Annotated in this window: 52 protein-coding genes and 1 pseudogene (2 of these 53 only partly in view); 14 read left to right on the top strand and 39 right to left on the bottom strand. The window is 63.8% G+C overall.

The features are described from left to right. A pseudogene (locus NKI08_RS10690) lies at positions 1-981 on the bottom strand (FAD-binding oxidoreductase) (it extends 434 nt beyond the left edge of the window). Positions 982-1,100: 119 nt separating this feature from the next. On the opposite strand from NKI08_RS10690, the gene NKI08_RS10695 reads away from it, so the two are divergent. Continuing rightward, positions 1,101-1,586, top strand: coding sequence for a thioesterase family protein (locus NKI08_RS10695; RefSeq protein ID WP_352768961.1), 486 nt, complete (start codon positions 1,101-1,103; stop codon positions 1,584-1,586). Between the two features lie 147 nt (positions 1,587-1,733). Further along, entirely contained in the window at positions 1,734-1,931 is a 198-nt protein-coding gene (locus NKI08_RS10700; RefSeq protein WP_352768964.1) for a hypothetical protein, read from the top strand. Between the two features lie 72 nt (positions 1,932-2,003). Here the strand turns inward: NKI08_RS10700 and NKI08_RS10705 are convergent, their stop codons facing one another. Beyond that, positions 2,004-2,483: an Lrp/AsnC family transcriptional regulator gene (locus NKI08_RS10705; RefSeq protein ID WP_352471646.1), complete on the bottom strand. Its 480-nt coding sequence runs from the start codon at positions 2,481-2,483 to the stop codon at positions 2,004-2,006. A gap of 90 nt (positions 2,484-2,573) precedes the next feature. On the opposite strand from NKI08_RS10705, the gene NKI08_RS10710 reads away from it, so the two are divergent. After that, positions 2,574-3,476 carry an EamA family transporter gene (locus tag NKI08_RS10710; protein ID WP_352768967.1) on the top strand — a complete coding sequence of 301 codons (903 nt, stop codon included), beginning with the start codon at positions 2,574-2,576 and terminating at the stop codon, positions 3,474-3,476. Here the strand turns inward: NKI08_RS10710 and NKI08_RS10715 are convergent, their stop codons facing one another. Then, complete coding sequence (locus NKI08_RS10715) at positions 3,477-4,376, bottom strand: dienelactone hydrolase family protein (protein WP_352768969.1); 900 nt, start codon at positions 4,374-4,376, stop codon at positions 3,477-3,479. It lies immediately after the preceding gene. A gap of 275 nt (positions 4,377-4,651) precedes the next feature. Between NKI08_RS10715 and NKI08_RS10720 the strand changes: the two genes are divergently transcribed. Both NKI08_RS10720 and NKI08_RS10725 read left to right on the top strand, forming a co-directional pair. Next, positions 4,652-4,801 (top strand): hypothetical protein, encoded by a 150-nt coding sequence (locus tag NKI08_RS10720; RefSeq protein WP_023676719.1) that lies wholly within the window; start codon positions 4,652-4,654, stop codon positions 4,799-4,801. 9 nt (positions 4,802-4,810) lie between these two features. After that, positions 4,811-5,242, top strand: coding sequence for a hypothetical protein (locus tag NKI08_RS10725; RefSeq protein ID WP_352614313.1), 432 nt, complete (start codon positions 4,811-4,813; stop codon positions 5,240-5,242). A 10-nt stretch (positions 5,243-5,252) separates the two neighbouring features. Here the strand turns inward: NKI08_RS10725 and NKI08_RS10730 are convergent, their stop codons facing one another. Next, positions 5,253-7,565: a glucose/quinate/shikimate family membrane-bound PQQ-dependent dehydrogenase gene (locus NKI08_RS10730; protein WP_352768972.1), complete on the bottom strand. Its 2,313-nt coding sequence runs from the start codon at positions 7,563-7,565 to the stop codon at positions 5,253-5,255. Between the two features lie 252 nt (positions 7,566-7,817). On the opposite strand from NKI08_RS10730, the gene NKI08_RS10735 reads away from it, so the two are divergent. Beyond that, positions 7,818-10,541, top strand: coding sequence for an ATP-dependent helicase (locus NKI08_RS10735; RefSeq protein WP_352768975.1), 2,724 nt, complete (start codon positions 7,818-7,820; stop codon positions 10,539-10,541). A gap of 12 nt (positions 10,542-10,553) precedes the next feature. Here NKI08_RS10735 and NKI08_RS10740 read toward each other — a convergent pair whose 3' ends face one another. From NKI08_RS10740 to NKI08_RS10760, 5 genes are all read right to left on the bottom strand, one after another. Then, entirely contained in the window at positions 10,554-11,603 is a 1,050-nt protein-coding gene (locus NKI08_RS10740; RefSeq protein WP_352768977.1) for an ABC transporter permease, read from the bottom strand. Continuing rightward, positions 11,600-12,397 (bottom strand): ATP-binding cassette domain-containing protein, encoded by a 798-nt coding sequence (locus NKI08_RS10745; protein ID WP_352768980.1) that lies wholly within the window; start codon positions 12,395-12,397, stop codon positions 11,600-11,602. Before NKI08_RS10745 ends, NKI08_RS10740 begins: the two co-directional genes overlap by 4 nt. An 86-nt stretch (positions 12,398-12,483) precedes the next feature. Then, positions 12,484-13,497: a substrate-binding domain-containing protein gene (locus NKI08_RS10750; protein WP_023676725.1), complete on the bottom strand. Its 1,014-nt coding sequence runs from the start codon at positions 13,495-13,497 to the stop codon at positions 12,484-12,486. 164 nt (positions 13,498-13,661) lie between these two features. Next, on the bottom strand, positions 13,662-14,567 hold the full coding sequence (locus NKI08_RS10755; protein ID WP_352768044.1) for a sugar phosphate isomerase/epimerase family protein: 906 nt from the start codon (positions 14,565-14,567) through the stop codon (positions 13,662-13,664). Further along, positions 14,567-15,601 (bottom strand): Gfo/Idh/MocA family protein, encoded by a 1,035-nt coding sequence (locus NKI08_RS10760; protein ID WP_352768982.1) that lies wholly within the window; start codon positions 15,599-15,601, stop codon positions 14,567-14,569. The genes NKI08_RS10755 and NKI08_RS10760 overlap by 1 nt, the downstream gene beginning before the upstream one ends. Positions 15,602-15,797: 196 nt before the next feature. Between NKI08_RS10760 and NKI08_RS10765 the strand changes: the two genes are divergently transcribed. Further along, positions 15,798-16,823: a LacI family DNA-binding transcriptional regulator gene (locus tag NKI08_RS10765; protein WP_352768984.1), complete on the top strand. Its 1,026-nt coding sequence runs from the start codon at positions 15,798-15,800 to the stop codon at positions 16,821-16,823. Between the two features lie 10 nt (positions 16,824-16,833). Here NKI08_RS10765 and NKI08_RS10770 read toward each other — a convergent pair whose 3' ends face one another. Genes NKI08_RS10770 through NKI08_RS10795 form a run of 6 tightly spaced genes read right to left on the bottom strand, consistent with a single transcriptional unit; the run spans position 16,834 to position 23,286 of the window. Beyond that, on the bottom strand, positions 16,834-17,751 hold the full coding sequence (locus NKI08_RS10770; protein ID WP_352768988.1) for a ribokinase: 918 nt from the start codon (positions 17,749-17,751) through the stop codon (positions 16,834-16,836). Beyond that, entirely contained in the window at positions 17,748-18,623 is an 876-nt protein-coding gene (locus NKI08_RS10775; RefSeq protein WP_352768991.1) for a MurR/RpiR family transcriptional regulator, read from the bottom strand. Before NKI08_RS10775 ends, NKI08_RS10770 begins: the two co-directional genes overlap by 4 nt. Continuing rightward, complete coding sequence (locus NKI08_RS10780) at positions 18,620-19,597, bottom strand: ABC transporter permease (protein WP_352450097.1); 978 nt, start codon at positions 19,595-19,597, stop codon at positions 18,620-18,622. Before NKI08_RS10780 ends, NKI08_RS10775 begins: the two co-directional genes overlap by 4 nt. Positions 19,598-19,613: 16 nt before the next feature. Continuing rightward, positions 19,614-21,140 (bottom strand): sugar ABC transporter ATP-binding protein, encoded by a 1,527-nt coding sequence (locus NKI08_RS10785; RefSeq protein ID WP_352768995.1) that lies wholly within the window; start codon positions 21,138-21,140, stop codon positions 19,614-19,616. 56 nt (positions 21,141-21,196) lie between these two features. After that, positions 21,197-22,255 carry a sugar ABC transporter substrate-binding protein gene (locus NKI08_RS10790; protein ID WP_352539538.1) on the bottom strand — a complete coding sequence of 353 codons (1,059 nt, stop codon included), beginning with the start codon at positions 22,253-22,255 and terminating at the stop codon, positions 21,197-21,199. Positions 22,256-22,296: 41 nt separating this feature from the next. Further along, positions 22,297-23,286 carry a TIM barrel protein gene (locus NKI08_RS10795; RefSeq protein WP_352768999.1) on the bottom strand — a complete coding sequence of 330 codons (990 nt, stop codon included), beginning with the start codon at positions 23,284-23,286 and terminating at the stop codon, positions 22,297-22,299. A gap of 248 nt (positions 23,287-23,534) precedes the next feature. Here NKI08_RS10795 and NKI08_RS10800 point away from each other — a divergent pair, with 248 nt between their 5' ends. Then, positions 23,535-25,013, top strand: a complete 1,479-nt coding sequence (locus NKI08_RS10800; RefSeq protein ID WP_352769002.1) for an esterase-like activity of phytase family protein — start codon at positions 23,535-23,537, stop codon at positions 25,011-25,013. A 146-nt stretch (positions 25,014-25,159) separates the two neighbouring features. On the opposite strand, the gene NKI08_RS10805 is transcribed toward NKI08_RS10800, so the two are convergent. After that, the gene (locus NKI08_RS10805) at positions 25,160-25,945 is read right to left on the bottom strand and encodes a L,D-transpeptidase (RefSeq protein ID WP_352471581.1); all 786 of its coding nucleotides are present in this window, start codon (positions 25,943-25,945) and stop codon (positions 25,160-25,162) included. Between the two features lie 192 nt (positions 25,946-26,137). On the opposite strand from NKI08_RS10805, the gene NKI08_RS10810 reads away from it, so the two are divergent. Next, positions 26,138-27,610 (top strand): MATE family efflux transporter, encoded by a 1,473-nt coding sequence (locus tag NKI08_RS10810; RefSeq protein WP_352769005.1) that lies wholly within the window; start codon positions 26,138-26,140, stop codon positions 27,608-27,610. Between the two features lie 9 nt (positions 27,611-27,619). Here NKI08_RS10810 and NKI08_RS10815 read toward each other — a convergent pair whose 3' ends face one another. Continuing rightward, entirely contained in the window at positions 27,620-28,828 is a 1,209-nt protein-coding gene (locus NKI08_RS10815; RefSeq protein ID WP_352501046.1) for an MFS transporter, read from the bottom strand. Between the two features lie 156 nt (positions 28,829-28,984). Here NKI08_RS10815 and NKI08_RS10820 point away from each other — a divergent pair, with 156 nt between their 5' ends. Next, a complete protein-coding gene (locus NKI08_RS10820; protein WP_023676740.1) occupies positions 28,985-29,560 on the top strand; it encodes a TMEM175 family protein in 576 nt (191 codons plus the stop codon). A 7-nt stretch (positions 29,561-29,567) separates the two neighbouring features. Here the strand turns inward: NKI08_RS10820 and NKI08_RS10825 are convergent, their stop codons facing one another. Further along, positions 29,568-29,849: a hypothetical protein gene (locus NKI08_RS10825; protein ID WP_023676741.1), complete on the bottom strand. Its 282-nt coding sequence runs from the start codon at positions 29,847-29,849 to the stop codon at positions 29,568-29,570. A 130-nt stretch (positions 29,850-29,979) separates the two neighbouring features. On the opposite strand from NKI08_RS10825, the gene NKI08_RS10830 reads away from it, so the two are divergent. Then, positions 29,980-30,852, top strand: coding sequence for an SDR family NAD(P)-dependent oxidoreductase (locus tag NKI08_RS10830; RefSeq protein WP_352471578.1), 873 nt, complete (start codon positions 29,980-29,982; stop codon positions 30,850-30,852). A gap of 69 nt (positions 30,853-30,921) precedes the next feature. Here NKI08_RS10830 and NKI08_RS10835 read toward each other — a convergent pair whose 3' ends face one another. From NKI08_RS10835 to NKI08_RS10845, 3 genes are all read right to left on the bottom strand, one after another. Further along, positions 30,922-31,353: a low affinity iron permease family protein gene (locus NKI08_RS10835; protein WP_031211766.1), complete on the bottom strand. Its 432-nt coding sequence runs from the start codon at positions 31,351-31,353 to the stop codon at positions 30,922-30,924. 170 nt (positions 31,354-31,523) lie between these two features. Further along, complete coding sequence (locus tag NKI08_RS10840; RefSeq protein WP_352471576.1) at positions 31,524-32,165, bottom strand: DapH/DapD/GlmU-related protein; 642 nt, start codon at positions 32,163-32,165, stop codon at positions 31,524-31,526. A gap of 96 nt (positions 32,166-32,261) precedes the next feature. Further along, a complete protein-coding gene (locus NKI08_RS10845) occupies positions 32,262-32,750 on the bottom strand; it encodes a CreA family protein (RefSeq protein ID WP_254818969.1) in 489 nt (162 codons plus the stop codon). A gap of 205 nt (positions 32,751-32,955) precedes the next feature. Here NKI08_RS10845 and NKI08_RS10850 point away from each other — a divergent pair, with 205 nt between their 5' ends. Both NKI08_RS10850 and NKI08_RS10855 read left to right on the top strand, forming a co-directional pair. After that, entirely contained in the window at positions 32,956-33,534 is a 579-nt protein-coding gene (locus NKI08_RS10850) for an SCO family protein (RefSeq protein ID WP_352450110.1), read from the top strand. Positions 33,535-33,545: 11 nt separating this feature from the next. After that, a complete protein-coding gene (locus tag NKI08_RS10855) occupies positions 33,546-34,418 on the top strand; it encodes a 50S ribosomal protein L11 methyltransferase (protein ID WP_352769011.1) in 873 nt (290 codons plus the stop codon). 39 nt (positions 34,419-34,457) lie between these two features. On the opposite strand, the gene NKI08_RS10860 is transcribed toward NKI08_RS10855, so the two are convergent. Next, positions 34,458-34,637, bottom strand: a complete 180-nt coding sequence (locus NKI08_RS10860) for a hypothetical protein (protein WP_352450114.1) — start codon at positions 34,635-34,637, stop codon at positions 34,458-34,460. A 199-nt stretch (positions 34,638-34,836) separates the two neighbouring features. On the opposite strand from NKI08_RS10860, the gene NKI08_RS10865 reads away from it, so the two are divergent. Then, positions 34,837-36,681, top strand: a complete 1,845-nt coding sequence (locus NKI08_RS10865; RefSeq protein WP_352769014.1) for an aminopeptidase P family protein — start codon at positions 34,837-34,839, stop codon at positions 36,679-36,681. Here the strand turns inward: NKI08_RS10865 and NKI08_RS10870 are convergent. The 17 genes from NKI08_RS10870 to murD all read right to left on the bottom strand — a co-directional run. Then, positions 36,671-37,561, bottom strand: a complete 891-nt coding sequence (locus tag NKI08_RS10870; RefSeq protein WP_352769017.1) for a LysR family transcriptional regulator — start codon at positions 37,559-37,561, stop codon at positions 36,671-36,673. The genes NKI08_RS10865 and NKI08_RS10870 overlap by 11 nt on opposite strands. Positions 37,562-37,877: 316 nt before the next feature. Continuing rightward, positions 37,878-38,174 carry an AzlD family protein gene (locus NKI08_RS10875; protein ID WP_352767756.1) on the bottom strand — a complete coding sequence of 99 codons (297 nt, stop codon included), beginning with the start codon at positions 38,172-38,174 and terminating at the stop codon, positions 37,878-37,880. After that, positions 38,171-38,899, bottom strand: a complete 729-nt coding sequence (locus tag NKI08_RS10880; RefSeq protein ID WP_352769021.1) for an AzlC family ABC transporter permease — start codon at positions 38,897-38,899, stop codon at positions 38,171-38,173. Before NKI08_RS10880 ends, NKI08_RS10875 begins: the two co-directional genes overlap by 4 nt. Positions 38,900-39,021: 122 nt before the next feature. Continuing rightward, positions 39,022-39,714 carry a DUF2461 domain-containing protein gene (locus tag NKI08_RS10885; RefSeq protein ID WP_352769024.1) on the bottom strand — a complete coding sequence of 231 codons (693 nt, stop codon included), beginning with the start codon at positions 39,712-39,714 and terminating at the stop codon, positions 39,022-39,024. Beyond that, positions 39,714-41,921, bottom strand: a complete 2,208-nt coding sequence (gene ligA, locus NKI08_RS10890) for an NAD-dependent DNA ligase LigA (protein ID WP_352769027.1) — start codon at positions 41,919-41,921, stop codon at positions 39,714-39,716. The genes NKI08_RS10885 and ligA overlap by 1 nt, the downstream gene beginning before the upstream one ends. 242 nt (positions 41,922-42,163) lie before the next feature. Next, entirely contained in the window at positions 42,164-43,837 is a 1,674-nt protein-coding gene (gene recN / locus NKI08_RS10895) for a DNA repair protein RecN (protein ID WP_352769030.1), read from the bottom strand. Between the two features lie 13 nt (positions 43,838-43,850). After that, on the bottom strand, positions 43,851-44,720 hold the full coding sequence (locus NKI08_RS10900) for an outer membrane protein assembly factor BamD (protein WP_352501057.1): 870 nt from the start codon (positions 44,718-44,720) through the stop codon (positions 43,851-43,853). A gap of 204 nt (positions 44,721-44,924) precedes the next feature. Further along, on the bottom strand, positions 44,925-45,872 hold the full coding sequence (gene lpxC, locus NKI08_RS10905) for a UDP-3-O-acyl-N-acetylglucosamine deacetylase (protein WP_352471566.1): 948 nt from the start codon (positions 45,870-45,872) through the stop codon (positions 44,925-44,927). A 275-nt stretch (positions 45,873-46,147) separates the two neighbouring features. Further along, on the bottom strand, positions 46,148-47,818 hold the full coding sequence (gene ftsZ / locus NKI08_RS10910; protein ID WP_352769033.1) for a cell division protein FtsZ: 1,671 nt from the start codon (positions 47,816-47,818) through the stop codon (positions 46,148-46,150). Positions 47,819-47,886: 68 nt separating this feature from the next. Continuing rightward, on the bottom strand, positions 47,887-49,194 hold the full coding sequence (gene ftsA / locus NKI08_RS10915; protein ID WP_352471565.1) for a cell division protein FtsA: 1,308 nt from the start codon (positions 49,192-49,194) through the stop codon (positions 47,887-47,889). Beyond that, a complete protein-coding gene (locus tag NKI08_RS10920; protein ID WP_352769036.1) occupies positions 49,191-50,132 on the bottom strand; it encodes a cell division protein FtsQ/DivIB in 942 nt (313 codons plus the stop codon). The genes ftsA and NKI08_RS10920 overlap by 4 nt, the downstream gene beginning before the upstream one ends. Beyond that, positions 50,120-51,046, bottom strand: a complete 927-nt coding sequence (locus NKI08_RS10925; protein ID WP_352539522.1) for a D-alanine--D-alanine ligase — start codon at positions 51,044-51,046, stop codon at positions 50,120-50,122. The genes NKI08_RS10920 and NKI08_RS10925 overlap by 13 nt, the downstream gene beginning before the upstream one ends. A gap of 314 nt (positions 51,047-51,360) precedes the next feature. Then, positions 51,361-52,326 carry a UDP-N-acetylmuramate dehydrogenase gene (gene murB, locus NKI08_RS10930; RefSeq protein ID WP_031211769.1) on the bottom strand — a complete coding sequence of 322 codons (966 nt, stop codon included), beginning with the start codon at positions 52,324-52,326 and terminating at the stop codon, positions 51,361-51,363. Next, entirely contained in the window at positions 52,323-53,729 is a 1,407-nt protein-coding gene (gene murC / locus NKI08_RS10935) for a UDP-N-acetylmuramate--L-alanine ligase (RefSeq protein WP_352769040.1), read from the bottom strand. Before murC ends, murB begins: the two co-directional genes overlap by 4 nt. Further along, the gene (gene murG / locus NKI08_RS10940; protein WP_023676764.1) at positions 53,726-54,853 is read right to left on the bottom strand and encodes an undecaprenyldiphospho-muramoylpentapeptide beta-N-acetylglucosaminyltransferase; all 1,128 of its coding nucleotides are present in this window, start codon (positions 54,851-54,853) and stop codon (positions 53,726-53,728) included. Before murG ends, murC begins: the two co-directional genes overlap by 4 nt. 1 nt (position 54,854) lies before the next feature. After that, positions 54,855-56,006 carry a putative lipid II flippase FtsW gene (ftsW, locus tag NKI08_RS10945; RefSeq protein WP_352456168.1) on the bottom strand — a complete coding sequence of 384 codons (1,152 nt, stop codon included), beginning with the start codon at positions 56,004-56,006 and terminating at the stop codon, positions 54,855-54,857. Beyond that, positions 56,006-57,201 carry the 3' portion of a UDP-N-acetylmuramoyl-L-alanine--D-glutamate ligase gene (gene murD, locus NKI08_RS10950; RefSeq protein WP_352471558.1) on the bottom strand. Its footprint extends 205 nt past the window's final position, so only the last 1,196 of its 1,401 coding nucleotides appear in the window; the start codon falls outside the window, past its right edge; the stop codon is at positions 56,006-56,008. The genes ftsW and murD overlap by 1 nt, the downstream gene beginning before the upstream one ends.

Raw genomic sequence — 57,201 nt, forward strand, 5'->3', positions numbered from 1 at the left:
ACAATTTTGTCCGCTCTTCGGCGACGCTGGTCCACAGGAACGGACCGCCGCTATTTTCCTCGGCGATCATGCCGAAGGTCTCGGCCTGTTCGGCGACGCCGGCATCGCTGCCGTGGAACTCGACGAACAGGCACGGGCTCTCCGGATAGTCGAGCTTCGAATAGGTCTTCATCGCCCGCATCTGCAGCGCGTTGACCAATTCTATGCGCGCCACCGGAATGCCCATCTGGATGGTCGCGATCACCGTGTTGCACGCCGCCTCGAGGCTGGGAAACGGGCAGACGCCGCCTGAAATCGCCTGTGGAATGCCCTGCAGCTTCAAGGTCAGCTGGGTGATGATGCCAAGCGTGCCTTCCGAACCGATCAGCAGCCGCGTCAGATCATAGCCGGCCGAGCTTTTCTTGGCGCGCTTGCCGGTCGTCACTGCTTCCCCGTCGGCCATCACCGCCGTCAGCGACAGGACGTTCTCGCGCATCGTGCCGTAGCGCACCGCGTTGGTGCCCGACGCACGCGTCGCCGCCATGCCGCCGAGCGAGGCATTGGCACCCGGGTCGATCGGAAAGAACAGGCCGGTGTCGCGCAGGTGCCGGTTGAGATCCTCGCGCGTCACGCCGGGCTCGACGGTGCAGTCGAGGTCCTGCGGATTGACCGCAATGATGCGGTTCATGCGTGACGTATCGAGCGAGATGCCGCCGCCCGGCGCATTGGTGTGGCCTTCCAGCGAGGAACCGACGCCAAAGGCGATCACCGGCACGCGATGCGCCGCGCATGCGCGCACGATCTCCTGCACCTCCTCCGTCGTCTCGGCAAAGGCGACGCCGTCCGGCGCCTGCGTCGGGATATAGGTCGTGGTGTGAGCGTGCTGGGCCCGGATCGCCTGGCCGGTCTGGAATCGCTCGCCGAGCCGCTGCTTGAGGATGCCGAGTACGGCGGCAATGCCTTCTTCGTTGCGCTCGACCGGATTATGTCGCTTAGAGCCATCGATTCCTCCGCGAATGGACCAGCGTCCACCCTTGTTCTGCTTCTACGGATGCGTAGTCTCACCAAGCACGCTCTGTCCAGTCCACGCTCACCCCGGCATGACGAGAAGGAAGTTTCCGATGCCCATCCCCGCCCCTTTCGTCTCCCGCGCCATGGACATCGAGGAGGCCTGGATCGACTACAACGGCCATCTCAACATGGCCTACTACAACGTGCTTTTCGATCGTTGCTCCGACGAAGCCTTCGAGATGATGGGGATGGGGCCGGATTACGTGAAAGAACGACGGCTGACCATCTACACGGCGGAAGTCCATGTCTGCTACGTCCAGGAGTTGCATCTCGACCACAGGGTCACCGTTTCGTTCCAGCTGCTGGACCATGACGAGAAGCGGCTGAGGGCCTATCAGGAAATCCGTCATGTCGACGGTTGGCTCGCCGCCACTTCAGAAACATTGTCGCTGCACGTCGACATGGCTGGCCCGAAGGTAGCGCCCTTCCCCGCCGACGTCCTGGCCAGGGTGGAAGCGATGCGCGCCGCCCATGCCGCCCTGCCGATGCCGGAGCGCGCCGGCCGCTCGATCGGTATTCGTCGTAAGCCGGCTTGAACCGCAACCCAACCGCCGTTAACCTTACCGAGGTTTTAACGTGAACAAGCCGAATTGAGACGTTGAACGACTCAGCGCGGCGTTGGAAAACCGTCCGCATCGAATTGCGATACGGGCGGCGGAGCAGCAGCGGTTCGGGGAACGTGCATGAAAACCGACATCAAGGTCGAGGCGGACAGGCTGGCGGCTGATCCACGCATCACCGACTATGATTTCTGGCGCTCGCTGAAGAACCTCAACAACGAGATCTTCCACATCGCCAACAACAACGAGCCGATCCCCTTCGCCATGATCCGCTGGCGCGCCATCCTGAAGCGGGCGCGGATGAAACGCGGCCACGCCTGAACGGTGGGGGAAGAAACAGACCGGCCGTCCGGTTTGCATTTCTGATGATGTGCTGACGAACGATCCCAAGTGTCAAGGCAGCCGCTTCACCGCCCCCAGCGGCGAACGCGCCACGACAGGCGATGATTGGATAATCGCCGTATTGGTCATCGCGAACGGAATGATCCGGTCGATCACCCGCTCGAGCTCGGCCACCGAGGCGACATGCGCCAGCGCGATGAAACAGTCTTCACCGGCGACCCGGTCGCATTGGGCGATTTCCGGTAGGTCGCGGATGATTTCGGCCACGACAGCGAGCTGGCCCGGCACCGGCCTGATCCGCAGCCACGCCGACAATTTCATGCCGAGCGCGGCCGGATTGATGCGCACCGTGTAGGCCTCAATCACGCCGCTTTCCTGCAGCCGCTTGATGCGCTCGGCCACGCTCGGCGCCGACAGGCCGACCGACCGCGCCAGTTCGGCGGTGCTGGTGCGCGCGTCCTTTTCCAGCAGGCGCAGGATTTTCAGGTCCGCCGGATCCAGATCGCTATTTTCATTTCGAAGGCGTTTCAGCGGAATACTCCTTGCTTTCGGAAAGGAAATGGCCGCAATGCCCGGCCATCATCCATATCAATGGCAAAAATCGCCTGCGATACTGATCCCATGCAAGATCGGACGCAAGCCCCAGCGGCAAGTCCGGCACTCGCCGGCCCCGCCTTTACCTTGGCAAACGCGGTCCCGCCGCATCTCTGGTTCGGCGTCAGCGCCGTGTTCCACTATCTCGGACCGGCCTTCGCGGTGCTGCTGTTCCCGCATGTCGGCGTGCTGGGCATGGCTTGGCTGCGCATCGCCACCGCGGCACTCGTCTTTGCCCCATTGACCCGGCCATGGGCGGTCTTCGCCCGCGCCGATCGCTCGACGCGGTTGTTGCTTGTGGCTTTCGGCGTCTGCCTTGGGGTGATGAATTGCTCGTTTTACCTGGCGCTCGACCGGCTGCCGATCTCGCTGGTGGCGGCGATCGAATTCGTCGGCACCATCGCCGTTGCGCTTGTTGGCCTCAAAAGCCCGCGCAATCTCGCCGCCCTCGCAATCGCTGTCGCCGGCACCCTGTTGCTGATCGACGTCAAATGGTCGAGCGATCCCGTCGGCCTGTTCTGGGCCTTCCTCAACGGCACGCTGTTCGTTAGCTACATCGTGCTCGGCCACCGCGTCGCGCGCGGCGGCGCCGGCGATGGCATCGCCGGGCTGGGTGCCGCCATGGCGGTCGCCCTTCTCGTCGTTCTTCCGATCGGTTTCGCCGATGCTCTGCCGGCTTTCTCGGCGCCGCCGCTGCTGTTTGCGGCGGTCGGCGTCGGCATCTGCTCGTCGGTTATTCCCTATATTTGCGACCAGCTTACCATGTCGCGGCTGCCGCGCTCCAGCTTCGCGCTGATGCTGTCTTTGCTGCCGGTCACCGCGACGTTGATCGGCATCATTGTGCTGCGGCAGGTGCCGAGCCTCACCGACTGCCTTGGCATCGCCCTGGTGGTGGCCGGCGTGGCGTTCCATAAGCCGGCGCCGGACTGATCAGGCCAGTTTCTCCTTGAGGAAGGCGATCGTCCTGCCCCAGGCGAGGTCAGCCGCCTTCTTGTCATAGCGGGCCGCCGACGTTTCGTTGTTGAAGGCATGGTTGGCGCCTTCATAAACATAGACCGAGTATTCGACATGGGCCGCGTCGAGTGCCTTCTTGAAGGCATCGATGCCGGCATTGGTGCGGGTGTCGAGCCCGGCATAATGCAGCATGAGCGCGGCCTTGATCTTCGGCACGTCCTCGGCCTGTGGCTGCATGCCGTAATAGGCGACGGCGGCGGCGAGGTCCGGCGCGTTGACGGCCAGCATGTTCACCGTGCCGCCGCCCCAGCAGAAGCCGACAGCGCCGACCTTGCCGTTGCCGTCCTTGTAGCCTTTGAGGTAGGCGACGGTTGCCACGGCATTGGCGGCGACCTGTGCTGGATCGAGCTGGGAAAACAAGTCACGTGCCCTGTTTTCATCGTCCGGCGTGCCGCCGAGCGGTGTCATGAAGTCCGGCGCAAGCGCCACGAACCCTTCCAGCGCCACGCGCCGCGCCACATCGCGAATATGCGGGTTGAGACCCCTGTTCTCGTGCACCACGATGACCGTGCCAAGCTTGCCGGTCTGCTCCGCCGGCCTGACCAGATAGCCCTTCATCTCGCCGGCGCTGCCGGGATAGCTGATGTCCTCGCCTTTCACACGCGGATCGTCTTCCGCCACGATTGCCGCCTGGGCCGAGTTCGCCGCCAGCAGCGGCGCGATCGCGGCAGCTGCCGCACCCGATCCGGCAAGCCTGGTCAATTGCTCCATGAAGCGCCGCCGGTCGAGCGTCAGGTGCGTGTATTCGTCATAGGCATCGATCATCGCCTGGGTAATGACAGGCTCGGCGGCGGTGGGTTCGGCAGGTGTTGTCATGGCGCGCTCCTCGTCGGCGCCCCCCGCGGCAACATAGAGCCGAAGCTTGCCTGGTCCAGTCACGGCTGAGTGAGGCTGCCATAAGTCCCTGCGCGAGGGCCGTGATGCCGCGCGCCGCACTGTCGTTAAATTTTGGTCATTTGTGGCAATGCTAAATGCACGCACCACAATGTAAAAAGAAGTTACCGGGCTATGCCTCACTCGGGCCATTTGGCGAACGACAATGGCCATTTGGCGGGAAAAGAATGCCTGATTGACGACGAAGGAACACGCCCATGACCTTTCCCTCCCCGCTTCTGGCAAGTGGGTTCGCCCTCGCCGCTATGGCTTTGCTGGCGCTGCGGTTCACTGCCTTCACCGCCTTCAAACGATCGTTGATCAAGATCCGCGCCAACCGGCACCCGCCCGCAAACACCAAAGCCTGAGGAAAGGTCATGGACGTTCAGGACATCATCAACACCGTCTCCCAGAAATCCGGTCTCAACCAGGCTTTGACGGAAAAGGTCGCCGGCACGATTTTCTCGGTGCTCGAACACGAGGCGGAAGGCACGACTCTGTCCAGCTTCTTTGCCAAAATCCCGGGAGCCGACGCCCTGGCCAAGCAATATGATGTCATGGCTCCCGGCGCGGCTTCCGGTGGTGGCCTCCTGTCCTCGCTGGAGGGCGCGCTCGGCGGCGCTCTCGGCGAAAAGACCGGCGCGCTGATCAACGGCGTCGCCATACTCAAGGCATCAGGCCTCACGCTCGCACAGATCAGCCAGGCCGGCACGATGCTGGTCCAGCAGGCCGAGACAGCCGCCGGCCCGCAGCTGACCAGTGAGGTACTTGCATCGGTACCCGACCTGAAAGGGCATCTCGGGCTCTGAAGGAACTTCTCTATTTCGGCAGCGTATAGGCCATCACATAGTCGCCCGGCTTGGTACCGACCGAGCCGTGGCCGCCGGCAACGATGACGACCAACTGGCGTCCGTCGGCTACCGTGTAGGTCATCGGTGTCGACTGCCCGCCGGCCGGCAGCCGCGCCTGCCAGAGCTGTTTGCCGGTCGTCAGGTCATAGGCGCGCACATAGTCGTCGACCGCCGCACCGAGGAAGGCGACGCCGCCGGCAGTGATCATCGGCCCGCCAATGCCGGGCACGCCGACCTTGAATGGCAGCGGCAGCGGCGTCATGTCGTAGACGGTGCCGTTGCGATGCTTGTAGACGATCTTGCCGGTCCGAAGGTCGGCACCCGCCACATAGCCCCAGGGCGGCGCCTGGCAGGGAATGCCGAGCGGCGACAGGAACGGCTTCAATATTACTGCGTAAGGCGCACCGTCATTGCGGTTCAGGCCCTGTTCGCTGCCCTTGGTGTCACCGGGCGGCGGCACGTCGGCGCGCGGCACCAGCTTGGAGATGAACGCCAGGTATGTCGGCATGCCGAACATCACCTGCCGGACCGGATCGACTGCCACGCCGCCCCAGTTGAAGGTGCCGAAATTGCCGGGGTAGATCAGCGAGCCCTGCAGCGACGGCGGCGTGTAGCGGCCCTCATAGCGCAACTTCCGGAGCTCGATCCGGCAGGCCAGCTGGTCGAACATGGTAATGCCCCACATGTCGGCACCGGTCAGCGGTTTCGGACTGAAGCTGAGATCCGAGACCGGCTGCGTCGGCGAGGTATGGTCGCCCTCGATGGCGCCGCCCGGTGCCGGCACTTCCTTGACCGGAACGATCGGCTCGCCGCTGCGCCGGTCGAGCACATAGAGGTCGCCCTGCTTGGTCGGCCCGACCAGCGCCGGCACCACGCCACTTTCCGTGGTGATGTCGACCAGCGTCGGCTGCGCCGGCACGTCCATGTCCCAGAGATCGTGGTGCACGGTCTGCCGCACCCAGCGCAATTGTCCGCTGTTGAGATCGAGCGCGGTGATCGACGAGGAGAATTTCTCGTCATTGGCGCTGCGCCCAGCGCCGAGCTGGTCCGGCGTCTTGTTGCCGAGCGGCACATATAGCAGCCCGAGCTTCTCGTCGACGCTCGCCGTCGACCACATGTTGGGTGAGTTGTTGGTGTAGGTCTGGTCCGGCGGCAGCGGCATCGTCTGGTCGGGATTGCCCGAATCCCAATTCCACAACAGCGCGCCGGTGTCGGCATCGTAGGCACGGATGACCCCGGACGGCTCCTGCGTCGAATAATTGTCGTTGACCGCGCCGCCGACGATGATCTTGTTGGCGACGATCAGCGGCGCCGAGGTCGAATAATAATAGCCCGGCTTCGGATATGGCATGTTGGCGAGCAGGTTCAGCGTGCCGCCTTCGGCGAAAGTCGGGCAGACCTGGCCATTCGCCGCATCGAGCGCGATCAGCCGGGCGTCGGATGTCGGCAGGTAGATGCGTGTGGCGCAGGGCTGGCCGGCGGCGACCTTGGCATCGGCATAATAGGCCACGCCGCGGCAGGTCTGGTGCTGGCGGTCCTTGTTGAGCTTGACCTGCGGATCGAAGCGCCATTTCTCCTTACCGCTCGCGGCATCGATGGCGATGGCGAAATTATGCGGCGTGCAGATGTAGAGCGTGTCGGCAATCTTCAGCGGCGTCACCTGATAGGTCGTCTCGCCGATGTCGTCGGGCCCTTTCACGTCGCCGGTGCGATAGGTCCAGGCCGGCTGCAGATTGGCAACGTTTTCGGCGGTGATCTGGTCGAGCGGCGAATAGCGCTGGCCGTATTGCGTGCGACCGTAATAGTGCCATTCGCCAGCCGGCACGTTGCCGCCAAGATCGGCCGTCGGCGTCACCTTGTCGGTGTTGAGTTCACCCGTAATATCCTTTGGATCGGTCGTCATCGAATAACCGGCGACGGCAAGCGATGCCAGTACGGCGAGGATAAGCGGTGCGCGTCCGTCGGGACCGGTAAGCCCGCGCCGCGCCCATGGCGTCAACAGCCATAGCGCGACAAGCACGATGATGCCGCCGCGCGGGCCGAGCTCCCACCAGTCGAAGCCGATCTCCCAGACCGCCCAGGCGAGCGTGCCGAGCACGATCGCCGCGTAGAGCCACAGCGCCGTGGATCTGCGCCTGTAGAGCAGCCAGGCCGCGACAAGGAAAGCTAGACCGACGATGACGTAGTACCAGCTGCCGCCCAGCGTCACGAGCCAGATGCCGCCGCCGCCAATCGCCAGGCCGATGAGGAAAAGGATCAGGGAGGTGATGACCACAGCCAAGACGGTGCTCCTTCGACTGGTGCGCTCCGCGACGCGTCCATGGGCAACCCCGCATTGCGTTCCTGCCCCCACGCAACTTTCTCCGGCCCGCTTCCACTGTCAAGCAAGCTCGGCGTTTTACGGTGCCGGCCCATCGCAAGCCCGGCGTTTTGGTTAGCGGACCCATTCAGATTGTGAGTCCACCGACTGGACACAGAACAAAACGGAGACACTTCTGGCCTTTCGCTGCCGAATCACTACATTCGGGGGGAGATGTCCGGCTTTTCGGAAGACATGCCCTTTTTTGACGAACCGAACGCGCGGCCCGCGGCCCCGTCGGGCATTGCCGCGCGCGCCATGGCTGCCCGCAGCGGCCACAACAATGCGCCCGACTATCTCAAGGGGTTGAACCCCGAGCAGCGGCTGGCGGTTGAGACCACCGAAGGCCCGGTTCTGGTGTTGGCCGGCGCCGGCACCGGCAAGACGCGCGTCCTGACCACCCGCATCGCCCACATCCTTGCCACCGGCAAGGCTTTCCCCTCGCAGATCCTCGCCGTCACCTTCACCAACAAGGCGGCGCGCGAGATGAAGCAGCGCATCGGCCTGTTGATCGGCGAAGGCAATGTCGAGGGCATGCCGTGGCTCGGCACCTTCCACTCGATTGGAGTGAAGCTGCTGCGCAGACATGCCGAGCTGGCCGGGCTCAAATCCGACTTCACCATTCTCGACACCGACGACGTGGTGCGCCTGATCAAGCAGCTTATCCAGGCCGAAGGGCTGGACGACAAGCGCTGGCCGGCCAAGCAGTTCGCCCAGATGATCGACGGCTGGAAGAACAAGGGCCTCGGTCCTGCCGACATCCCCGAGGGCGATGCCCGTGCCTTCGCCAACGGCAAGGGCCGCGAGCTCTACAAGGCCTATCAGGAGCGGCTGAAAACGCTGAACGCTTGCGACTTCGGCGATCTCCTGTGCCATCCGATCCGCATCTTCCGCGCCAATCCGGACGTGCTGAAGGAATACCACAAGCGCTTCCGCTACATCCTCGTCGACGAATATCAGGACACCAACACCGCCCAGTACATGTGGCTGCGGCTCTTGGCGCAGCGGCCGCAATCCTCCCCCCTTGAGGGGGAGGTGCCCGCGAAGCGGGCGGAGGGGGTTGCCGCAGAAGGCACCGCTAGAGCGTCGAGCACTGCCGCCGGTAGGTCAAGCACTGCCGCACGGACCCCACCCGACCGGGCTTCGCCCGGCCACCCTCCCCTCAAGGGGGAGGGAAGCCCGCGCCTGTCCACCGTAAATATCTGCTGCGTCGGCGACGACGACCAGTCGATCTATGGCTGGCGCGGCGCCGAGGTCGACAACATCCTGCGCTTCGACAAGGATTTTCCCGGCGCCACCATCATCCGGCTGGAGCGCAACTATCGCTCGACCGCGCACATCCTCGGCACCGCCTCCCACCTCATCGCCCACAATGAGGGCCGCTTCGGCAAGACGCTGTTCACCGAAAAGATCGCCGAGGACGACGAGAAGGTGCATGTCCACGCCGCCTGGGATTCCGAAGAGGAGGCCCGCGCCGTCGGCGAGACCATCGAGGCTTATCAGCGCCAGAAGCACAATCTCAACGACATGGCGATCCTCGTCCGCGCGTCCTTCCAGATGCGCGAATTCGAGGACCGCTTCGTCACGCTCGGCCTCAACTACCGCGTCATCGGCGGCCCGCGCTTCTACGAGCGCCTCGAAATCCGCGATGCGTTGGCCTTCTTCCGCGTCGTCGCACAAGGCGCCGACGACCTCGCCTTCGAGCGCATCGTCAACGTGCCGAAGCGCGGCTTGGGCGAGGCCACCATCCGCCAGATCCACGACACCGCACGGACGCTGCGCATCCCGATGCTGGAGGCGGCGGCAAAACTCGCCGAGAGCGACGAGCTGAAGCCGAAGCCACGCGCCGCACTTCGTGAGGTCGCGGCCAATTTTGAGCGCTGGCAGAAGGCGCTGGAAACCACCCCGCACACCGAGCTCGCCGAGACCATTCTGGAGGAGAGCGGCTACACCGATATGTGGAAGAACGACCGCTCGGTCGAAGCACCGGGACGGTTGGAAAACCTGAAGGAACTGATCCGCTCCATGGAGGAGTATGAATCGCTGCGCTCCTTCCTCGAACATGTAGCACTCGTCATGGACGCCGAGCAGAATGCCGAGCTCGACGCGGTCAACATCATGACGCTGCATTCGGCCAAGGGCCTCGAATTCGAAACCGTGTTCCTGCCCGGCTGGGAAGAAGGGCTGTTCCCGCACCAGCGTTCCCTCGACGAGGGCGGCCGCTCAGGGCTGGAGGAGGAACGCCGCCTCGCCTATGTCGGGCTGACCCGCGCCAAGAAGAACCTGCACATCTGGTTCGTCTCCAACCGCCGCATCCACGGCCTCTGGCAATCGACCATCTCGTCACGCTTCATCGACGAGCTGCCGGAAGCCCATGTCGAAGTTTCCGAGAGCGGCAACTCCTACGGCGGCTACGGCAATGCCTATGGCGGCGGCTCGTTCGCCTCCGGTCGTGGAGGCCAAGGTGCAGGCAGGCAGAACCCCTATGGAGCATCGCGCTTCGACAACATCGGCGGCAATAACGGTGCTGAAAAATCCGGCGCTTTCTCCAGCACCTATGCGACGCCGGGCTGGCAGCGCGCTCAGGCCAACCGCACCGAGGCGACCGACCGCAATTGGGGCACCCGCTCCGGCCACCAGGTCGAGCGCATCGGCTATGGCGAAACCGACTCCGGCTACGGCGCCGGCCGCACCTCGGTCAAGGGCCGCACCATCGACGGCGAGCTGGTCGCCAAATCCGTCGCCGACACGCCGTCCCCCTTCAGCGTCGGCGACCGCGTCTTCCACCAGAAATTCGGCAACGGCAACATCTCGGCCATCGAAGGCAACAAGCTGACCATCGACTTCGACAAGGCCGGCCAGAAACGCGTGCTGGACGGGTTTGTCACCGGGGTGTGAGGCCGCCGGGCGCTAGCGATACCGCGCCTGGTTCCACTTATGGCCAAGCAGCGACAGGATGATGATCAGCCCGTTGAAGAACTGGACATAGAAGCCGCTCAGGCCTGCCGCGACGACGCCGGTCTGGATGAACGAGACCGTGACCGCGCCGATCGCGCCGCCGACCACGGTGCCGATGCCACCCCAGGTCGGGGTGCCGCCGACGAACACCGATGCCAGCACCGGCAGCAGGTATCCGTCCCCCGCCGTCGGCCACCAGGTGAAGTTGATCATCACCGAAAACGTGCCGGCGATCGCAGCCCCGATGCCGACGAAGACGAACACTTTCACCTGCACGCGCTTGACGTCGATACCCATCTGCTGGGCGCTGTCGGGATTGTCGCCGACCACCTTGACCTGCGCGCCGAAGCGATGGCGGTTGTAAAGCAGCGCCGACAGCACGACGAACGCGATGGCCCAGAAGATCTGCACCGGAATGCCATAAAGCTGGCTGGAGAAGATCTTGTAGGCCCAGCTGTCGGCAAGACCGGTCAGTGCCGTCGACCTGCCCTCGTTGATGATCTGGATCAGGCCGCGCAGCAGGAAATTCATGCCGAGCGTGGCGATCAGCGACGACAACCCGCCATAGACGACCAGGGAGCCGACCAGGAAGCCGAGCAGCATGCCGGTGACCATTGCGGCGGCGATGCCGAGGAACGGGTCGTAGCCGGCCTGCACGACCAGCGCAAACACCCAGGAGGCAAAGCCCATGGTCGCCGGAAACGACAGGTCGATCTCGCCGCAAGTGACGACGAAGACCAGCGGCACCACCACGAACAGCGCCACCGGCAGCGTGGTCAGCACGGAGCTGTAGAGATACCAGGTGGTGAACACGATCGGGTTGGCGATCATGAACACCGCCATCATGACGATGAACACGGCAAGCGTGCCGAGCGCGGCGCGGTTGTCGAGGATGAACCCGCGCAGCCAGTTGTCGGACGGGTGTCTCCACTCTTTCCCGGCGGTTTCGCCGTGCCTGCCGCCGAGGGGGCTCTGCAGATCGGGTTCCATGGTCTTGCTCATCGTGCCGCCCTCCCCGCATCGCCCGCGTCGTGCAACCCCGGCAATCCGCTGGGGTGGGCGACGTCTTCCATGAAATTGATCAGGTCTTCGGCCGATTTGACCTCGCTGCGGTCGGCGCTGAGCGCGACCTTGCCGCGATCCAGCACCACGAAGCGATCGGCGATATCGAAGACGTGGTGGATGTTGTGGCCGATGAACAGGATCGAGCGCCCGCTCGCTCGCACTTGGCGCACGAAGTGGAAGACCTTGGCGGTCTCGGTCAGCGATAGCGCGGTCGTCGGTTCGTCGAGGACTATCAGCTCCGCCTTCTTATAGATGGCCCGCGCGATCGCCACGCCCTGGCGTTCGCCGCCCGAGAGCTGGCCGACGATCGACTGTGGCGTGAACACTTTCGAGGTGAAGCCGATCTCGCGCATCAGCCGGCTCGCCTCCGCGATCTCCTTGTTGACCTTCAGCCAGCCAAGCCAGCCGGTGAGCTCGCGGCCCATGAAGATGTTGCGCACGATCGTCTGCTGCACGGCGAGCGCCCGGTCCTGGAACACCGTTTCGATGCCGGCGTCGCGCGAGCGCGCAGGGCTCCATCCGGTCACCGGCTTGCCGCGGACGAGAATCTCGCCGCTGGTCGGTTTGACCACGCCGGACAGGATCTTGATCAGCGTCGACTTGCCGGCGCCATTGTCGCCGATCAGGCCGACCACCTCGCCGCGGTCGACGCTGAGATTGACCCCGCCCAGCGCATACACCTGGCCGTAGGACTTGCTGATGTCGCGCAGTTCGATGATGCGTTCGGCCATGGCGATCCTCGCTTGATTGTCGCGTGCCGGCCTTTTCGCCGGCGGTCCCGCCGGCCGGGCTCGATCCCGGCCGGCGGCTTGGGAGGTCAGCGCAGCGCCTGCTTGGCGAGCTCGGCGACGATCTCGTAATTCTGCGGCGTGACGAAGCCGGCGCCGGTATCGACATTCATCGGTGCGAGACCCAGCACAACCTGCTGGCAGAGGCTGAGGATCGGCAGATAGCCCTGCAGGAACGGCTGCTGGTCGGCCGTCAGCTGCACCCAGCCGCCCTTGAAGCCCTCTACGATCTGCGGGCTGGTGTCGAAGCCGAAGTTGAAGATATCGCCCGGCTTCCTGCCCGCCGCCTGCATGTAAGTCGGGACGTTGCCCAGCATCTGTCCGCCGGGATAGCCAACCGCCTTGACGTCGGGATTGTTGAGCAGTGCCGCGGTGATCACCGGAAGGGCCAGATTGGGGTCGGAAGCCCATTCGCCGCTCGGTGGCGAGGAGAGCTGTATGACCTCGACACCCGCTTCCTTGAGGGCAGCGACAGTGCCGCGTTCGCGCGCGCCGCGGCTCTCGTTCTCGAACGGGCCGATCATGATTGCCTTGTCGCCGGCCTTGAGCCCGGCCAGCTTGACCGCCTCGGCGCCAAGCGCACGGCCCTGCTGCTCCTGCTGGGCACCGACATAGCCGCCGCCGAACGCCGCCGTGACCGTCGGCACCGGCACGTTCTGGTACATCATCTTGATGCCGTCCTTGTGCGCCTGTTCGGCCAGCGGCATGATCGCGGCGTCGCCGGGGTGGCCCATCATGGCGATGCCTTGGGGCTTGACCGCGACAGCCTCGCGCAATTGCTGCACCATCTTCTCGACATCCCACTGCGAAAAGATGTAGTCGACCTTCGGCCCGAGATCGGCCGCCGCCTGCTTGGCACCATTATAGACGATCGTGCCGAAGGCATCGCCCTCGGCGCCGCCGACGAAGAAACGGATATGGACATCCTTGCACCACTGGGCATCGAGCGCCTGCGCCGGCAAGGTCGAGAGTGCGGCGGCGAGCGCCATCGCGGCCGCCGCGACGGTCGAGCGCAGAACTGTCCTTCTCATCGTAATGCTCATGCACTTATCCTCCCTTTGTTCCCTCGCTAGCCGAGGGGTTTTGACGATCGCTTCGGCATTGCGCCGCAATCTTTCGCTGGCCGGCACCTCCCGCCGGCTTGTCCTGTTTTATGGATGCCGTTATCGCAAAACCGCTGGGCACTTTTGCGCGACATGCATTAGCCTCACACCGGGTTCGGCAGGTAGCTCGCGCCTCCCCGGCATTGTTGGAGATAATCCAGCGCACGCGCCTGGCCGGTGATCTCGAGATCGCCGCGATAGACCGGGTCGTGCCAGCCCTCGATGTCGATGGCGCCCTTGTAGCCGACCAGCCGCAGCTCGCTGATCACCCGCGTCCAGTCGCTGTCGCCGAAGCCAGGGGTGCGCATCTGCACGAACGGCAGGCGGCCGAACACGCCATGTTCGCGGATCACGTCCCAGCGCACCGTCGCGTCCTTGCCGTGGACGTGGAAGATACGCTGCGCCCATTTGCGGATCTGCGGGATCGGATCGATCAGATAGACCAGCTGGTGGCAGGGCTCCCACTCCAGGCCGAGATTGTCGTTTGGCAATTCGTTGAATATCAGCTCCCAGGCGTCCGGATTGTGGGCGATGTTCCAGTCGCCGCTGGCCCAGTTGCCGTCCATGGCGCAGTTCTCGAAGGCGATGCGCACGCCCTTGTCGGCGGCCCGCTTTGCCAGCTTCCCCCAGACCTCGCGGAAGCGCGGCAGGCTGTCGGGCAGCGGCTTGCCGCGGATGCGGCCGGTGAAGCCGCTGACCACATTCGTGCCGAACAGATGCGCGTTGTCGATGATCGTTTCCCACGCCTCGAGCACGCCGCGATCGATCTCGCCGCTCTCCAGCGGATTGCCGAACACGCCGATCGACGAGACGATGACATCGGCATCGCCGATCGCCTCGCGGATCTCGCCCGCCAGCCGCGGAATGTCCTTGCCGCCCAGCGTCTGCCAGAAGAACGGCTGGATGCTCTCGAAGCCGAGCGGCAGAATCTGCCTGACATAGGCGGCCGGGTCGTCCAGATTGGCGCGCACCATGGTGCCGATCCTGATGTCGAGCAGCGGGTTTGGCATCATGATCCTTCCTGTTGAGCGATGGCGACCCGGCGCCCGGTTTCGGCGCTCTCGATCGCAGCGAAAACCATGGCCAGGCTCTTGATGTTGTCAGCGCCGCGCGTCTCCGGCTCGGTGCCGGTTTCGACGGCGCGGACGAAATCCTGGATGATGCCGAGATGGCCGCCGACGCGATCTGCCGGGTCGAGCGGCGGCACGGCTATCGGTTCGGTGCGGTCGAACAGGCCTTCACGGACCGGCCGCACGACTTCCGCCTTCAATCCGTCCGCGCCGTCCCAGACAATGCTGCCGCGCTCGGCGACGATCCGCCATGTACTGTCCCAGCTTGTACGGAAGCCGGCCGCGCACCAGCTGCCGGCATAGGTGAACAGCTTGCCGCCGCCGAGGTCGAAGCTTGCGGTTGCCGACGACCCTTGCCGATACCAGGAGTTGGCCGGCTCCCACTCCTGGCAATAGACGCCGGCCGGTTCGCCGGCCACCATGTAGCGGGCTGCATCGAATGTGTGGATCGCCATATCGAGCAGCAGCACATGGCGCATCTCTTCGCGAAAACCGCCGAAATGCGGCGCAACGAAGAAATCGGCGTGGATGCTGGTTGGCGCACCAATGGCGCCGGAATCGAGAAAGCGCCGGATGCGCCTGACATTGGCGACATAGCGGCGGTTCTGCACGACGGCATGGATGCGGCCGGCGCTGCGGGCCGCCTCGACAATGGCACGCGCATTGTCCGGGCTGTCGGCCAGCGGCTTTTCGGTCAAGAGATGGCAATGGTGGGCAAAGGCGGAAAGCGCGACCTCGCGGCGGGCGGCGGGAACCACGACGTCGAATACCGCGTCGGGCCTGGTCTGGTCGAGCACGGCGTCGAGCTCAGTTCCGATGACGGCGCCGGAAAGCTCGTATTCGCGCGCCCTTGCCCGCGCCCTTTCGGCGTCGAGATCAACCAGGCCGACAATGGCGAGCCCGTCGATCTGCTTGGCCGCATCGAGCCAGGCCTTGCTCATCGCGCCGCAGCCGACCAGGACGACATTGATCATCCAGCACTCCTCCCTCTCGGCCCCTCCAGACCGATCGTCACGGCGTTCACGGCAGGGCCGCAAACGTTTCTTCCGTAAACGTTTACGAGAACACACCCGATGGCGTAGAATGTCAATTGGCCGATAGCGAAAAACGTGATGCCGGCTTGGCCTGAAGAGCGGCCGGTGCTAGCCAAGCAAGGGGGAGAACTGTCCTTTGGCGTCCAGTATTCACGACCTTGCGCGTCACCTGAATATTTCCATCGGCACGGTGTCGCGCGCGCTCAACGGCCGCGCCGACGTCAATGCCGACACACGCCAGCGCGTGCTCGATGCGGCCAAGAAGCTGAACTATTCACCGAACCAGTCCGGCCGCAGCCTGCGGCGCGGCGCCACCCATTCGATCGCCTTCATGCTGCAGCCGCATCCGGGCGACCAGGAATATGGCGAGCCGTTCTTCATTCCGTTCCTGACCGGGTTGCAGGCCAAGCTCGCCGAAAGCGGCCTTGACCTGATCGTAGTGATGGGCGCGCCGGGCGACTATCAGCAGGAGCGCCTGCGCCGTGTCGTCGAGACGCGGCGGGCCGATGCGGTGGTGCTGGCCTGGACGCGGCGCGAGGACGAGCGCATCGACTATCTGACCCAGGCCGGTTTCCCGTTCGCGACGCTCGGCCGCAGCCGCTCCGGCGGCGATGCCTATCCCTCGCTCGACCTCGATTTCGAAAAAGCCGGGGCTGACGCGGTCGATCGTCTCGTCGCGCGCGGTCATCGCCGCATCGCCGCCATCCGCCCGTCGCTCGACCTCAATTTTGGCTATCTGTTCCTCGCCGGCTATCGCAAGGCGTTGCGGCGGCACGGCATCGAATTCGACCCCGAGTTGATCGCCGACGGCTTCATCAACGAGGCCGGCGGCTACGCGGTGACGCCGAAGGTCATGCGCTCCAAGGACCCGCCGACGGCCATCATCTTCAACAACGACGCGATGGCGCTTGGCGGCTGCAAGGCTTTGGCAGAGGCGGGCATCAAGCCCGGCCACGACATCGCGGTGATCGTCATCGTCGACACCCCGCTCTGCCGCTATTTTTCCCCGGCGCTGACCGGCTTCCGCCCGGCGCTTGAGCCGATGGGCGAGCGGTTGGCCGAAATGCTGCTGGCATCGATCCCGGCTTACGCCGGCGCCGAAGGCGCACGCATCATCCGTGAAGTCTGGCCGCTGGAACTGATCGCGCGCGACAGCGATTGAATCGCGGCGGTCACTGAGCAGGCTCAGCTTGATCAAGACCCCCGCGCTCGCGCTCCAGCGTTGCGACCAGCGAGGCAGCGGCGGCGTTGGCGGCGGCAAGTGCCGCCTCGACGGGCTCTCCACGCGCAAGCCACGCCGCAAAGGCGCCGACGAATTCATCACCGGCACCGTGGGTGCTGACCACCTCCACCGGCATCGCCGGCAAGGCGAATGCCTGGCCGTCGCGGTCGCGATAGGCAACGCCCTCGCCGCCGGCCGTGACGATTGCAGCCGGATAGGAACCGACGAGTATGCCGGCCGCCTTCGCAGCACCCTCGAGCGTGTCGACGACCGGAACGCCGGCCAGGAACTCCGCCTCGATGGCGTTGACGATGACGATGTCGGTCAGCGCGATCAGTTCGGCTGTCAGCTGTCGCGCCGGCGCCGCATTGAGAACGACCCGGCCGCCATGCGCCTTCACCGCTCGCGCCGCGGCAATGTTGGCGGCTTCCGGTACCTCGTTTTGCAGCAGCAGAACCGCCGTTTGCGCGATCAACTCGGCCGCCTCAATAATGTCCTTTTCGCCGAGAGTGAGATTGCTGCCCGAGACGATCACCGCGCCATAGTCGCCGCTGTCGTCGAAAATCGCTACGCTCATGCCCGAGCCGGCGCCCGAAGCCACTCCCACGAAGCGCTGGTCGACGCCGTTGCGATCAAGATTGTCGAGAAGCGCGCGGCCGAAATCATCGTCGCCGACAGCTCCGATCATCGCCGCACGCACGCCGGCCCGCGCTGCCGACACCGCCTGGTTGCCGCCCTTGCCGCCGCATTTCGGATGCCAGGCATGGCCGGTGACCGTTTCGCCCTTGCGTGGGCGATCGGGGGCTTCGACCATGATGTCGTAATGCAGGCTGCCGAATACGGTCACCAGCGGCGGGGAAGCCGTCATGTGCCCTTATCTTTCCGTTTCGACGTCACCGCAGACATGGTGCGGCCGAGATTGCGCTCCGCCGCCTGGTAGTCGCGTTGCGCGACCGCGACGAACAGCGCATCGAGGATGTTGAGCTGGGCAATGCGCGCCGCCGCGTTCTCACCCATCAACGGCGAGCCTTGCGCGGTCGAGCAGAGCACGATGTCGGCGACGGCTGCCAATGGCGAGTTGTCATAGTTGGTGATTGCCAGCGTGCGCGCGCCGCTTTTGCGCGCAAGTTGGATGGCGTCGATGACGGCGCTCGTGTTGCCGGAATGCGAAAAGCCGACGGCGATGTCGTCGGCGCCGAGCAGCGAGGCCGACATCAGCATCATGTGCGAATCGTCGTAAACGGAGGTGCGGATGCCGATGCGCAGGAATTTGTGCGAGACGTCGCGCGCGATCTGCGCCGAGCCGCCGACGCCGTAGAAATCGCGATTCCTGGCGCGGTAAAGCAGATCGGCGGCACGGTCGAAATCGTCCATGTCGAGGATGGCGAGCGTCTCCTCCAGCGCCTGGATAGAGGTGCGGAACACCTTCTGCACGATCTCGGCCGAACTGTCGTCCACCGACAGCTCCTGATGCATCTCGGCGGTCGGCAGGCGGCTGTATTCATAGACCGCCGTGCGAAAATCGCGATAGCCGGAAAAACCCAGCTTCTTGGCGATCTTGACCACCATCGCCTCCGAGACACCGGCCTCCTCGGCGATCTGCTTGAGCGGTATGGTCTCGTCGAAGCCGCGCCGTCCGAAGACGGTTTCAACCACCTTCGCCTCGAGCGGCGTCAGATGCGGCATCATCATGCGAATGCGCGGTCCTACTGCTTTCAGGTCCAGCCCGATCAAGGTCATCCACGTCCCCTCGTCACGCGATCGATAAGCATCGCGGCGAGGATTATAAGGCCAGTTGCCAGGAGCTGATAGAAGGACTGCACGTTCATCAGCGTCAGGCCGTTGCGCATGCTGCCAAGGATGACGGCACCCAGGATGGTGCCGACGACGCTGCCCTTGCCGCCCATCAGCGAGGCACCGCCGATCGCCGCCGCTGCTATGGCGTCGAGCTCCCAGAGATTGCCCAGAATGGGTTCGGCCGCACCCAGCCGGCCGATCAGGATCTGCGCTGCAAGCGCTGCCAGCAGGCCCGAGATCATATAGGCGGCGATCTTGGTGCGGGCGATCGGCACGCCGGCTATGTAGGCCGCCTCCTCATTGCCGCCGACGGCGAGCAGATATTCGCCAAACGGCGTCTTCTTGAGGATGATCCAGGCAATCAGCGCGACCACGGCCACGATGATGACCGCCAACGGCAATCCGAACAGCGAGCCGTTGAAGATGGCACGGAAGCCGGCAGGCAGGCCGAGCACCGGATTGCCGCCGGTATAGATCAGCGCCAGCGCCCGGTAGGTGCTGAGCGTCCCCAGCGTGACGATGAAGGGCTGCAGCCCGACATAGGCAACCAGCACGCCGTTAAGCAGGCCGCAGGCGAGGCCGATGGCGAAGCCAGCGGCGATGGCCAGCGGAAACGGCACACCGGCAACCAGCATCGAGGCCGAGATGACCGCCGAAAGGGCTGCCGTCGGCCCGACGGACAGGTCGATGCCGCCCGAGATGATGACCAGCGTCATGCCCAACGCCAGGCAGGCATTGATGCTCGACTGCTGCAGGATGTTGATCAGGTTACGCTCGGCAAAAAAGCCGGGGACCAGCGCCCCGAAGACGGCAAGGATCACCACCAGGCCGATCAGCGTGCCGGCGTCGCGCACGGAAAACCGGTGCAGGAAATCTGCCCTTGGGCGCGCTGCTGTGTGTTGGCTTATATCGGTCATCCGCTGGTCCTGTCCGTTATGCACCGGCCCGATGGCCTTGCGCCTTGCCGGCCTCAATCTTCGTTTGAGGTATGGCGTGCGCGGCGATCGCGTGTTCGCTGAGACTTGCGCGGCCCAGTTCGGCGGCGACCGTGCCGTCGCGCATGACCAGCACGCGGTCGGCGAGCCGGATCACCTCGGGGAGTTCGGACGACACGACGATTACCGAATGGCCTTCGGCGGCGAGTTCCTCGATCAGGTGGTAGATCTCCGCCTTGGCGCCGACATCGATGCCGCGCGTCGGCTCGTCGAACAGAAGGATCCGCGTTCCCGCCGCCAGCCAGCGGCCGATGATCGCTTTCTGCTGGTTGCCGCCGCTGAACAGCCGAATTGGCCGGTCGAGCAGGAACGGCCTGAGATTGACTCGCTTCATCTTCTCGGCTGCGACGCGCTTCAGCCGGCGGTGGTCGATGAGGCCGCGCGGCGCGAACACGCCCATCGAGGCCAGCGCCATGTTGCTGGAGATCGACCGCAACGGCACGATGCCTTCGCGCTTGCGCTCCTCCGGCACCAGGCCGATGCCGGCCGCGATCGCGTCGCGCGGACTGGAAAGCTTTACCGCCTTGCCGTCGATCTCTATTGCGCCTGATGAGGCCCGGTCGGCGCCGGTCAGCAGCCGCAGCAGCTCGGTGCGGCCGGAGCCGACCAGTCCGGCAATGCCCAACACCTCGCCGCGATGCAGGTCGAACGAAACGTCACGGACCTTGGTTGCCGAGGCGAGGCCACGCACGCTCAGCCTGATCTCGGGGGAAGCATGCGAGCGGTGTTGTTCCTGGGCAAGCTCGCGGCCGACCATCATCGAAACGACGGCCTTTTCCGACACCTGCGCGAGATCGACGGTTTCGACCACAACGCCGTCGCGCATGACAGTGGCGCGCTCGCAGATGCCGAACACCTCGTCCAGCTTGTGCGAGACATAGATGACGGCGACACCGTCGCGTGCCAGACCGGCAATGACTTCCGCCAGCTGTTCGAACTCGCTCGGCGTGAGGCTCGACGTCGGCTCGTCCATCGCCACGATCCTGGCGCGGTCGAGCAGCGCCCGGGCGATCTCGACGATCTGCCGCTGCGCCACCTTCAGGCTGCCAAGCGGGGCTGCCGGATCGATGGTTGGGTCGATGGCGGCCAGCGCTTCCGCAGCGCGGCTTTCCTGCTCGCGCCGTGCGACGAAGACGCCGCCGCGCGTCAACGGATGGCCGAGGAACATGTTCTGGGCGACGCTGAGGCGTGGCACCTGCTGTAATTCCTGATGGATCATCGCCACGCCCGCGGCGCGTGCGGCGACCGGATTGTTCAGCGTCACCGGCTTGCCGTCGATCAGCACGCTTCCCGCCGTCGGTCGGTAGACGCCTGACAGTATGCGCAGCAGCGTCGATTTGCCGGCGCCGTTTTCACCGAGCAGGCCACGGATCTCGCCGGCGCCGACCGAAAACGACACGTCGCTCAGCGCCCGCACAGCCGGAAACTCTTTGGAAATGCCCTCGAATTGCAGCCGCGCTGACATTGCTTCGGTTCTCCAGGCAAGGTGCCGACCCAAGGCCGGCACCTGCCGGCCCTGCTCTACTGGCCCGCTGCCGCGTCCTCGAGCAGCGCCTTGCGCACGGCGTCGCCGGCGCCAGAGTAACGGTCGGCATTGTCCTTGGTGATCAGCGCCTGCGGCGTGGCGACGACGCGCGGCAGCTTCTGCCCGGCCACCAGCCGCAGCGCAGATTCCAGCGCCACCTCGCCGGTCAGCACCGGGAACGAATCGACGGTGCCGGTCAGCTCGCCGGCGCGGATCGAGGCATAGGCGTCGGAGATCCCGTCGGTGCCGAAGACCGCAACCTTGTCCTGCAGCCCGGCAGCCTTGACCGCCTCGACGATGCCCAGCGCCATGCCGTCATTGTTGGCATAGAAGCCGATCAGATCGGGGTGCTGTTGCAGGATGTTGGTGGCCGCGTCGTAGGAGGTCTGGCGATCCCAGTTACCGGGGACGCTGGCGACGACGTCGAACTTGCCGGCCTCGGTGATCGTTGTCTTGAAACCATCGGTGCGCTGGACGGCGGCGTAGACGCCGGCCTGGCCTTCGACGATGGCGACCTTGCCGCCGTCCGGCCGGTTCTTGATGAACCATTTGGCGACGCGCACGCCGTTGTCGCGCTGGACATTACCGACATAATGCTCGGCCTGCGGGATGACCGCGTCGTTGACGTTGACCACCGGCACGTTGGCCGCCTTGGCCTGTTCCATGATCGGCTGCAGGTTGGAGTCGGTCTGCGGCGAGACGAGCAGCACGTTGTAGCCCTGTGTGACCAGACCTTCGGCGATGGTGAGCTGACCGAGCTGGTCGCCCTCGCTCTGCGCTGCCTGGTAGACGACGGGCACGCCGGTGCGGTCGCCGAACGACTTGTAGCCCTCTCCCAGCGAGCGCCAGTATTCATTGGTCAGCGTCTTGGAGACCGCACCCGCCTTGGTACCCTCGGGCAGCTTGGGGAACGCACCGAACCTGGCCTCGAGCTGCGACCAGTCGATGCGATCCTTCTCGGTGTCGGAATTGAGCGGCGCGAGGTCCGCGGAAAAAGCCGAGCCGATGGACAGCGCCATCAGGGCAGCGGCAGCGGTGGCAAGTAGAAATTTCATGATCTTCCTCCCTTGTTGAAAAACGGTCTATGCCGCCGGCCTCAGCTGTCCGGCCCGAGCATGGCTTCCTGGATGATGGCCTGCGAGGCGACCGCGTCCTGACGGTCGACGGCAGTGGACAGCCGATTGTCCTTTTCCAGCCGATCGACCAAGCGCAGCATGCGCTTGACAGTCGCGATGTTGACTTCGCATTCGTGGACCGGGTCGAGCCCGGTCATGTCGGGGAACGTGTCGAAGTAGATGGCGCCGGCATAGCCGTCTCGACGGATCTGCCTGAGCAGCTCGATCGTCTGCAGCGTATGCACGGCCCCGACCATCAGGCCGTCGTCGCGCTTGGCGTAGCCGTCGTTGAGATGCACGCCGAGCAGCTTGCTGTGTCGCGCCACGAGTGCTGCGGCAAAGGCCGGCTGCTCGTCGGCATAGAGCACATGGGCGAAATCGAGCGTCACGCCGAGATTTGGCAGGCCGATCTCGCGGATCGCCAGCAATGTAGTCGCCGCATCTGGCATCAGGCTGTAGGAGCGCGGCTCGTTGGGTTTGTATTCAAGGCTGATTTGGCAGCCCGGATCATGCGCCGCAACTTCACGAATGCCATCGATTTCGTGTTGCCAGAGCGCTGCGTAGTCCACCTGGAAGGCATAGTCGAAGCCATCCTGCCCGAGCCACAAGGTCATCAGGCTGGCGCCCGCCTCGCGGGTGGCGTCGATGCCGGCCTTGGTCAGGTCGATGGCTTCGCGGCGAATGGCAGGATCCGGGTTGGTGAAGGCGCCGAGCTTGAAAGCCGGATTGGAATAGTAGCGCATGGCGAAACCATTGATGGAAAGCCCGATATCGCCGAGTTTGCGCGCTATTTCCGCAGGCTTTTCATCGACATGGTCGGGGTAGTTGAGGTCGAGATCGGTCAACTCCGCAACCTTCGCCGAACGTGCCGCCATTTGCAGCATGGACGGTTTGCCGACAAGATCGGGCCACTCGGACTGTGGCCGCGAGGCAAAGGAATTGAGGCGGGTGGCGAAACGATAGGCAGTCATCGGGGACCTTTCATTGTCATAACTTTACATTATAACGACTATTTGTAAAGTCGTTAATTGCTCGCTCGGCGACGACGAATTCGCCATACCCAGGTCAGTTGCGACCATGGGGGACAAGCAAGCGCGGCACTGTCACGCAAGTATCATGTTCGCGTCCTAGATCGCTTCTCCGAAGGCTTTCGCGGCATCCTCGATGCCACGCGGCGCTTTTTCAGATCCCGGCAGCTTTGTCTCAAAAGAGGATATCCATGAAAAACCTGCACCGAACCGCGTCCCTCGCCGTCGCGCTGGCGATGTTCACCGCCTTGACCCCGGCCTTGGCTGAAAACGCCGCGACCGTCGGCGGCGTCAGCTTCGTCAACAAGGGCCTGGTCGGTGTCGGCCGCATCCCGGCCAGCCAGAAGGACAAGTTCGGCGAGACGTTTGGCTCGGGCTCGGGTATGTCGATCGACGCTGCCGGCTGGACGCGTGGCGCCGATGGCTATAAGGGCTCGCTGTGGCTGCTGCCGGATCGCGGCTACAATGTCGTCGGCACCACCGATTACCGTCCGCGCCTCAACACGATCGCCCTCGAGTTCGCGCCGATCGCGCCGGGTGCGGCACCGGCCACCGGCCAGGAACAATCGGGCCTCACCGCGACGCTTGCCGACACCATGCTTTTGACCGACGACAAGGGTACCGACGCAACCGGCCTCGATCCGCTCAACGGCGTGCGTGCCGCGACCGACGACATGCCGATCCTGCCCGAAGCCAACGGCAAGCTCGCGCTCGATAACGAAGCGATCGCGCGGCTGCCCGACGGCACGCTGTTCATCTCGGACGAATACGGTCCGAACATCTACCGCTTCTCCGCCGATGGGCGTCTGATGTCGGCAACGCAGCCGCCGGCGGCGCTTGTCCCGATGCGTCACGGGACGCCAAACTTTGCTTCCAACAATCCGGGACTTGGCGCGGCAGACCCGGATCCGAAGGATCCCGAAACCGGCCGTCAGAACAACCAGGGCCTCGAAGGCATGGCGCTGACGCCGGACGGGAAGTTCCTGATTGCCGTGCTGCAGTCGGCCCCAAGGCAGGATGGCGGCGATTCCGCCTCGACGCGTCAGAACACGCGCGCGCTGGTCTACGATGCCTCGGATCCCGGCCAGCTCAAGCTCGCGCATGAATATGTCGTGCCGCTGCCGGTGTTCACCGATGCCAAGGGCAAAACCAAGATCGCCGCGCAGAGCGAAATCGTGGCGCTGTCGGACAAGACCTTCCTGATGCTGGCGCGCGACAGCGGCAATGGCCGGGGGCTGAAGGGCGACACCTCGCTCCACCGCGAGATCAGCGTCGTCGATGTGTCTGCGGCAACCGATGTCGCCGGCACAGAATTCGACAAGGACAAGCCGCTGGCGCCCAAGGGTGAGCTCGATCCATCGGTGACGCCGGCCAAGCTGACGCCGCTCATCGACATCAACGACAAGACCGAGCTCGGCCGCTTCGGGCTGCACAATGGCGCGCCCAACGACCGCAACAACCTTTCGGAGAAATGGGAGGCGATGTCGGTGGTGAGCGTCCTCGATCCAAAGCTGCCCGACGACTATTTCCTGTTCGTCGCCAATGACAATGATTTCCTCACGCAGGACGGCTTCCAGGTCGGCGCGGCCTACAAGGCCGAGGATGGCGCCGATGTCGACACCATGTTCCTGGTCTATCAGGTCACGCTCCCAGGCCTCGCCAAGAAGTAGCGGCACCCATACAGGCGGACGCGCCGAACGCGTCCGCCTGAGCTGGCGCGATTGAGCGGTTGTACCTTCAGTTGCGGCTCGCCCGCGCAAGGACGGTGTCCTGGTGCGTTGCAAAAACCTGCGACTGACGATCCAGTCGAAGGCACTTACCTCAACATCTCCGCGTCCTTTGGCACGCCGGCATCGATCGGCTCGGCCGTCCTGTTCGACACGGCGGCGATCTTCCCGGCGGCCGACAGGTTCGGGCGCACGAAGACCGGCGCGACGCCGTCGACGCGGCTGTAGAGGTCGATAATGTCCTGATTCATGAAGCGCACACAGCCGGAGGAAGCGTTCTTCCCAATGGAATCCCACTCCGGCGTGCCGTGCAGCCTATACATCGTGTCCTTGCCGTCACGGAAGAGATACAGCGCGCGGGCACCAAGCGGGCTCTGCGGGCCGGGCGGCATGCCGTCCTTGTATTTCGCCAGTTCCGGCCGGCGTTGGATCATTTCCGGCGGCGGCGTCCAGACCGGCCACTTCTTCCTCGCCTGAACCACGGCGCTGCCGGTCCATCCGAAACCGGCCTTGCCGAGGCTGACGCCATAGCGAATTGCCTTGCCGCCGTCGCGCACCAGATAGAGGAAGTGCTCGGAAGTATCGACGACGATCGTGCCGGGTTTTTCTCCAGTCGGGTCGGCCACGATTTGACGCACGAATTTCGGATCGACCTTGGCTACCGGGATTGCCGGCAGTTGATAGCCCTCGTCGATGCGCGCGGCATACATGCTTGCGGCATCGCCGAAAGCCGGATCGCTTGGTGCCGCGGGCACCGGCGCCGCCACATCCGTCGTAGTGCACGACGAAAGAGCCACGGAGGCCGCGCCCAGAGCGGATGCACCAAGAAAGGCGCGCCGGTTCAGGCGCTCAAAAAACAACGGAATATCGGACATGAGCCCCCCGGCCTACCCATGAGATCCAGGAAAATGCGGCCCCACGCGTGCGGGATCAATATACGATTCCGGAAGGTTGAGAAATGCTTAGATCAAGGCACGCCAGGCGGAATTTACAGCGCCGCATCGACCTCTCCCGTTAAATCGGCAATCATTGCGGACTCAAGACAAGCCTTCGCCGAGTTGCCTGCCATGGACGACAACATGCCCCCGCGCCGGCAGACCGGCGACCTCACCAGTGGGCCTATCCCGCGCACCCTGTTGCTGTTTGCCCTGCCGGTGCTCGGCTCCAATGTGCTGCAGTCGCTCAACGGCTCGATAAATGCCGTGTGGGTCGGCCGTTTCCTCGGTGAAGCGGCGCTGACCGCCACGTCCAATGCCAACCTCGTGCTGTTTCTCATCCTCGGCACCGTCTTCGGCATCGGCATGGCGGCGACCATCCTGGTCGCACAATCCGTCGGCGCTCGTGACCTGCCCGAAGCCCGGCGCATCGTCGGAACCAGCGCCACCTTCTTCTTCCTCGTCTCGGTGGTGTTCGCGGTCTGCGGCTGGATCTGGGTCGATGCGATCCTCGATGCGCTCGGCACGCCGGCCGACGCGTTGCCGCTGGCGCGCTCCTATCTGCGCATCATCTTCCTCGCCGTGCCGATGATGAACCTGCTGTCCTTCGTCATGACGGTGCTGCGCGGCGCCGGCGATTCGCGCACGCCTTTCCTGTTCATGGCGCTGGCCGTCATGCTCGACGTCGTTTTGAACCCGTTGCTCATCCTCGGCATCGGCCCGTTCCCCGAACTCGGCATCGCCGGCTCGGCCACCTCGACGCTGATCGGCCAGACGGTAAGCGTGGTTGCCATCCTGATCGTGCTTTATGCGCGCAAGCACCCGCTGCGGCTGGCCGGCCCTAATCTCGCTCTGCTGCGGCCGGACCCGGCGCTGCTGCGCATCGTCGTCTTCAAGGGCGTGCCGATGGGCCTGCAGATGATCGTCGTTTCGGCCGCGGCGCTGACGGTGATGGGCATGGTCAACTCGTACGGCTCGCAGGTCGCGGCTGCCTACGGCATAGCCGCACAGCTCTGGACCTATATCCAGATGCCGGCGCTCGCCATCGGCGCCGCGGTGTCGTCCATGGCGGCGCAAAATGTCGGCGCCAGGCGCTGGGACCGGATTGGACGCATCGCCACCTCCGGCGTCGGCTTCAACCTTGTGCTCACCGGGATGCTCGTCGCGCTGCTGTTCGTATTCGATCGCGCGGTGCTCAGCCTCTTCCTTGGCAGCGACAGTGCAGCAATCGACATCGCCACTCACATCAACAAGATCGCGTCGTGGTCCTTCATCCTGTTCGGCATCACCATCGTGCTCTTCGCCACCGTGCGTGCCACCGGCGCGGTGATGCCGCCGCTGATCATCCTGGTGATCTCGGTGCTGCTGGTGCGCACCAGCTTCGCCTATTTCTTCCGAAGCGTGATCGGCGAGGAAGCTCTGTGGTGGAGCTTTCCGGCTGGCTCTATAACCTCGCTCGTGCTGGCCGCGGCCTATTATCGCTTCGGCTGCTGGCGCAGCCTGCACATGATCGAGAGCCGGCCGGCTGCCGGCGAACCGCCGGATACCGGCCTCGGCGTACCGCGCCAGCGCGCGCACCTTTCGCCCGAGACACCGAACGGCTGAAAGGTCGGCTCAGCGCGCGTATTTCGCGCCAAACCCGAGAGCGACCAGGGAAAAGACGACAATCATGCCGGCAAAGGCCACGCTTGCCGCGGTCGCACCTGCCACCGTCGACAGAACGCCGATGCCGATGACCGGCAGCGCGTTGCCGCAAAAACAGCAGATGAAGAAGGCCGAGACGACTTCGGCGCGCCGGTCCGCCGGCGCGATCTCGTTCACCACTTGCAAGCCGCCGCGATAGCCGAGCGCTGCCGCCACGCCGCACAAGGCGGTGCCGGCAATCATTATGGTCATCGAGGCGAAGACCTGCGCCGCAACAATCATCGCGACGGTTGGGATCATCAGCGCAAGCGCCGCGAACATCGCGGCTCGGCTCGAAAGACGTGCCGTCGCTACAATGGTGGCGGCCGTCACGATCGCCAATTCAAAGAACAGAGCGCCGGCTTCGGCATGGTTGGTTACCTGCAGTTGCTGCGCCAAAATGCTCGGTGCGAGTGCTGCATAAAAGCCGACCAGCGCCATTGCGCCAAAGCCGGTCACCGCCGGCGCAACGAAACTTGCGCGGATGTCATCGGGTACGGAAAGCCGCGGCCGCATCGAAACGTCAGCCAGTTTCCCCGGCCGCGAAACGGTTTCCCGCGTGCGCCAGACGAGCAGGGTTACAGTCGCGAGCATCGCCAGGTAGACGACGAATGTCAGCCTGAGCGGCCAAGGCGCGTATTCGGCGAGCAACCCGGCCCCCAGCGCACCGAGGCCGAGGCCGAGAAAATTGGTGCTGGTGGCAATCGTCGCCGCCTGTGACTTGTCGTCGGTCGGGAGCAATTCGGCGAGCCAGGCGGTGCCGGTGCCCGCGCCGACGCCGATTCCCAGTCCGCTCAGAATTCGGGCGATGTCGAGCCAGGCGACATTTTCGGCGAACAGGAAAACCACCGCGCTGACCACGGCCACCGCCATCCCGGCCAATGCCATTGGACGGCGCCCGATGACATCGGACACACGCCCCAACATCAGCAGCGCCGCCAGATTGCCGATGACATAGACGGCGTAGACCAGCGTCAAAGTGATCTGTGAGAAGCCGAAGACCTGCTTGTAGATGATGTAAAGCGGCGTCAGCGCCGTGCTGCCGGCGAAAAGAGCCGCGATCATAGCGGCCACGGTGGCCGCTGCAGCGCGGCCGCCGAGTTCGTAATCGCGCGTCATGACTTGAGCGTGAGCGGTCATTTTTTCGACCTTTTGCTGTTCGGGATCTGACATCCTAACGCCTTTTTCGCGTCAGCCGTTCCCCCTCCCCGGCTTGCTCCTGACAAGTTTGGCAGCTTTGCCGATGGCGCTGAGCGAGATCCTCTTTTAACTTCAGCGGATTGTCAGGGGAGATTCATGGGCAAGGGACGAGTCGAGGCATTCACCGATGGCGTGGTCGCCATCATCATCACCATCATGGTGCTGGAATTGAAGGTGCCGCATGGCGAGGATTTTTCCGCGCTGGCACCACTCTGGCCGATCTTCCTCAGCTATGTGCTGTCCTTCATCAATGTCGGCATCTACTGGAACAATTTGCACAACATGTTCCATACCGTGCAGCGGGTCGACGGCCGCGTGCTGTGGGCGAACCTCAACCTGCTGTTCTGGCTATCGCTGATGCCGGCGACGACAGCCTTCATGGGTGAGAACCATTTCGCGCCGGTGCCGGTTGCTGTCTATGGCGTCGACCTAGCGCTCTGCGCCATCGGCTTCAACATCCTCACCATGGCCCTGCATCGACTGCACGGCAACGAGACTCTCTTCGCCAGGGCGTTGGGCAATGACCTCAAGGGAAAGATCTCGCTGGTCCTCTATCTTTCCGCCATCGCGCTGACCTTCGTCAATCACTGGATCGGTGTCTCGATCTATGTCCTGGTGGCGATGATCTGGTTCGTGCCGGACAGACGCTTCGAGCGGCTGATCGAGAAATAGGCCCCGTCTAGCCTCGCATTGCTTTCAGCTTTTCCGCTACCGAAGCGGCAAGGTCGGCGTAGCGCTCCTCCAGCCGCTCGGCCGCCTTGATCACTGAAAAATCATGGCCGAATTTTTCCAGCGCCATACGCAGCTTTTCGACGAATTCGGCCTGTTTTTCGAGCGCCGAAAACAGCGTCATAACTTGCGCTTCGCTGATGTCGGGATTGGCGAGCATCTGCGGTACCTCGCGGCTCATCTGGTCGCCGGTGGCGGTCTGTTCTTTCAGGATCTCGATCCAGTCGGTCAATCGTCAGGTCTCCTTTTTCGATATCAGCATGCGCAGCGCCCGCCGATGCGGTCAACCCGAAGATGCCGGGACCGGCTTGCGCGAGCCTTTTTCCGCGCTAAGTTCGCCGCGGCCAGAACAGGAGAAAATCATGACCACCGACGCCGAGATCCAGACCGCCCTGCCTGCACTTGCCTCCGGCAATGTCGCCGTCATTACCGGCGCGGCCAGCGGCATCGGCCTTGCCGCCGCCAAACGGCTGGCGGCGATGGGCATGAAGATCGTGCTGGCCGATATCGGCGGCGAACGCCTTGATGAGGCTGCCCGCGCCGTCGCTGCTATCGGCGGGCAGAGCGCCGTACTTGCCGTCGCCACCGATGTCTCGAGGGCCGAAGACCTCGACCGGCTGGCCGAACGGACATCCGGCACTTTCGGCGACGTCTCGCTGCTGATGAACAATGCCGGCGTCGGCAACAACCCCGGCAAGCCCTGGGAGAACCGTGACGCCTGGAAGCGACTGCTGGACATCAATTTCTGGGGCGTCGTCCATGGCGTCGAGGCCTTCGCGCCGCGCATGCTGGCGGCGGGAAAGCCCGGCCTGATCGTCAACACCGGCTCCAAGCAAGGCATTACCACGCCGCCTGGCAACCTCGCCTACAACGTCTCCAAGGCTGGCGTGAAGACCTATACCGAGGGCCTTGCACACGCGCTGCGCAACGAGCCCGGCGCCAATGTCGCGGCGCATTTGCTCATTCCCGGGTTCACTTTTACCGGCCTGACCGAAGGTGCGACCGAAAAGCCGGCCGGCGCCTGGACCGGCGAGCAGGTCATCGACTTCATGCTGGCCTCGCTGCTGCGTGGCGATTTCTATATCCTGTGTCCCGATAACGAGGCGACCCGGCCCATGGACGAAAAGCGCATGGCCTGGGCAATCGGCGACATCATTGAGAACCGTCCTGCTCTGTCGCGCTGGCATCCGGACTACAAGGATGCTTTCGCGGCATTCATGACACGCAGCGCATGATCCCGAACCGAAGATCACCAGAGCAAAGAATCGGATCCGATCTTCGCAGGTATGCGCCGGACCTTTATATCACGCCGCTGCGTGCTTCTTCGTGTTCCGCTTCTTCGCCATGGCTTTCTCGGCTGCCAACTCGGCAAGCTTCTGATCATGCCGCTTCGCTGCCTGTTCGCATTTCTTGCGGATCTCTTCGACCTCGGTCTCAGTCAGGTGTTCGATACCGATGAAGGTGTTCTGGGCTGTGCTGACCCGGATCAATTCGTCGAGCTTCGCCTGGATCGCGGCGCCATCGCGGTTCTGGGTGTTCTGGATGAGAAACACCATCAGGAAGGTGACGACCGTCGTGCCGGTGTTGATGACGAGCTGCCAGGTGTCCGAAAAGCCGAACATCGGCCCGCTTGCCGCCCAGACGACGATGATCAGGAAACAGACGGCAAACGTCGGCGGCAGGCCGGCAAAATGGGCGACGTTGTTGGCGATCCTGGTGAAAAGCTTCTCAATCATTCAAACTCCCTCAACAGCCGGGCGACGAACCCGGACGGAAGCCGAGTTCATTGTGTCTGCAGAAACAGTTGGCAGCCGCTCCTGGTTCCCTCGTGGCGGAAGATCGCGGGTACATTGTTGGAGGAGCAGATCGCGCAGGCCGTCGGACCGCTTGCAGATACGCCCCGAAGTCAGGGGGCGCCGTTTTCCCAGCGGTCGAGGAAAGCCTCGATGGGCAAGGCCTGCATGTCGGGGACTGCCCTGGCCAGTTTCTCGACCGGCCAGTCCCACCAGGCAAGACGTTCGATCCGGGCCGCAGTTCCCGCGCTGAAGCGCTGCCGCAATGGCGTGGCCGGAACGCCGGCGACGATTGCATAGGCCGGCACGTCGCGCGTCACCACCGAGTTGGCACCGACGATCGCGCCATTGCCGATCGCCACGCCCGGCATGATCACGGCGCCATGGCCGATCCAGACATCGTGGCCGATGCTGACGGCTCTCGCCCGCCGCCGGTCGCGGAATGCCTGATCGACACCCAGCCAGCGGAAGTACTCGTTGGGCCGATAGCTGATTTTGTGCTGCGTCAGCCGCTCGACCGGATGCTCCAGCGCATTGATGCGGCTGTTGGCGGCGATCGAGCAGAATTTGCCGATCGTCGTATAGATCGCCTCGGCGTGGCGCTCGAAGTAGGAAAAGTCGCCGACCATCACCTCGCGCAGGATGACGCGCTCGCCGATCGACGCATAACGTCCAAGCTTGCACGCCTTCAGCTCCGCCGTCGGATGGATGCGCGGCTCGGGATCTTTTAGGACAAGGTGTTCAGGACGGTCCATGCGGGCGCTTTACGCCCGCGCGCATAGTCTCGCAAGCCGAGTGCAGCGCCGCGCATCCGTTTGGACGCGCCAAGGACCCCGTAGCACCTTCAGTCTCTATTTCGGCTTGCCGCTGGTCCACACCACGTTCTGGCCGTAGAGCGGCACGGTGGTGACCGACATTTTTGCCGAGCCATCCTGCACCTGGCGCGAATGCGACAGGTAGATCAGCGTCTCGTTGGCCTTGTCGTAGATGCGGTTCACCACCTGCTTTTTCCAGATCAGGCTGATGCCTTGCTTGAACACCTCCTCGCCGGCCTCGCTCATGTCGATGTCGCCAATGGTGATCGGCCCGGTCTGGCGGCAGGAGATCGAGGAATCGGACGGGTCCTCGAACCAGTTGCCTTTCTGCAGGCGGTCGATCATGCCACGGTCGAAATACGAGACGTGGCAGGTCACGCCCTCGACCTTCGGATCCTTGATCGCCTCGACGATGATATCGTTGCCGAGCCAATCGACGCCGACCTTGCCGACTTCCTCGGCGGCGGCCGCGCCGGCGCCAATGACCAGGCATGCGGCTAACGCGCCGCCAATCAGTTTTCGCAAAGAGGCCTCCTGCGGTTCGAATTTTGCCGACCTCAGGTGGGACGAACGGCAGCGCTTTGCAAGCAGATCGCCTCCCACAGGATTGCCGGTTGCGGCAACGCGACATCTTTGCGTCGGCGCGACCGAACCGCTAAGAGTGTTCGCCAAGCCAGGGCCTTCACGGCGCCAACCCGGCGCCCGATGGAAATAACGACGGACTTCACTGATGATGCGTTCAATTCTGGTCGGTATTCTCGTCCTGATGGCCGCTGGCATCGGCTGGCTCACCTTCGACTGGTACCGCGGACATTATGGCGGCGAGCCGTTCGGAGCACCGTTCACGCTGGTCGACCAGAAGGGCGCGCCGGTCACCGAAGCCGCGTTTCGCGGCCACCCCAGCGTCGTCTTCTTCGGCTTCACGCATTGTCCGGAAGTCTGCCCGACCACGCTTTTCGAGTTGGCCGGCTGGCTGAAGACGATGGGCGACGACGGCAAGAACCTGCGTGCCTATTTCGTTACGGTCGACCCGGAGCGCGATACGCCGGAAATCATGAACACCTATGTCAGCAATTTCTCCGATCGCATCCTCGGCATATCAGGCGATCCGGATAAGGTCCACGCCATGGCCAAGTCCTTCGGCATCTACTGGAAGAAAGTCGACACGAACGACGGCGACTACACGATGGACCACACCGCTTCGGTGCTGCTGCTCAATGCCAAGGGCGATTTCGCCGGCACTATTGCCTATGGCGAAAGCCCGGACGCCGCCATCGCCAAGCTCAAACGGCTGGCGGCGGAAGGTTGACACATCCGGTAATGACGCAGACGCGTTTGTATTTCACCGCGGGCAAGATCGAGGCTGATCGCATCTTCGCGGCGCTCGGTGCGGCGTTCGACGATGAGGGCCTGCCGATTGCGGTGCTCGAGGTCGACGAGGACCGCGACATCCACGAAGTATCGCTCTATGCCGGCGACGACGTCGATGCGGTCGAGGCGCGGCTCAGGGATGTACTTGCCGGACTGTCGCTGTCGAAGCCTATAGCGCGCGAAACGCTGCCCGACATCGACTGGGTGGCGCGCTCGCTGGAGGGATTGAAGCCGGTGCGGGCCGGGCGCTTCTTCGTCCATGGCGCGCATGACCGCAGGAAGCGCCACAGCGGCGAAATCGCCATAGAGATCGAGGCCGGCCTTGCTTTCGGCACCGGTCATCACGGCACCACCGCCGGCTGCCTCGAAATGCTGGAGCAGGTCGTACGGCGCGAGCATCCGCACAACGCGCTCGACCTTGGCACCGGCAGCGCGGTGCTCGCGATCGCAGCGGCCAGGCTCGCGCATATACCGGTGCTGGCGACCGACATCGACCCGCTCGCCGTCAAGGTGGCCGCCGCCAATGCGCGGCTGAACCACGTCAAGGGGCTCGTCGAAACAGTGACGGCGCCCGGATTCCACCACCCGATCTTTGCCGCGCGCGCGCCCTTCGACTTGATCGTCGCCAACATATTGGCGCGGCCGCTGATGCGCCTGGCGCCGCAAATGGCGGAGCATATCGCGCTCGGTGGCTCGATTGTTTTGTCGGGCATCCTCGAGCGCCAGCGCGATGCGGTAATCGCGGCCTATGTCGGCCAGAAATTCCGGCACGTCCGCACCTTGCACCGCGAGGGCTGGGTGACGATTCACCTCAAGCGCTGAGGCGCGACGCCTTCAACGCAAGCCGGAATCCGCTCGGACTTAGCGCGAGTTCGCCGCTTTCTTTAGCTGTTCGCGATCGTAGCCGTGAGCTTTCAGCGTTTCGTCGTCAAAGCCAAGCAGAACGCCGCTTACATACCGGCTCGCTTCGCGCTGGCGAGCTTCGATCAGCGCTTTCACAGCGTTTTTGAAAAATCCGCGTCTAGGTGAAATCGTGGACATGACGGTCTCCTTTGCAGGGCAACAGGACTTTTCCTCCACATTAAGAAGGTAAGCTCCGCTGACGCTTTTTGAAATCGTCGATTCTGCATGGCGTCATGCGCAAAGAGACACGCAGCAACCGGGAATGATCGGTCCGAAAATCGATTCCGATTTTCGAAGTCATGCGCTACGGTCGCGCCAGCATTCGAGGAGAGCCGACATGTTCCAGACCTTCGATTCCGCCGGCGATCCGGCTGTTGGCAAGCCGCGCGTAGCAATGCTGCGCCAATGGTTGGCGGCGAACGGGCTGGATGGCTTCATCGTGCCCCGTGCCGACGAGCACCAGGGCGAATATGTCGCCGACCGCTCGGCACGGCTGAAATGGCTGACCGGCTTCAGCGGCTCGGCCGGTGTCGCCATTGTGCTTGGCGAGCGCGCCGTCATGTTTGTCGACGGGCGCTACACGCTGCAGGTGCGCCAGGAGGTCGATCTCGACATCTTTTCGATCGAGAGCCTTGTCGACAACCCGCCGGCCAACTGGATCAAGGACAATCTCGGCAAGGGCGTGCGATTGGGCTTCGATCCGTGGCTGCATACGATCAGCGACGTCAAGGCGCTGAAAGCCTCGGCCGAGAAATCCGGCGCGATACTGGTGCCGCTCGAAGAGAATCCGATCGACGCGATCTGGCAGGACCAGCCCGGGCCGCCACTGGCACCGGTCGAGATCCACCCGATCGGCTTTGCCGGCGAACTGGCCAAGGACAAGCTGGTGCGGCTGGCAGCGGCCATCGAGAAGGACGGCGCCACCCATGCCGTGCTGACCGACCCCTCCTCCATTGCCTGGGCGTTCGACATCCGTGGCGGCGACGTACCGCACACACCGCTGGCGCTCGGCTTTGCCGTGCTCGCCGCCGACGGCTCGCATCTGCTTTTCATGGACCAGCGCAAGTTTTCGCGCACCGTCGCGGCCTACCTGACGCAGCTCGCCGAATTGCACGAACCAGGTGAATTCGAATCGGCAATCGTCACCCGGGCCAAGGGCGGCGCAAAAATCGCGCTGGACCCGGTTCTCGCGGCGGACAAGCTCAGAATGCTGGTCGAGGATAATGGCGGCACCGTCATTGCCAGGGCCGATCCGGCCCGCATTCCACGCGCAACAAAGAACAAAGCTGAGATCGCCGGCGCACGCGCCGCACATCGCCGCGACGGCGCCGCGGTCGCCAAGCTGCTGTGCTGGCTCGACCGCCAGAAGCCCGGCACGCTCGACGAAATCGCCGTTGTCACCAGGCTTGAGGAGACGCGCCGTCAGACCGGCGAAGAAACGCAGATGCCGCTGCGCGACGTATCGTTCGATACCATCTCCGGCGCTGGTCCTAACGGCGCTATCATGCACTACCGCGTCTCCCGCGCCACCAATCGCAAGCTGGGGGATGGCGAGCTGTTCCTGCTCGATTCCGGCGGGCAGTACCAGGACGGCACCACCGACATTACCCGCACGGTTCCGATTGGCGCGCCAACCGAGGAGATGCGCGAGCGCTTCACGCTGGTGCTGAAAGGCATGATCGGCATCTCCATGCTGCGCTTCCCCCAGGGCACGCGCGGCTCCGAAATCGATGCAGTGGCGCGCCTGGCGCTATGGAGACACGGCTGCGATTTCGCCCATGGCACCGGGCACGGTGTCGGCTCCTATCTTGCCGTGCATGAGGGCCCGCAGCGTATCGCCAAGACCGGTACCGAGAAGCTGCTGGCCGGCATGATCGTCTCCAACGAGCCCGGCTATTACAAGGAAGGTTCCTACGGCATCCGCATCGAGAACTTGATTCTGGTGACACCGGCCGAGGCAATCGAGGGCGGCGACATCGCCATGCACGGCTTCGAGACACTGACGCTGGCGCCGATCGACAAGCGGCTGGTCCGATCGGACCTTTTAACCCGCGACGAGTTGCATTGGCTTGACGAATACCATGCGCGCGTACTGGCCGAGATCGGACCGATGCTCGACGGCGAAACGCTGGCCTGGCTGGAAAAGGCAACCGCGCCGCTGCCGCACGACTTCAAGCAATAGCCGCGGCGACAACGCCGGTTGACAGGCTTTGCTCCGCAAGCAGTCCCTGCAAAGCGGTGACGTTGGGAGAACCGGCTCCCTTGCGCCAGAACAACACCGTGACGGCATTGTCTTCGTCAGCGGGCAGTTCGTGCAGCTTTAGCCAGCGGCTTTCCGGAAAACCCGAAAGCACGCTTTTCGGCATCAGCGCTATGCCCATGCCAGCCACCACGCAACCAAGGATGGCATGGTATGAACCAAGTTCGATGGTTTTCTCGGCCATGAACCCTCTGCGCGCATACCATTGTTCCAGCCGCTTGCGGTGCGGACAGCCGTGCTCGAAGGCTATCATGGTTTTGGGCATGTCCAGGTGGTCTTCGACCGAAACGCGCGATGCCGCCGAGACAATGACCAGCTGCTCGTGGAATGCGGGCAGCTTTTCGAACGGAACGTCAGCGATCGGCTCGGCGGCGAAGGCTGCCTCGAGTTCGCCGGCAAGCATGGCGGTCGCGAGAACCTGCGGATTGCCGGTGCGCAACTGGATTTCCACTTCGGGATGCCGTGCATGGTATTCGGCGAGCAGACTTGGAAGCCGTGCCGCGGCGGTGCTCTCCATGGCACCTAGGCGAAGAGTGCCGCGCGGGCGTGGATCGAGCATCGCCGTTCGCGCCTCCTCCGCAAGCGCCAGCAGCCGATCCGCATAGCCGACCAATCTGTGACCGGCCGGCGATACGTGCAGGCGCTTGCCCTCCCGGATAAACAGCTGCACGCCGAGATCCTCCTCGAGCTGCCGGATGCGTGTGGTCACGTTCGACTGCACGCGAAACAGTTTTTCCGCCGCCCTGGTGATTCCGCCCTCGCGCACCACCGTGCGGAAGATGCGCAGATCGGCCAAATCCATACATCTCTCCTGGAGAACATAACGATCTTAATTATTCATTTTAACTGATTATGCCCTTCCCGTAAATCGCCGGTGTAGCTGCCGATCAACACGGCAAACCAGGGGAGATGGAAATGTCGCGTGAGCCCTTCGGCATCCAGCCGATCGATCTAAGCGCATTGACGCCGAAGCAGCGCGAAGCGCTCTATAGCGACGCCGTGCGTGGCGCCCACCAGGAGAGAGCGGAGGCGATCCGGCTGAGCCTGTCGCGGGTCGGCGCGGCAATAGTCGCTGCGGTAAAGCGCATGTGTGCTCTCGCCGCCAAGGCAAAAGTCGATCAGCCGACGAGCTGCCGCGCGAGGATCAGCACGGCAGCACCCGCCAGGAACATCGCCATAAGGCCGCCGCGCAGTGAGACAAGGCCGGCGACGATCAAGGCTGCCCATTCCGCCGGCCCGGCGCTGAGCGCCGCCGGCGCCACCAGCGTGGTCAGCACCGCCGCCGGCACGGCGCTGAGCCCGGCTTCGACGCGCGGGTGGATTTGATCGAAACGCGAGATCACCAGATGACCGCCGATGCGGGTCAGATAGGTCGCGATGGAACCGGCGACGATGATCCACAAGGTCGTGCTCATGGCCGTGCCTCCACGCCGCTGTGGCGGGGCGGCAGGATGACGGCGAGCAGCACGCCGGCCAGCGCACCTATGGAGACATGCCAGGGCGAGCCGACCGTTTTGTATGCAATAATGGAGGCGGCAGCGCTGGCGACGACCACCGGCAGCCACAGCGGCCGCTTGCGGAAGCTCATGACCAGGCCGAGAAAATATATCGGCAGCAGGAAATCGATGCCCAACGCATGGGTGTCGGGAATAAGCTTGCCGAACATCGCGCCGAGCGCGCTTTCGATGATCCAGAACACATAGACCGGCAGCCCAAGGCCCATATACCAGGTGAACCCGACGGTCTCGCCGGCCTCCGCCTTGCGCTCGGCCACCGCGAACTGCGGATCGGTCAGCACAAAATAGCCTATCGCCTGCTGCACCAGCGGCCAATGCGCAATGCGCCGGCCGATGCCAGCCGAATAGAGCACATGGCGAAAATTCACGGCGAAGATCGACAGCACGATCAGCCACGGCGCGACATGCTGGCCGAACAGCTCGATGCCGACCATCTGGCTGGCGCCGCCGAACACCGTTGCGCTCATCAGGAACGCTTCGAGCACGGAAAACCCGTTGTCGACTGCGAGCGCTCCGAACAGCAACGCAAACGGCGCCGACGCCACCACGACGGGCATGCTGAGCCGCACGCCGTCCCAGAAATCGCTTTTCGCTCCGTTTTCGGAGATTGCTTCCGCCGACATCGATCGCTCCTTGGGAACGGCCGTATGTAGAGAGAGCGGCCCGGCTTGTCACACCAATTTGCTTGAGGCAAACGATCAGCGGAAATGATGGCTGAAGCGTCGCGGCAAGCTCGCTTCCGAGCCTAGCGCGGCGAAGCCTTGCCTTCGATCGCCCTGCCCCAGTCAAGCAGCGGTTTTGCCAGCATGACGAAGTCGACGAGTTCGTCGACCAATCCAGCTCCGTAGATATCCGCCGGCTCGATCGCGTGCCGGACGGCAAAATGCCGGTTGCGGATCGCGGTAGCGAGATCGGGCTCGGCGATATGCTCGAAGCCGCGCGGCGTGCGCTTCATGCAGCCGTCCGGGTCGAGCTCGAGACCATTCTTCTTCAGCGCCGCGACGAGGGTGCGGAATTCAGCGGGCCGCTTCGCGATCGCGTTGCGCAGCGCCAGCAATAGGTCCGGTCCGGGCTGCCACCAGGCGACGGCAGCAAAGCAGCGATCGAGCCCGATATGGACGTAAAACACGCCCTGTTCCATCTTGGTGCCGTCGGGCGAAAGGATCGCCGACAAATGCTGGTTGTAAGGCCGTTTGTCCTTGGCAAAACGCACGTCGCGATTAATCCGGAACAGCGATTTCTTGCGGTCGCCGCGCAGGCCGAGCCCCAATGCCGTGAAGCGCTCGGAGAGCGTCTCGACCAGATCGCCGAAGGGATCGCGCAGGTCGCGCTCAAAAAGATCGCGGTTTTTCAAAAACCACTCCCGGCTCTGATGAAAATCCAGCGCCTTGAGGAAGGGAATGGCCTTTTGCCCAAATCCATTGAACGCAGCCGCCATCACGCGCCCTTGCCAATCCGCTGCAGCCAGGTGTCCTCGTCGATCACCTCGATGCCGAATTTGGTCGCGTCCTTCAGCTTGGAACCGGCGCCCGGGCCTGCCACCAGGAGATCGGTCTTCGCGGAAACAGAGCCGGCGACCTTCGCGCCGAGACGTTCAGCCATCGCCTTGGCCTCGGGGCGCGTCATCTTTTCCAGCGTGCCTGTAAACACGATTGTCTTGCCGGCGACCGCACTATCGGCTGAGACGTTCACAATGTACGGCTTCGGGTGGATCTGTGTGAGCAGCGCTTCAAGCACGGCGTCGTTGCGTTCATTGCCGAAGAAATCGCGAAGCGCGCCTATCACGGTATCGCCGATGCCGTTGATTGAAGGAAAAACGGTGTGTGGATCGGCTGCTGCTGCTGTCTCCTTGCCAATGCGGATCAACTCCTCGATCGTCGAGAAGGTTCGGGCGAGCACAGCGGCCGTCGTTTCGCCGATATGGCGGATGCCCAGCGCAAAGATGAAGCGATCGAGTTCGGGTTCGCGGCGGGCGTCGATGGCAGCGAAGAGCTTGTCGAGGCCGTCATAGTTGCGTTCCTCGACGCTGCGTACATTCTTGCGCGTTTTGCCCGATGCGGCCTCACGCTGCCTGGCCTGCTCCTCCCGTCGCTCCGCCAGCGCCTTGGTGACGGCGGGACGGCGGTCCCGGAGGGTGAAGATATCGGCGGCAGTCTTGACCAACCCGGCATTGAAGAACAGGTCTATGTTTTCAGCGCCCAGGCCTTCGATATCCATGGCGCCGCGCGACACAAAGTGGCGTAATCCTTCCACGGCCTGCGCGGGGCAGATCAGCTCGCCGGTGCACCGTCGGCGGGAATCCTCCTTGCCGGTCTTCTCGTTGATCTCGCGCGTTGCGGGTGAGCCGCAGATCGGACATTTGTGCGGGAATTCGTAGGGCACGGCATCTGGCGGACGCTTGTCGACGACGACGCTGACGATCTGCGGAATGACGTCCCCCGCCCGCTGGATGACCACCGTGTCGCCGATACGGATGTCGTTGCCGTCGCGGATCGGCTCGCCGTTGCTGTCCAGACCCTTGATGTAGTCTTCGTTGTGAAGCGTGACATTTTCGACCACGACGCCGCCGACCGTGACGGGCGCAAGCCGGGCAACGGGCGCCAGCGTACCGGTACGGCCGACCTGAATGTCGATCCTGAGCACGGTCGTCATCGCCTGTTCGGCCGGAAATTTATGAGCGATCGCCCAGCGTGGTTCGCGGGTGACGAAGCCCCATCTGCGCTGCAACTCCAATTGGTCGACCTTGTAGACGACGCCGTCGATGTCGTAGCCGAGCGATGAGCGCTGGGCCTCGATAAGGTGATAATGCGCGATCAGTTCGTCGACCGACTTTGCCCGGACCATCAGCGGACTGACCTTGAACCCCCACTCCGCGAATTTTTGCACGGAATCGTATTGGGTCGGAGCTGGATCCTTTGAAGTATAGCCCCAGGCGTAGGCAAAGAATTTGAGGTTGCGGCTGGCGGTAACGGACGGGTCCTTCTGGCGCAGCGATCCGGCCGCCGTGTTACGCGGATTGACGTAATCCTGGCCGCCTATCGCCGCCGAACGCTGCTTCAGCGCCTCGAATTCCGCGTAGGTCATATAGACCTCACCGCGTATTTCGATGACCTCGGGCCAGTCCGATCCCTTCAAGGTCTTGGGAATATCGGCGATGGTCTTGAGATTGGCGGTGATGTCCTCGCCGACGACGCCGTCGCCGCGCGTTGCCCCCTGCACGAACACACCGCCTTCATACCGCAGGGAAGCCGATAGCCCGTCGATCTTCGGCTCAGCCGTGAAGGCGATGTTCAGCTCCTTGTCGCGATCAAAGAATCGCCGGCCCCGTTCTATGAAGTCCGCGACGTCCTGGTCGGTGTAGGCCTTGGCGAGGCTAAGCATCGGCACCGCGTGGCGCACCTTTGCAAAACCTTCCGCCGGCGGCGCGCCGACCCTGCGTGAGGGCGAATCCTCGCGCACAAGATGCGGGAACTGCTGCTCGATGGCGAGGTTGCGCCGGGTCAGCGCGTCATATTCCGCATCCGTGATTATCGGCGCGTCCTCGCCATGGTAGCGCCGGTCGTGCTCGGCGATCTCCTGCGCCAACCGCTTCAACTCGCTTGCCGCCTCGCTTTCGCTGAGCGAATCGACTGGTTTTTCGTCCATGCACTGCTCCCTCCACGGTGGCGCGACACAATAGAACAGGATTTTCTCATGAGGGAGAGACCAGACACAGAAAATCATTCCTGAACAGCAGGATGGCGCCATACCCTGACTCAGGTCACGAGCGCCGGAAACGAACTCGCCTGGAGCAATTCCAGGAAAAGTGTGAAACGGTTTTCCGTCCGGAACTGCGCAGAAACAAAGAGGTAGAGCGGTTCGGCGTTTCGGTGAAACGATGAACAGCTCTACGCTGCCGCGGTGTTCTCCCGCAGCAGCCGCTCGGCCGCCGCGCGCGCCTCGTCGGTGATGGTGGCACCGGCGAGCATGCGTGCGATCTCTTCCTGCCGCGCTGCCCGGTCCATCTCGGCGATGCCGGTCGAGACCCGGTCGGCGCCGCCCGATTTGGAGATCAGGAAATGCGTCGCCGCGCGCGCCGCCACTTGCGGTGCATGCGTGACCGAAAGCACCTGCACGCGTTTTGCCAGCCGCGCCAGCCGCTGGCCGATGGCGTCGGCAACCGCGCCGCCGACGCCGGTGTCGATTTCATCAAAGACCAAGGTCGGCGCCGACCCGCGATCAGCCAGCGCGACCTTCAACGCCAGCAGGAAGCGCGAAAGCTCGCCGCCGGAAGCGACCTTCATCATTGGTCCTGGCCTGGTGCCGGGATTGGTCCGCACCCAGAACTCGACCTGGTCGATGCCTTCTTCCATGCGGCTCTCGGCATCGCTTGCGATCTCGACGATGAACTCGGCGCGTTCGAGCTTCAGCGCCGGCAGTTCGGCCATCACCGCCTTGCTCAGCCCGACAGCCGCCGCATGGCGAAGCGACGACAGCTGGGCCGCCGTAGTGTCATAGGCCTGGCGCGCCGCCGCAGCCTGTTTCTCCAGCGCCTGCAGGCGCTCCTCGCCGGCGTCGAGATCGGCAAGGTCGGCAGCCATGGTGTCACGCAATTGCGCCAGGTCATCGACGGCGACGCTGTGCTTGCGCGAGGCGGCACGCAGCGAAAACAGCCGCTCCTCAGCCTTCTCCAGCCGCTGCGGATCATATTCGGTGGCGCGAAGTGCTGCTTCGACGCCCGACTGCGCCGCGTCGAGCGACAGCATCGCCTCGTCGAGCGACTTGACGACATCCTCGAGCAGCCCGGGCGCTTCGGTGACCTTGCGCTGCAGCCGCCTGAGCAGGCTGGCCAGTTGCGGCAAGGGCGAGGACGGACCCGAGAGCACATCCTGCGCATCGTGGATTTCCGAGGCGATCTTTTCGGCACGCATCATCAAGGCGCGCAATTCGGCCAGCTCGGTCTCTTCGCCAGGTTGCGGATCGAGCCTGGTCAATTCGGCGACCGCTGCACGCAGATAATCGGCCTCACGGGCAGCTGCCTCGACTTTGGCCCGGTGCCGTGAAAATTCCTGCTCGCAGGTACGCCAATGCCGCCACGCCTCGCCGGTTGCCCGAGCAGCGCCGAGATGGCCGCCGAAACTGTCGAGCAACTCGCGATGGGCGCCGGGATCGACCAAAGCGCGCTCGTCATGCTGGCCGTGGATCTCGACCAGCGCACGGCCGATGTCGCGCATCAGCGTCACGCTGGACGGCTGGTCGTTGACGAACACGCGCGTGCGGCCGTCAGCCGTCTGGACGCGGCGCAGGATGATTTCGCCGTCGTCCTCGATGGCATTCTCGGCAAGCAACATGCGAGCCGCGTGGTTGCGCGGCACGTCGAACACGGCGATGATCTGGCCTTGTGCCGCGCCATGCCGCACCAGCGAAGCGTCGCCGCGGGCGCCAAGCGCCAGCGACAAGGCGTCGAGCAGGATGGATTTTCCGGCGCCGGTTTCGCCTGTAAGGACCGAAAGGCCGGACGAGAAGTCGATGTCCAGCTTCTCGATCAGAACGATATCGCGGATCGACAGTCTGGAGAGCATGGTGACGCGCCGCTCAGGCGCCGGTGATCAGCTTCCCGGCCTTGGAGATCCACGATCCGGCATTCTCGCGCGGCTCGAGCCCACCACTCTGCAGGAGCTTGTAGGAGTCCTTGTACCACTGGCTGTCGGGATAGTTGGTGCCGAGCACGGCCGCAGCGGTCTGCGCTTCCGACGTCAGCCCCATCGCATAGTAGCTCTCGGTCAGACGCGCCAGCGCCTCCTCGACATGACGTGTGTTGGAATAGTTCTCCACGACGTTGCGGAACCGTTTGACGGCCGCGATGTATTCGCGGCGCTCGAGATAGTAGCGGCCGATCTGCATCTCCTTGCCGGCGAGCTGATCGTTGGCGAAGCGGATCTTCTCCTTGGCATCATCAACATATTCGGAAGTCGGCCAGCGCGTTACCAGATCCTGCATCGTCTGCGCGGTAAGACGCGCTTCCTTCTGGTCCTGGGTGACGTCCTTGATCTGGCGGTAGTAGCTCAGCCCGATAATATACTGGGCATAGGCTGCATCGTCGGTCGACGGGTAGAGGGTCAGGTAGCGCTTGGCCGAACCGATCGCCTCATCGTAATTGCCCTGACGGTAGTCGGCAAAGGCACCCATCACCATCGATTTGCGGGCGAATTCGGAATATGGATGCTGGCGGTCGACGGCATCGAACTTGCGGCTTGCCTCCTGCAGTCGCCCGGCATTCAGATTGGCGAGACCCTGATTGTAGAGCACGTCGGCCGGCTCGGTCTGATCGACATAGGTCGACAGATCGACGTCCTTCTCGGACGACATGCAGGCCGACAGAAACAGCGATGGAACGACCACCGAAAGCGCCAGGAAAACAGCCCGCCGCGGCGCCTTCGATTGACCAACTCGCTTGAAAAACATGTTTGGATTCCGCCCTTTCGGCGTCATTTCAGTCGACGGCAGCAGCCATAAACCATAATTGCCTTGCCCGGCAACGCTATCCCCGGCCAATCGCACATTTTTGTGGCGCTTTGGCGCTACCTGGAAAGCTGTGTAATTTGGCAGGCCGGTGATGCATCCATGCAACACAGCTTGACCGCAACGGGAGCCGCAAGACCTTAAGAATCAGATCATCCAGGGCGCATAGAGGGGTGCGTTGACGGCGCTCATCTCCGCGGTACGCCCGCGCTCGCGGCGCGTCGTCTCAACGATCTCGAAAGCCGAACGGTCGGACAAGAGACGGCGCAGCGCAGCTGCGTTCAGCCTGTGGCCGCCACGATAGGAGCGGAAGCAGCCGATGAACCGGGCACCGGCGAGCGCCAGGTCGCCCATCGCATCCATCGTCTTGTGGCGCGCGAACTCGTTGGGATAGCGCAGGCCTCCCATATTGATCACGCGGTTGTCGTCGCCGATCACCAGGGAGTTTTCCAACGAGGAGCCGAGCGCATAGCCGGCCGCCCACAGCCGCTCGACGTCCTTCATGAAACCGAAAGTGCGGGCCCGCGCGACGTCACGCCGGAAAATGTCGGCGTTCATGTCGGATGCAAAAAGCTGGCGCCCGATCGCCGGGCTTTCGAAATCGATCTCGATCTCGAAGCGCGTGCCGTCATAGGGTCGGAACTCCGCCCAGCAGGCGCCGTTCTCGATGCGAACCGGCTTGACCACCCTGATGTAGCGACGCTTGACCGGCAGCGTTTCGACGCCTGCCTGGTCAATGGCCTCGATGAACATCACTGCGCTACCGTCGAGGATAGGCACCTCATGGCCGTCGATTTCGATGACGAGATTGTCGATCCCAAGCCCGAAAAGCGTCGCCATCAGATGCTCGACCGTGGCAATGTGCTCGCCCTGCGGATCGCCGAGCATGGTGCAGAGGTCGGTGGCACCGACCTCGGAAACGAGCGCGCGAAATTCGTGGCTTCCGCTTGCATTCGAAAGCTGGAAGACGACACCCGTATCGGCGTCCGCCGGCAGGAAATGGACGGTGACCGGATTGCCACTGTGAACGCCGATGCCGGTCAGCGTCGCACGCGATTTAAGTGTCGTCTGATAGTCGTGCAAAACAATCCCCATAGCCCATGCTGCCTAGGTCCGCTTCTGCCCTGAGGGCGCGGCTCTTGATTGATCGGCAGGCAGGGCCACTTCCCCGAGACTCCCAGCAAACCGACTTTGGTCGGTGGCGAAGATAATGGTCCCGCGGGGAGACTCCAAATCACGGTTTCTTACTCTTTGTAACTGCGGTCCAGCGCGGGATTGCCCCATAAGTCCTTGTTTTACAATCACTTTAAGGTTAACAGGCGAACAGTTTCCTGCTCGCCTGTTAATAACTGTTACGAACCGTTAACAGATCAATTGGCCTGTCGGCGCAGGAAGGCGGGAATCTCCAACTGATCGTCTTCCTGGACAGCCCGGCTCTGCGGCGTCAGGCGGCCCTGCTCGTCCAGCTGGCCGCGGCGCGGTGCGTAAAGCTGCGGATCCTGGCTGGCTAGGCGGCGCACTTCCGCCGGCGCCTGGCGCAGTTTCGGTTCGCGAGGCTGCGCCGGCTGCAGTCTTGCAGGCTCCTCTTCGCGGCGGGTCAAGCCGTTGGTCAGGCGCTTGAGCAAGCCCATCGGGCCGCTGTTCTCGTGGTCGGCGGGGCGGGCCTTGGCTTCCACTTCGGCCTTCACCTGCGGCGGGAAATCCTCGACCCGCGGCATGCGCTGGGGTGCCGCGGCAACCGGCTGCGGCATTTCACGATGCGGAGCGGGCTGCATCGCTTGCTGAACCGCTGGCTGCATCATTGGCTGCGGTTGAGCGGGAGGCGCCTGGAAAATCTTGCTCTGCGGACGGAAGTCTTCCGCATGCGCGACCGGTGCCGGGCGGGCCTGCGCCATCGCTGCCGCATTCGCTTCGGCGAGCTGAATGGCCTCGGCGACCGGGTCGGCAGCACGTGGTTCATAGATTGGTTGCTGGACAGGCGCCGGGCGCATTTCCGTGACCTGGGCCGCCGGGCGGCTGACCGGCTTCGGCGGAGCCGCGCGGATGGCGATCGGCGCGGCAGCGATTTCGGCCGCCGATTTGTCGATGCCGGTGGCGACCACCGACACGCGGATGACGCCTTCGAGTTCCTCGTCGAAGGTGGCGCCCAGAATGATGTTGGCGTCCTGGTCGACCTCTTCGCGAATGCGGGTTGCCGCCTCATCGACTTCGAACAGGGTCAGGTCACGGCCGCCGGTGATCGAGATCAGCAGGCCCTTGGCGCCCTTCATCGAGGTCTCGTCGAGCAGCGGGTTGGCGATGGCGGCTTCCGCCGCGGCCATTGCGCGGCCCTCGCCCGAAGCCTCGCCGGTTCCCATCATCGCCTTGCCCATTTCGCGCATGACCGAGCGGACGTCGGCGAAGTCGAGATTGATCAGGCCTTCCTTGACCATCAGGTCGGTAATGCAGGCAACGCCCGAATAGAGCACCTGGTCGGCCATCGCGAAGGCATCGGCGAAGGTGGTCTTGTCATTGGCCAGCCGGAACAGGTTCTGGTTGGGAATGACGATCAGGGTATCGACGGATTTCTGCAGTTCCTCGATACCCATGTCGGCCGTCTTCATGCGGCGCTGGCCTTCGAAGTGGAACGGCTTGGTGACGACGCCGACGGTGAGGATACCCTTTTCGCGGGCAGCGCGGGCAACGACGGGAGCCGCCCCGGTGCCGGTGCCGCCGCCCATGCCGGCAGTGACGAAGCACATATGCGTGTTGGAGAGATGATCGATGATCTCGTCGATGCATTCCTCCGCCGCCGCGCGCCCGACTTCAGGCTGCGATCCGGCGCCGAGACCCTCGGTGACATGCGCGCCGAGCTGGATCAGCCGCTCGGCCTTCGACATCGTCAGTGCCTGCGCGTCGGTGTTGGCCACCACGAACTCGACGCCGCGCAAGCCGGCGGTGATCATGTTGTTGACGGCATTGCCGCCGCCGCCGCCGACACCGAACACGGTGATGCGCGGCTTGAGCTCGGTGATGTCCGGCTTCTGCAGATTGATGGTCATTGTCTTCGTCCTTTGCCTTTCCCGCCGCTTCGCCGCCGCGGCCGCCTATGGGGCTGTCCCCGTCAAAATTAAAAACTGTCTCTCAACCACTGACTCATTCGATGCAGTTTTCCGCCTGTTCCGGTCATCCGAAGACCGGAAATTCCCTTCGCCGGCCGGCTCTCGAAGCTCGCCATCTGTGGATAGATCAGAAGTCCGACCGGGGTCGAGAAAGCCGGCCCCTTGGCCGCCTCGGGCAAGCCTGCCACGCCAAGCGGGCGTCCGATGCGCACATTGCGGCCGAGAATGCGGCGTGCTGCTTCTGGCAGGCCGGCAAGCTGGCTGGCACCGCCGGTCAGCACCACACGCTTGCCGACGGCGTTGCCGTAGCCGGATTTGTTCAGCCGGTCGCGCAGCAATTCCAGCGTCTCGTCGATGCGGGCGCGGATGATGCGCGTCATCACCGAGCGCGGGATCTGCAACGGCACCTCGCCGTCCTCGCCGATCGGATGGATGGAAACCAGGTCGCGGTCGTCGGCACTGCCAGGCAGCGCCGAGCCATGCATCACTTTCAGCCTTTCGGCGGCATCGAGCGAGGTCGACAGGCCCTTGGCCATATCCAGCGTGACGTGGTTGCCGCCGATCGCGATGGCATCGCCATGGACGAACTTGCCTTCCGAAAACACCGAGATCGTCGTCGTGCCGCCGCCCATGTCGATGCAGGCCGCGCCCATTTCGAGCTCGTCGTCGACCAGCGCAGCAAGCCCACTGGCATAGGGCGTCGCCACCATGCGTTCGACCGACAGATGCGAGCGGTTGATGCAGAGCTCCAGATTGCGCAAGGGCGCTGCGTCGCCTGTCAGCACGTGCATGTCGACGCCAAGCTGGTCGCCAACCATGCCGCGCGGATCGCGCACACCGCGCTCGGCATCCAGCGAAAAGGCTACGGGAAGCGAATGGATCACCTCGCGCTCGGCCCGCAACGCCTGCTTGGCGCCGGCGGCAAGCACGCGCTTGATGTCGGCCTCGTCGGCCTCATGGCCGCCGAGATTGATGGTGGCCGAAAAAGCCTCGCTCTTCAGCCGGCCGGCAGTCATGTTGACGATCAGCGAATCGACCGTCAGTCCCGCCATGCGTTCGGCGGCGTCGACGGCAAGACGGATGGCGTGCTCGGCACGGTCGAGATCGATGACGACGCCGGATTTCACGCCTTGCGATTTCTGGTGGCCGATGCCGATCACCTGGACGCGATGCGAGCGTCCGCGCAGCAGCTTGCCATCCTCGCGCGGCTTGAGTTTGGCCACCACGCAGCAGACCTTGCTGGACCCGACATCCAGCACCGTCAGGATGCCGGACCGGCGCGACGAGGCATCGCTATTGCCGCCAAGCCAGCTCATATCTTCGTCTCCGGCTTGCGCTTCAGCATCTTGGGCTTTTCGTCGAGCGCGGCTTGGCGCTGTGTCGCCGCTTCCGGCGTCAACTGGACGACCAGACGATCGGAAAGGCGCATGTCGACGGCGGCGATGTCGCGCGTCAAAAGCCCGTTCTCGTGATCCATCCTGACCAGGTCGGCAATCGCCTGATCCTCACCGTCTTCGGGAAGCTTGATCGTGATGCCGTTTTCAAGCTTGAGATCCCAGCGCCGTTCGCCGATGCGGATATAGCCCTTGATCCGCGCGGCGAGCTCCGGATAATTCTTGATCTTGGCCAGGAAATCCGGCGCTGTGGCCGGCGCGCCGGTGCCGATGATCAGCGGCAGCAATATCTGCTTGCCGCCGGAGAACGGCGCAATGACGGTGCCGGATTTCTCGATGACCGAAAGCGCGCTGCCTTGCTGCCACAACGCGAACGGCTCGCGCTCCTCGACGCGCACTTCCAGCGTATGCGGGTAGACCTTGCGCACTGCGGCGGCTTCGACCCAGGGTAGCGTGGTGATGCGTTCGCGCGCGGCTTCGGCATCGAAGCCGATCAGCGAGGTCCAGCCGTCGAGTTCCAGCCTGTCGAGAATATCGATCTCGGACGTTTCGCGGTTGCCGACGACCTTGACCTGGTCGACCGCAAAGCCGGTGCGGGCGGTGACACTCTGGATGATGGCGTCGGAATATCCGCCGAGATAGGCGCCATAGGCACTGCTCGAAACAAGCAGTGCCGCCGACAGCATGGCAGCGCAATAGGGCGGCGCTTCGAAGTCGCCTTCGCCGAGGCGCGCCAGCACGCGCACCGGCCGGCGGAGCAGGCGCGGCAGCACGAAATGGTCGAACGACAACGGCATGCCGAACAGCGCCGGCCCGGCCGCGCCCTTCCCCTTGCCCTGTCCCCACTTCAACGCAGACACGAAGCGTCCTCCACCATCCAACTCAACAAATCGCCGAACGAGTGTCCCGCTTGCGCGGCGATTTCCGGCACCAAAGACGTCGGCGTCATACCCGGCTGGGTGTTGACCTCGAGCCAGACAATTTCGCCGTTTTCGGAGTGACGATCGTCATAACGGAAGTCCGACCGGGAAACGCCCCGACAGCCGATGGCTTGATGAGCCTTGAGCGCCAGTGTCTGTATTTTTTGGTAAATATTCGGTGAAAGTTTTGCCGGGCATTCGTGTTTTGATCCGCCCGCGACGTATTTTGAATCATAGTCGTAGAAGGAATGGCCGGTCGGGATGATCTCGCAGACACCGAGCGCCACATCGCCCATCACCGCGCAGGTCAATTCCCGCCCGTGCACATAACGCTCGACCATGACCGTATCGCCATATTTCCACTCGGACGAGCCGATGATCTGCGGCGGATGCGACTGGCCTTCATGCACGATGACGACACCGAAGCTCGATCCTTCGTTGACCGGCTTGACGACATAGGGCGGCTTCATCGGGTGCTTGTTCTGGATGGCGAAGCGATTGGCCACCTTCGACTCCGCCACCGGAACGCCGGCCGCCTTCGCGACCTTCTTGGCCTGTTCCTTGTTCATCGCAAGCGCCGAGGCAAGCACGCCGGAATGGGTGTACGGAATGGCGAGGTACTCGAGGATGCCCTGGATGGTGCCGTCCTCGCCGAAAGGGCCGTGCAGCGCATTGAAGACGACGTCAGGCTTGAGCGCGCTGAGCACCGAGCCGATGTCGCGCGAGACGTCGACGCGGGTGACTTGGTAGCCCTCCCCCTCGAGCGCATCGGCGCAGGCCTTACCCGACGACAGGGACACGGGCCGCTCGGACGAGAATCCCCCCAGAAGAACGGCCACATGCTTGCTTGTCATTCCCCGTCATTTCCTCTCACAGCAGGCCTGCACCATCGTGCATGCCCCGAAAAGCATCGCGCGCACTCAAATGCGCCCGAGCAACTTCGCTCCCGTGTTTCCGCAACATTGAGTCCGAGTCTCCCGGCAGGCTGCCCCCCAGACGGAAACGCGAGTAACGCGTCGAAACGACTCAAATCAGGAAACGCTTCAGGGCAGAGAATCAGAGAGTTGATTCGCTGGCAAGTGCTTACGATTCCGATGGATTCACTTTCCGCAAAAACGGCAGCAAAATGTGAATTCATGAGTCCGAAAGGCAACGGCGGTCAGCTTGCCTAAAGCAACTGCCCGAGAAATTCCTGGACGGCATGGCCCGGCCGAAAATTACCGATGCGCTTGATCTCCCACTGCAGCCGGATGCCTGATCTTTCGAGCACGCGCGCACGCACCGTCTCACCGAGATATTCAAGCTCGTAGCCCGTGGCCGTTCCGGTGTTGATCATGAAGTTGCAATGCATCGGCGACATCTGCGCCCCGCCGACCATCAGGCCGCGGCAGCCGGCCTTGTCGATCTCCTTCCAGGCGGAGGTGCCCTCAGGATTCTTGAAGGTAGAGCCACCGGTCTTTTCGCGGATCGGCTGCACGGTCTCGCGATGGTTCTGGACAGCATCCATCGCGGCCTTGATCGCCGCCTTGTCCTCAGGAATGCCTTCGAGCAGCGCCGACGTGAAGATCAGCCCGGACGGCGCCGCTGAATGGCGATAGGCATAGCCCATATCGGCATTGCTCAGCGTATGAACATTGCCCTTGCGGTCGAGTGCCCGTACCTCGACCACGCGCTCGCGCGTCTCGACGCCATTGGCGCCGGCGTTCATCCTCAGCGCTCCGCCAATGGCGCCGGGAATGCCGTGGTAGAAATGAAAGCCACCGATGCCGGCCTCGTAGGCAACGGCCGCAAGGCGCTTGTCGGGTGTCGCGGCACCCGCCTTGATCGTGGTCGGCGCAATCACTTCGGTCTCGCCAAAGCCTTTGGCCGAAAGCCGGATGACAAAGCCCGCAATGCCGCCGTCACGGACAAGCAAGTTCGAGCCGACGCCGACGATGGTCAGCGGAATTTCCTCCGGCACCGCCTTCAGGAACGTGGCAAGATCGTCCTCGTCGGCCGGCTGGAACAATGCGTCCGCCAGCCCGCCGGCTCGAAACCAGGTGATCTTGTCCATCTCGGCATTGGGCGTGATGCGGCCGCGCAGTCCGGCAAGCCGGTCGCCAAGCTTCTCGATCAACGCCTGGCCGCGCATCATGAGATGGTCCCGCCGAGTTCCCTGGGCAGCGCATAGGCCCATTGGGTGATGTTGCCGGCGCCGAGGAAGACGACGAAATCGCCCGGCTTCGCCACCTCGCGCACGATCGGCGCAATCGCCGCTGGACCTTCGATGTAGCGTGCGTCGCGATGGCCGCCGGAGCGGATGCGCGACACCAGTGCGTCGGACGTAACGCCGTCGATCGGCTCCTCGCCGGCCGCATAGACGGGCGCCACCATCACCGTATCGGCATCGTTGAAGCAGACGGAAAACTCATCGAACAGATCGCGCAGCCGGGTGAAGCGATGCGGTTGGGTAACGGCGATGATGCGGCCCTTGGTGGCGCTGCGCGCAGCCTTCAGTACCGCCGTGATCTCGACCGGATGATGACCGTAATCGTCGAACATATCGACACCGTTCCACGAACCGGTATGGGTGAAACGCCGCTTGACGCCGGCGAAGGACGACAGGCCCTTCTTGATTGCCTCAGCCGAAAGGCCGAGCTCATGCGCGACGGCAATCGCCGCCGTCGCATTGGAGACATTGTGGCGCCCGGGCATAGGCAGCCGCAGGCCTGATATCGTTATCTGGCCGTGCGTCTTGCGGTCGCGGATCACCACGTCGAATTCCGAGGTCGGGCCGTCCATGCGGTGATTGGTGAAGCGCACGTCGGCCTGCGCATTTTCGCCATAGGTGATGACGCGCCGGTCCTCGATGCGGCCGACCAGCGCCTGCACCTCGGGATGGTCGGTGCACATCACACCAAAGCCGTAGAACGGCACATTCTCGACGAACTGACGAAACGCTTCGCGCACTTTGTCGAAGGAGCCGTAATGGTCGAGGTGCTCGGGGTCGATATTGGTGACGACGGCAATCTCGGCCGGCAGCTTGAGGAAGGTGCCGTCGCTCTCGTCGGCCTCGACCACCATCCATTCGCCGTCTCCCATGCGGGCATTGGTGCCATAGGCATTGATGATGCCGCCATTGATTACCGTCGGGTCGAGCCCGCCGGCTTCGAGTAGCGTCGCCACCATCGAAGTCGTCGTCGTCTTGCCATGCGTGCCGCCGATCGCCACCGCTTGGCGGAAACGCATCAGCTCTGCCAGCATCTCCGCGCGGCGGACAATGGGAAGCAATTTTTCCCGCGCGGCCTTCAGTTCCGGATTGGATTTCTTGATTGCGGTGGAGACGACGACCACTTCGGCCTCGCCTAGGTTCTCGGCCTGATGGCCGACGAAGCATTCGATGCCCTTGTCGCGCAGCCGCTGCACATTGGCGCTTTCGGCCTGGTCGGACCCTTGTACCTTGTAGCCGAGATTGTGCAGCACCTCGGCGATGCCGCTCATGCCGATGCCGCCAATGCCGATGAAATGCACGAGGCCGATCGTCTGCGGCATCTTCATGCGTGCGTCTCCTTCCTGAATTCCGAAACGGTTTTCCTGGACGCAATAGCCTCTGTCAGATCGGCGAGCAACCGCGCGGCATCCGGTTTTCCGGACGATTTCGCCGCCGCGGCCATTGTCGCCGCCTTGCCTGGATCATCCATCAGCCCGCCGACAAGCACGGCGATCCGCTCCGCCGAAAGCGTGGATTGCGGATGCACCTCGGCGCCGCCCGCTGCCGCAAGGGCCGCCGCATTCGCCGCCTGGTCGTGGTCGAGCGCGTGCGGATAAGGCACCAGCAGCGCCGGCCGGCCGATCACCGCGATTTCCGATACGGTCGATGCGCCGGAGCGCGACATCACCAGATGCGCCGCCGCCAGCCGCGCCGCCATGTCGGTGAAGAAGGGCGACACCTCGGCCTCGATGTCAAGCGTGGCATAGGCCGCTTTCACCCGCGGCACATCGTCGGCGCGCGCCTGCTGGGTGATCGCCAGCCGCCTGCGCTGTGCATCGGAAAGCCGGGCGATCGCCGCCGGCACCGCATCGGAAAAGAACTGCGCGCCCTGGCTGCCGCCAAACACCAGAAATCGGAACGGCTCTTCACCGGCCGATGCGGCATAAGGCGTCTTCGCCGCTTCCAGCACTTGCGGCCTGACCGGATTGCCGGTGGTCACCGTCTTGACGCCTGTAGCACTTGTGTCTTCCGGCAGGAAACCACCGGCAATAGCGTCGACGCGGCCGGCGAGCGCCCGGTTGGCGCGGCCCATAACCGCGTTCTGCTCGTGGATCAGCGTCGGCACCTTGCGCCGGGTCGCGGCATAGAGCGGCGGCAGCGTCGGATAGCCGCCGAAGCCGACCACGATGGCGGGCTTGACGCTGGCGATGACGGCCGATGCCTGCCGCACCCCGCGCCAGATTTTCCAAAATGCGGCGAGCACGGCAAAAGGATTTTTCGACCCCATCGTCGCCGACTGGATCGGATGGATGGCGGCCGCCGGGAACTGCCCGGCAAAGCGCTCGGCGCGTTCGTCCGTCGCCAGATGCACCGCCCAGCCGCGCCCGGTCAGTTCGTGCGCCAGTGCCTCGGCCGGGAACAGATGTCCGCCCGTGCCGCCCGCCGCCAGAAGGATGACCCCCTTGGCCATCTCACTCCGCCGGCATCGCACGCGGCGACGGCATGAAGCCCAGCTGCTTGCGCTTTTCCGGGCGCTTGCGCGTCAGCGCCAGCACCATGCCCATCGAGATGGCGATCGCGATCTGCGAGGAACCGCCGTAGGAGATGAACGGCAGCGTCATGCCCTTGGCCGGCATCAGCTGCAGATTGACGGCCATGTTGATGACCGACTGCAGGCCGAAGACCGTGACCAGGCCGCCCACCGCGTAGCGGGTGAAATCGTCCTGCTCCCTGAGCGCCGTGTTGAGACCGCGCAGCACGATGAAGCCGAAGATGGACATGATGAAGAAACACATGATCAGCCCGAATTCCTCGCCGGCGACGGAGAAGACGAAGTCGGCGTGGCTGTCGGGGATGACCCGCTTGACGGTACCCTCGCCCGGCCCGACGCCGAACCAGCCGCCATTGATCAGCGCCTCGCGGCCCATGTCGACCTGGAACGTGTCGCCCTCGCCGGTCATGAAGCGGTCGATGCGGCCGGCAACGTGCGGGAACACCGCATAGGCAGCGAACACGCCGCCGACGCCGGCAGCACCCAGCGCGACGATCCACAGCCACGGCAACCCGGCCATGAAGAACATCACCCCCCAGGTGCCGAGCACCAGCATGGTCTGCCCAAGGTCAGGCTGCGCCACCAGCAGCGAGATGACCAGCGCAAGCAGCAACATGGCGAACAAATTGCCCGGAATGTCGGGCTGGCGCTTGTGCTCGGCGAACAGCCAGGCGCAGATGATGACGAAGGCCGGTTTCAGGAACTCGGACGGCTGGATCGAGAGGCCGGCTAGCGACACCCAACGCCGCGCGCCCTTCACCTCGACGCCGATATAGAGCACCGCCACCATCAAAAACAGCATGATGCACAGCATGACCAGCGCCATGCGCCGGATCTGCCTGGATTCAAGGAACGAGACGGCCAGCATCACCCCAAGTGCCGGAATGGTGAAGATAATCTGGCGCGTCGCGAAGTGGAAACTGTCTAGCCCGATGCGCTCGGCCACCGCCGGGCTTGCGGCGAAGGACAAAACGATGCCGAGCCCCATCAGCGACAGGAACGCCGCCAGGAACCACCGATCGATCGTCCACCACCAGGTCGCCACAGGGCTTTTGTCGAGACGGCTTTGCATTATCGTGTCCCTCCGATGGGCTTCACGCCATCAATGGCGGTTGCGGCTTGCCTGAACGCCTCGCCGCGGACTTCGAAATTCTTGAATTGGTCGAAACTGGCGCAGGCCGGCGACAGCAGCACCACTGCCTCGCCGCTACTATCCCCGGCCGCATCGCGGGCGGCGTGTTCGACTGCCGCCGCCAACGTGCCTGATATCTCGTAGGGCACCGCTTCGCCCAGCGTCGCCGAAAAGGCCGGTGCGGCTTCGCCGATCAGATAGGCCTTGGCGATGCGCGGGAAGAAGCCGCGTAACGGCTCGATGCCGCCCTCTTTCGGCAGGCCGCCGGCAATCCAGTAGATACGCGCAAAGCTCGACAGCGCCGGTGCAGCGGCATCGGCATTGGTCGCCTTGGAATCGTTGACGAACAGCACATGCCCTTTGCGGCCGACCTGCTCCATGCGGTGCGCCAGCCCAGGGAAACTCTCCAGTCCGGATTGGATCTCGCCGAGCTCGAGCCCGACCTTGAGGCAGGCGGCGGCGGCGGCCAGCGCGTTCTGCGCATTGTGCTGGCCGCGCAACGAGCCGATGCCTTCGAGGAAGGCGACACGGCTGTAGCGGCCGTGCACGGCTTCCATTAAGTTGGTGCCGTCAGCGAAATAGCCGTCGGTCAGCGGCAGCCGCTTGGAGATGCGGATGACCTGCCGGCCGGCCCGCTCCAGCCGATCGGCGATCTGGGCGCACCAGGAATCGTCGACACCGATGATTGCCGTCTCGCTGCCGGCCACCAGCCGCTCCTTGATCGAGGCGTAGTGTTGCATCGTGCCATGGCGGTCGAGATGGTCCGGCGTCAGGTTGAGCAGCACACCGGCCGTCGGGTTGATCGAAGGGGCAAGATCGATCTGGTAGGAAGAGCACTCAACCACATAATGCCGTTCAGGCTGCGGCGGATCGAGCGTCATCACTGCGCGGCCGATATTCCCGCCCATCTGCGTGTCGCGCCCAGCCGATTTTAGGATGTGCGCCGTCAGTGCCGTGGTCGTCGACTTGCCGTTGGTGCCGGTAATGGCAATGAAAGGTGCTGCCGGTGCCAGCAGCATCCGCTCGCGGCAGAAAAGCTCGATGTCGCCGATGATCTCTACGCCTGAGCCCCGCGCCAACTCGACGGTCCAGTGTGGCTTGGGATGCGTCAGCGGCACGCCGGGCGACAGCACGA

This window comes from Mesorhizobium sp. M0768, from assembly GCF_040320195.1.
In the GTDB taxonomy this organism is placed as follows: Bacteria; Pseudomonadota; Alphaproteobacteria; order Rhizobiales; family Rhizobiaceae; genus Mesorhizobium.

Bases quoted from the DNA above. Each gene is read 5' to 3' on its own strand.
- NKI08_RS10865 (WP_352769014.1), top strand. From the start codon at position 34,837: ATGTTCCAGACCTTCGATTCCGCCGGCGATCCGGCTGTTGGCAAGCCG.
- NKI08_RS10840 (WP_352471576.1), bottom strand. From the start codon at position 32,165: ATGGACCGTCCTGAACACCTTGTCCTAAAAGATCCCGAGCCGCGCATC.
- NKI08_RS10735 (WP_352768975.1), top strand. From the start codon at position 7,818: ATGTCCGGCTTTTCGGAAGACATGCCCTTTTTTGACGAACCGAACGCG.
- NKI08_RS10745 (WP_352768980.1), bottom strand. From the start codon at position 12,397: ATGGCCGAACGCATCATCGAACTGCGCGACATCAGCAAGTCCTACGGC.
- NKI08_RS10720 (WP_023676719.1), top strand. From the start codon at position 4,652: ATGACCTTTCCCTCCCCGCTTCTGGCAAGTGGGTTCGCCCTCGCCGCT.
- NKI08_RS10785 (WP_352768995.1), bottom strand. From the start codon at position 21,140: ATGTCAGCGCGGCTGCAATTCGAGGGCATTTCCAAAGAGTTTCCGGCT.
- NKI08_RS10805 (WP_352471581.1), bottom strand. From the start codon at position 25,945: ATGTCCGATATTCCGTTGTTTTTTGAGCGCCTGAACCGGCGCGCCTTT.
- NKI08_RS10740 (WP_352768977.1), bottom strand. From the start codon at position 11,603: ATGAGCAAGACCATGGAACCCGATCTGCAGAGCCCCCTCGGCGGCAGG.
- NKI08_RS10710 (WP_352768967.1), top strand. From the start codon at position 2,574: ATGCAAGATCGGACGCAAGCCCCAGCGGCAAGTCCGGCACTCGCCGGC.
- murC (WP_352769040.1), bottom strand. From the start codon at position 53,729: ATGAAGATGCCGCAGACGATCGGCCTCGTGCATTTCATCGGCATTGGC.
- NKI08_RS10700 (WP_352768964.1), top strand. From the start codon at position 1,734: ATGAAAACCGACATCAAGGTCGAGGCGGACAGGCTGGCGGCTGATCCA.
- NKI08_RS10925 (WP_352539522.1), bottom strand. From the start codon at position 51,046: ATGACAAGCAAGCATGTGGCCGTTCTTCTGGGGGGATTCTCGTCCGAG.
- NKI08_RS10760 (WP_352768982.1), bottom strand. From the start codon at position 15,601: ATGATCAATGTCGTCCTGGTCGGCTGCGGCGCGATGAGCAAGGCCTGG.
- NKI08_RS10815 (WP_352501046.1), bottom strand. From the start codon at position 28,828: ATGACCGCTCACGCTCAAGTCATGACGCGCGATTACGAACTCGGCGGC.
- NKI08_RS10870 (WP_352769017.1), bottom strand. From the start codon at position 37,561: ATGGATTTGGCCGATCTGCGCATCTTCCGCACGGTGGTGCGCGAGGGC.
- ftsZ (WP_352769033.1), bottom strand. From the start codon at position 47,818: ATGACCATCAATCTGCAGAAGCCGGACATCACCGAGCTCAAGCCGCGC.
- ligA (WP_352769027.1), bottom strand. From the start codon at position 41,921: ATGGACGAAAAACCAGTCGATTCGCTCAGCGAAAGCGAGGCGGCAAGC.
- recN (WP_352769030.1), bottom strand. From the start codon at position 43,837: ATGCTCTCCAGACTGTCGATCCGCGATATCGTTCTGATCGAGAAGCTG.
- NKI08_RS10795 (WP_352768999.1), bottom strand. From the start codon at position 23,286: ATGACTGCCTATCGTTTCGCCACCCGCCTCAATTCCTTTGCCTCGCGG.
- ftsW (WP_352456168.1), bottom strand. From the start codon at position 56,006: ATGCAAAGCCGTCTCGACAAAAGCCCTGTGGCGACCTGGTGGTGGACG.
- NKI08_RS10790 (WP_352539538.1), bottom strand. From the start codon at position 22,255: ATGAAATTTCTACTTGCCACCGCTGCCGCTGCCCTGATGGCGCTGTCC.
- NKI08_RS10855 (WP_352769011.1), top strand. From the start codon at position 33,546: ATGACGCAGACGCGTTTGTATTTCACCGCGGGCAAGATCGAGGCTGAT.
- NKI08_RS10830 (WP_352471578.1), top strand. From the start codon at position 29,980: ATGACCACCGACGCCGAGATCCAGACCGCCCTGCCTGCACTTGCCTCC.
- NKI08_RS10715 (WP_352768969.1), bottom strand. From the start codon at position 4,376: ATGACAACACCTGCCGAACCCACCGCCGCCGAGCCTGTCATTACCCAG.
- murG (WP_023676764.1), bottom strand. From the start codon at position 54,853: ATGGCCAAGGGGGTCATCCTTCTGGCGGCGGGCGGCACGGGCGGACAT.
- NKI08_RS10850 (WP_352450110.1), top strand. From the start codon at position 32,956: ATGATGCGTTCAATTCTGGTCGGTATTCTCGTCCTGATGGCCGCTGGC.
- NKI08_RS10755 (WP_352768044.1), bottom strand. From the start codon at position 14,567: ATGCCAAACCCGCTGCTCGACATCAGGATCGGCACCATGGTGCGCGCC.
- NKI08_RS10725 (WP_352614313.1), top strand. From the start codon at position 4,811: ATGGACGTTCAGGACATCATCAACACCGTCTCCCAGAAATCCGGTCTC.
- NKI08_RS10695 (WP_352768961.1), top strand. From the start codon at position 1,101: ATGCCCATCCCCGCCCCTTTCGTCTCCCGCGCCATGGACATCGAGGAG.
- NKI08_RS10835 (WP_031211766.1), bottom strand. From the start codon at position 31,353: ATGATTGAGAAGCTTTTCACCAGGATCGCCAACAACGTCGCCCATTTT.
- NKI08_RS10875 (WP_352767756.1), bottom strand. From the start codon at position 38,174: ATGAGCACGACCTTGTGGATCATCGTCGCCGGTTCCATCGCGACCTAT.
- NKI08_RS10900 (WP_352501057.1), bottom strand. From the start codon at position 44,720: ATGTTTTTCAAGCGAGTTGGTCAATCGAAGGCGCCGCGGCGGGCTGTT.
- NKI08_RS10775 (WP_352768991.1), bottom strand. From the start codon at position 18,623: ATGACCTTGATCGGGCTGGACCTGAAAGCAGTAGGACCGCGCATTCGC.
- NKI08_RS10880 (WP_352769021.1), bottom strand. From the start codon at position 38,899: ATGTCGGCGGAAGCAATCTCCGAAAACGGAGCGAAAAGCGATTTCTGG.
- NKI08_RS10770 (WP_352768988.1), bottom strand. From the start codon at position 17,751: ATGACGGCTTCCCCGCCGCTGGTGACCGTATTCGGCAGCCTGCATTAC.
- NKI08_RS10860 (WP_352450114.1), bottom strand. From the start codon at position 34,637: ATGTCCACGATTTCACCTAGACGCGGATTTTTCAAAAACGCTGTGAAA.
- NKI08_RS10810 (WP_352769005.1), top strand. From the start codon at position 26,138: ATGGACGACAACATGCCCCCGCGCCGGCAGACCGGCGACCTCACCAGT.
- lpxC (WP_352471566.1), bottom strand. From the start codon at position 45,872: ATGGGGATTGTTTTGCACGACTATCAGACGACACTTAAATCGCGTGCG.
- ftsA (WP_352471565.1), bottom strand. From the start codon at position 49,194: ATGAGCTGGCTTGGCGGCAATAGCGATGCCTCGTCGCGCCGGTCCGGC.
- NKI08_RS10750 (WP_023676725.1), bottom strand. From the start codon at position 13,497: ATGAGCATTACGATGAGAAGGACAGTTCTGCGCTCGACCGTCGCGGCG.
- NKI08_RS10885 (WP_352769024.1), bottom strand. From the start codon at position 39,714: ATGGCGGCTGCGTTCAATGGATTTGGGCAAAAGGCCATTCCCTTCCTC.
- NKI08_RS10780 (WP_352450097.1), bottom strand. From the start codon at position 19,597: ATGACCGATATAAGCCAACACACAGCAGCGCGCCCAAGGGCAGATTTC.
- NKI08_RS10820 (WP_023676740.1), top strand. From the start codon at position 28,985: ATGGGCAAGGGACGAGTCGAGGCATTCACCGATGGCGTGGTCGCCATC.
- NKI08_RS10800 (WP_352769002.1), top strand. From the start codon at position 23,535: ATGAAAAACCTGCACCGAACCGCGTCCCTCGCCGTCGCGCTGGCGATG.
- murB (WP_031211769.1), bottom strand. From the start codon at position 52,326: ATGATGCGCGGCCAGGCGTTGATCGAGAAGCTTGGCGACCGGCTTGCC.